Origin of the sequence: Rossellomorea sp. LJF3 (assembly GCF_037046045.1) — a bacterium.
Lineage (GTDB): Bacteria > Bacillota > Bacilli > Bacillales > Bacillaceae_B > Rossellomorea.
In genome coordinates, this window is the sequence record NZ_JBANLY010000011.1 from 57672 (window position 1) to 115342 (window position 57671).

At 47.6% G+C, this 57671-nt stretch carries 56 protein-coding genes (2 of these 56 cut by a window edge); 39 read left to right on the top strand and 17 right to left on the bottom strand.

Translation table 11 applies throughout. The features are described from left to right. From proS to V8G47_RS12085, 4 genes are all read left to right on the top strand, one after another. Window positions 1-143, top strand: partial view of a proline--tRNA ligase gene (gene proS, locus V8G47_RS12070; RefSeq protein WP_336200334.1) — the end only. The gene continues 1288 nt to the left of window position 1, outside the view; only the last 143 of its 1431 coding nucleotides appear in the window; its start codon lies beyond the left edge, outside the window; it ends in the stop codon at window positions 141-143. A gap of 44 nt (window positions 144-187) precedes the next feature. After that, window positions 188-736 (top strand): hypothetical protein, encoded by a 549-nt coding sequence (locus V8G47_RS12075; RefSeq protein WP_336200335.1) that lies wholly within the window; start codon window positions 188-190, stop codon window positions 734-736. A 97-nt stretch (window positions 737-833) separates the two neighbouring features. Further along, on the top strand, window positions 834-1007 hold the full coding sequence (locus V8G47_RS12080) for a hypothetical protein (RefSeq protein WP_156030071.1): 174 nt from the start codon (window positions 834-836) through the stop codon (window positions 1005-1007). Window positions 1008-1615: 608 nt separating this feature from the next. Next, entirely contained in the window at window positions 1616-2173 is a 558-nt protein-coding gene (locus tag V8G47_RS12085) for a GNAT family N-acetyltransferase (RefSeq protein WP_336200336.1), read from the top strand. 46 nt (window positions 2174-2219) lie between these two features. On the opposite strand, the gene V8G47_RS12090 is transcribed toward V8G47_RS12085, so the two are convergent. Continuing rightward, the gene (locus tag V8G47_RS12090; RefSeq protein WP_336200337.1) at window positions 2220-3899 is read right to left on the bottom strand and encodes a hypothetical protein; all 1680 of its coding nucleotides are present in this window, start codon (window positions 3897-3899) and stop codon (window positions 2220-2222) included. A gap of 140 nt (window positions 3900-4039) precedes the next feature. On the opposite strand from V8G47_RS12090, the gene V8G47_RS12095 reads away from it, so the two are divergent. Together V8G47_RS12095 and V8G47_RS12100 are read left to right on the top strand one after the other, a co-directional pair. Next, window positions 4040-5065 (top strand): LacI family DNA-binding transcriptional regulator, encoded by a 1026-nt coding sequence (locus V8G47_RS12095; RefSeq protein ID WP_336200338.1) that lies wholly within the window; start codon window positions 4040-4042, stop codon window positions 5063-5065. A 135-nt stretch (window positions 5066-5200) separates the two neighbouring features. Continuing rightward, window positions 5201-8164 (top strand): carbohydrate binding domain-containing protein, encoded by a 2964-nt coding sequence (locus V8G47_RS12100; RefSeq protein WP_336200339.1) that lies wholly within the window; start codon window positions 5201-5203, stop codon window positions 8162-8164. Between the two features lie 168 nt (window positions 8165-8332). On the opposite strand, the gene V8G47_RS12105 is transcribed toward V8G47_RS12100, so the two are convergent. The 6 genes from V8G47_RS12105 to V8G47_RS12130 form a co-directional block, all read right to left on the bottom strand. Beyond that, on the bottom strand, window positions 8333-9913 hold the full coding sequence (locus tag V8G47_RS12105; protein WP_336200340.1) for an FMN-binding glutamate synthase family protein: 1581 nt from the start codon (window positions 9911-9913) through the stop codon (window positions 8333-8335). Window positions 9914-9964: 51 nt separating this feature from the next. Further along, window positions 9965-11686, bottom strand: coding sequence for a pyruvate oxidase (locus V8G47_RS12110; RefSeq protein WP_336200341.1), 1722 nt, complete (start codon window positions 11684-11686; stop codon window positions 9965-9967). A gap of 129 nt (window positions 11687-11815) precedes the next feature. Then, window positions 11816-12613, bottom strand: a complete 798-nt coding sequence (locus V8G47_RS12115) for an endonuclease/exonuclease/phosphatase family protein (RefSeq protein WP_336200342.1) — start codon at window positions 12611-12613, stop codon at window positions 11816-11818. Window positions 12614-12616: 3 nt separating this feature from the next. Beyond that, a complete protein-coding gene (locus V8G47_RS12120) occupies window positions 12617-14251 on the bottom strand; it encodes a PTS transporter subunit IIBC (protein ID WP_336200343.1) in 1635 nt (544 codons plus the stop codon). A 419-nt stretch (window positions 14252-14670) separates the two neighbouring features. Next, window positions 14671-16587 carry a heavy metal translocating P-type ATPase gene (locus tag V8G47_RS12125; protein WP_336200344.1) on the bottom strand — a complete coding sequence of 639 codons (1917 nt, stop codon included), beginning with the start codon at window positions 16585-16587 and terminating at the stop codon, window positions 14671-14673. A 212-nt stretch (window positions 16588-16799) separates the two neighbouring features. Beyond that, window positions 16800-17984 (bottom strand): MFS transporter, encoded by a 1185-nt coding sequence (locus V8G47_RS12130; RefSeq protein ID WP_336200345.1) that lies wholly within the window; start codon window positions 17982-17984, stop codon window positions 16800-16802. A gap of 130 nt (window positions 17985-18114) precedes the next feature. On the opposite strand from V8G47_RS12130, the gene V8G47_RS12135 reads away from it, so the two are divergent. Further along, the gene (locus tag V8G47_RS12135; protein WP_224521392.1) at window positions 18115-18498 is read left to right on the top strand and encodes an OsmC family protein; all 384 of its coding nucleotides are present in this window, start codon (window positions 18115-18117) and stop codon (window positions 18496-18498) included. Window positions 18499-18564: 66 nt separating this feature from the next. On the opposite strand, the gene V8G47_RS12140 is transcribed toward V8G47_RS12135, so the two are convergent. After that, window positions 18565-18978 (bottom strand): pyridoxamine 5'-phosphate oxidase family protein, encoded by a 414-nt coding sequence (locus tag V8G47_RS12140; RefSeq protein WP_336200346.1) that lies wholly within the window; start codon window positions 18976-18978, stop codon window positions 18565-18567. A gap of 87 nt (window positions 18979-19065) precedes the next feature. Here V8G47_RS12140 and cax point away from each other — a divergent pair, with 87 nt between their 5' ends. The 4 genes from cax to V8G47_RS12160 all read left to right on the top strand — a co-directional run bounded on the left by cax (window position 19066) and on the right by V8G47_RS12160 (window position 24076). Further along, the gene (cax, locus tag V8G47_RS12145; RefSeq protein WP_336200347.1) at window positions 19066-20124 is read left to right on the top strand and encodes a calcium/proton exchanger; all 1059 of its coding nucleotides are present in this window, start codon (window positions 19066-19068) and stop codon (window positions 20122-20124) included. Between the two features lie 125 nt (window positions 20125-20249). Beyond that, window positions 20250-22718, top strand: coding sequence for a hypothetical protein (locus V8G47_RS12150; RefSeq protein WP_336200348.1), 2469 nt, complete (start codon window positions 20250-20252; stop codon window positions 22716-22718). A gap of 232 nt (window positions 22719-22950) precedes the next feature. After that, window positions 22951-23793 carry a YfkD famly protein gene (locus tag V8G47_RS12155; protein WP_336200349.1) on the top strand — a complete coding sequence of 281 codons (843 nt, stop codon included), beginning with the start codon at window positions 22951-22953 and terminating at the stop codon, window positions 23791-23793. Between the two features lie 106 nt (window positions 23794-23899). Further along, window positions 23900-24076, top strand: coding sequence for a hypothetical protein (locus V8G47_RS12160; RefSeq protein WP_336200350.1), 177 nt, complete (start codon window positions 23900-23902; stop codon window positions 24074-24076). A gap of 237 nt (window positions 24077-24313) precedes the next feature. Here V8G47_RS12160 and yfkAB read toward each other — a convergent pair whose 3' ends face one another. Next, on the bottom strand, window positions 24314-25441 hold the full coding sequence (gene yfkAB, locus V8G47_RS12165) for a radical SAM/CxCxxxxC motif protein YfkAB (RefSeq protein ID WP_336200351.1): 1128 nt from the start codon (window positions 25439-25441) through the stop codon (window positions 24314-24316). A 116-nt stretch (window positions 25442-25557) separates the two neighbouring features. On the opposite strand from yfkAB, the gene V8G47_RS12170 reads away from it, so the two are divergent. From V8G47_RS12170 to V8G47_RS12205, 8 genes are all read left to right on the top strand, one after another. After that, window positions 25558-25740, top strand: a complete 183-nt coding sequence (locus tag V8G47_RS12170; protein WP_034761313.1) for an SE1561 family protein — start codon at window positions 25558-25560, stop codon at window positions 25738-25740. 187 nt (window positions 25741-25927) lie between these two features. After that, the gene (locus V8G47_RS12175; RefSeq protein WP_336200352.1) at window positions 25928-26374 is read left to right on the top strand and encodes a GNAT family N-acetyltransferase; all 447 of its coding nucleotides are present in this window, start codon (window positions 25928-25930) and stop codon (window positions 26372-26374) included. 82 nt (window positions 26375-26456) lie between these two features. Then, window positions 26457-28013: a fumarate hydratase gene (locus V8G47_RS12180; RefSeq protein WP_336200353.1), complete on the top strand. Its 1557-nt coding sequence runs from the start codon at window positions 26457-26459 to the stop codon at window positions 28011-28013. 125 nt (window positions 28014-28138) lie between these two features. Then, entirely contained in the window at window positions 28139-28711 is a 573-nt protein-coding gene (locus V8G47_RS12185; protein ID WP_336200354.1) for a DUF4825 domain-containing protein, read from the top strand. A gap of 172 nt (window positions 28712-28883) precedes the next feature. After that, window positions 28884-29657: a delta-lactam-biosynthetic de-N-acetylase gene (gene pdaA, locus V8G47_RS12190; protein ID WP_442970836.1), complete on the top strand. Its 774-nt coding sequence runs from the start codon at window positions 28884-28886 to the stop codon at window positions 29655-29657. A gap of 110 nt (window positions 29658-29767) precedes the next feature. After that, a complete protein-coding gene (locus V8G47_RS12195) occupies window positions 29768-30637 on the top strand; it encodes a DNA-3-methyladenine glycosylase family protein (protein ID WP_336200355.1) in 870 nt (289 codons plus the stop codon). A gap of 15 nt (window positions 30638-30652) precedes the next feature. Next, complete coding sequence (gene rlmD / locus V8G47_RS12200; RefSeq protein ID WP_336200356.1) at window positions 30653-32053, top strand: 23S rRNA (uracil(1939)-C(5))-methyltransferase RlmD; 1401 nt, start codon at window positions 30653-30655, stop codon at window positions 32051-32053. Between the two features lie 144 nt (window positions 32054-32197). Further along, on the top strand, window positions 32198-33319 hold the full coding sequence (locus V8G47_RS12205) for an NADH-dependent flavin oxidoreductase (protein WP_336200357.1): 1122 nt from the start codon (window positions 32198-32200) through the stop codon (window positions 33317-33319). 43 nt (window positions 33320-33362) lie between these two features. On the opposite strand, the gene V8G47_RS12210 is transcribed toward V8G47_RS12205, so the two are convergent. Next, window positions 33363-34136 (bottom strand): TerC family protein, encoded by a 774-nt coding sequence (locus tag V8G47_RS12210; RefSeq protein WP_336200358.1) that lies wholly within the window; start codon window positions 34134-34136, stop codon window positions 33363-33365. Between the two features lie 371 nt (window positions 34137-34507). Here V8G47_RS12210 and abc-f point away from each other — a divergent pair, with 371 nt between their 5' ends. Both abc-f and V8G47_RS12220 read left to right on the top strand, forming a co-directional pair. After that, window positions 34508-36136, top strand: a complete 1629-nt coding sequence (abc-f, locus tag V8G47_RS12215) for a ribosomal protection-like ABC-F family protein (protein ID WP_336200359.1) — start codon at window positions 34508-34510, stop codon at window positions 36134-36136. A 177-nt stretch (window positions 36137-36313) separates the two neighbouring features. After that, complete coding sequence (locus tag V8G47_RS12220) at window positions 36314-36757, top strand: hypothetical protein (protein ID WP_336200360.1); 444 nt, start codon at window positions 36314-36316, stop codon at window positions 36755-36757. 134 nt (window positions 36758-36891) lie between these two features. On the opposite strand, the gene V8G47_RS12225 is transcribed toward V8G47_RS12220, so the two are convergent. Beyond that, a complete protein-coding gene (locus V8G47_RS12225; RefSeq protein WP_336200361.1) occupies window positions 36892-37083 on the bottom strand; it encodes a hypothetical protein in 192 nt (63 codons plus the stop codon). Between the two features lie 230 nt (window positions 37084-37313). Between V8G47_RS12225 and V8G47_RS12230 the strand changes: the two genes are divergently transcribed. The 3 genes from V8G47_RS12230 to V8G47_RS12240 all read left to right on the top strand — a co-directional run bounded on the left by V8G47_RS12230 (window position 37314) and on the right by V8G47_RS12240 (window position 39820). Beyond that, complete coding sequence (locus tag V8G47_RS12230) at window positions 37314-37742, top strand: DUF6526 family protein (protein ID WP_336200362.1); 429 nt, start codon at window positions 37314-37316, stop codon at window positions 37740-37742. 63 nt (window positions 37743-37805) lie between these two features. Further along, window positions 37806-38732 carry an ABC transporter ATP-binding protein gene (locus V8G47_RS12235; protein WP_336200363.1) on the top strand — a complete coding sequence of 309 codons (927 nt, stop codon included), beginning with the start codon at window positions 37806-37808 and terminating at the stop codon, window positions 38730-38732. Further along, window positions 38729-39820 (top strand): ABC transporter permease, encoded by a 1092-nt coding sequence (locus tag V8G47_RS12240; RefSeq protein WP_336200364.1) that lies wholly within the window; start codon window positions 38729-38731, stop codon window positions 39818-39820. The genes V8G47_RS12235 and V8G47_RS12240 overlap by 4 nt, the downstream gene beginning before the upstream one ends. 40 nt (window positions 39821-39860) lie before the next feature. On the opposite strand, the gene V8G47_RS12245 is transcribed toward V8G47_RS12240, so the two are convergent. Next, window positions 39861-40478 (bottom strand): sterol desaturase family protein, encoded by a 618-nt coding sequence (locus V8G47_RS12245; RefSeq protein ID WP_336200365.1) that lies wholly within the window; start codon window positions 40476-40478, stop codon window positions 39861-39863. Continuing rightward, complete coding sequence (locus V8G47_RS12250) at window positions 40478-41167, bottom strand: GntR family transcriptional regulator (RefSeq protein WP_336200366.1); 690 nt, start codon at window positions 41165-41167, stop codon at window positions 40478-40480. Before V8G47_RS12250 ends, V8G47_RS12245 begins: the two co-directional genes overlap by 1 nt. A gap of 190 nt (window positions 41168-41357) precedes the next feature. Between V8G47_RS12250 and V8G47_RS12255 the strand changes: the two genes are divergently transcribed. The 12 genes from V8G47_RS12255 to V8G47_RS12310 all read left to right on the top strand — a co-directional run bounded on the left by V8G47_RS12255 (window position 41358) and on the right by V8G47_RS12310 (window position 52310). Beyond that, window positions 41358-41810 (top strand): MarR family winged helix-turn-helix transcriptional regulator, encoded by a 453-nt coding sequence (locus V8G47_RS12255; protein WP_336200367.1) that lies wholly within the window; start codon window positions 41358-41360, stop codon window positions 41808-41810. Beyond that, complete coding sequence (locus V8G47_RS12260; protein ID WP_336200368.1) at window positions 41807-44215, top strand: MMPL family transporter; 2409 nt, start codon at window positions 41807-41809, stop codon at window positions 44213-44215. The genes V8G47_RS12255 and V8G47_RS12260 overlap by 4 nt, the downstream gene beginning before the upstream one ends. Before the next feature lie 391 nt (window positions 44216-44606). Further along, complete coding sequence (locus V8G47_RS12265; RefSeq protein WP_336200369.1) at window positions 44607-46106, top strand: malate:quinone oxidoreductase; 1500 nt, start codon at window positions 44607-44609, stop codon at window positions 46104-46106. A gap of 77 nt (window positions 46107-46183) precedes the next feature. After that, a complete protein-coding gene (locus V8G47_RS12270) occupies window positions 46184-46309 on the top strand; it encodes a hypothetical protein (protein WP_336200370.1) in 126 nt (41 codons plus the stop codon). Window positions 46310-46330: 21 nt separating this feature from the next. Next, window positions 46331-47158: a hypothetical protein gene (locus V8G47_RS12275; protein ID WP_336200371.1), complete on the top strand. Its 828-nt coding sequence runs from the start codon at window positions 46331-46333 to the stop codon at window positions 47156-47158. Window positions 47159-47209: 51 nt separating this feature from the next. Continuing rightward, the gene (locus V8G47_RS12280) at window positions 47210-48061 is read left to right on the top strand and encodes an aminoglycoside phosphotransferase family protein (protein ID WP_336200372.1); all 852 of its coding nucleotides are present in this window, start codon (window positions 47210-47212) and stop codon (window positions 48059-48061) included. Then, complete coding sequence (locus tag V8G47_RS12285; RefSeq protein WP_336200373.1) at window positions 48061-48591, top strand: GNAT family N-acetyltransferase; 531 nt, start codon at window positions 48061-48063, stop codon at window positions 48589-48591. The genes V8G47_RS12280 and V8G47_RS12285 overlap by 1 nt, the downstream gene beginning before the upstream one ends. Window positions 48592-48720: 129 nt before the next feature. Further along, a complete protein-coding gene (locus V8G47_RS12290) occupies window positions 48721-49668 on the top strand; it encodes a phosphotransferase family protein (protein WP_336200374.1) in 948 nt (315 codons plus the stop codon). Next, window positions 49659-50399 (top strand): DUF5694 domain-containing protein, encoded by a 741-nt coding sequence (locus tag V8G47_RS12295; protein ID WP_336200375.1) that lies wholly within the window; start codon window positions 49659-49661, stop codon window positions 50397-50399. The genes V8G47_RS12290 and V8G47_RS12295 overlap by 10 nt, the downstream gene beginning before the upstream one ends. Window positions 50400-50425: 26 nt before the next feature. After that, window positions 50426-51343: an MBL fold metallo-hydrolase gene (locus V8G47_RS12300; RefSeq protein WP_336200376.1), complete on the top strand. Its 918-nt coding sequence runs from the start codon at window positions 50426-50428 to the stop codon at window positions 51341-51343. Further along, window positions 51336-52100 carry an alpha/beta fold hydrolase gene (locus V8G47_RS12305; RefSeq protein ID WP_336200377.1) on the top strand — a complete coding sequence of 255 codons (765 nt, stop codon included), beginning with the start codon at window positions 51336-51338 and terminating at the stop codon, window positions 52098-52100. The genes V8G47_RS12300 and V8G47_RS12305 overlap by 8 nt, the downstream gene beginning before the upstream one ends. Window positions 52101-52127: 27 nt before the next feature. Continuing rightward, complete coding sequence (locus V8G47_RS12310; protein WP_336200378.1) at window positions 52128-52310, top strand: DUF4177 domain-containing protein; 183 nt, start codon at window positions 52128-52130, stop codon at window positions 52308-52310. Window positions 52311-52347: 37 nt separating this feature from the next. On the opposite strand, the gene nagZ is transcribed toward V8G47_RS12310, so the two are convergent. The 3 genes from nagZ to V8G47_RS12325 form a co-directional block, all read right to left on the bottom strand. Further along, complete coding sequence (gene nagZ, locus V8G47_RS12315; RefSeq protein WP_336200379.1) at window positions 52348-53547, bottom strand: beta-N-acetylhexosaminidase; 1200 nt, start codon at window positions 53545-53547, stop codon at window positions 52348-52350. A gap of 163 nt (window positions 53548-53710) precedes the next feature. Then, window positions 53711-54403, bottom strand: a complete 693-nt coding sequence (locus V8G47_RS12320; RefSeq protein ID WP_336200380.1) for an LrgB family protein — start codon at window positions 54401-54403, stop codon at window positions 53711-53713. Then, window positions 54388-54771: a CidA/LrgA family protein gene (locus V8G47_RS12325; protein ID WP_336200381.1), complete on the bottom strand. Its 384-nt coding sequence runs from the start codon at window positions 54769-54771 to the stop codon at window positions 54388-54390. The genes V8G47_RS12320 and V8G47_RS12325 overlap by 16 nt, the downstream gene beginning before the upstream one ends. Before the next feature lie 167 nt (window positions 54772-54938). Between V8G47_RS12325 and V8G47_RS12330 the strand changes: the two genes are divergently transcribed. The 3 genes from V8G47_RS12330 (at window position 54939) to V8G47_RS12340 (ending at window position 57389) form a co-directional block, all read left to right on the top strand. Continuing rightward, entirely contained in the window at window positions 54939-55370 is a 432-nt protein-coding gene (locus V8G47_RS12330; protein WP_336200382.1) for a MarR family winged helix-turn-helix transcriptional regulator, read from the top strand. A gap of 139 nt (window positions 55371-55509) precedes the next feature. Further along, on the top strand, window positions 55510-56115 hold the full coding sequence (locus V8G47_RS12335; RefSeq protein ID WP_336200383.1) for a TetR/AcrR family transcriptional regulator: 606 nt from the start codon (window positions 55510-55512) through the stop codon (window positions 56113-56115). Further along, window positions 56115-57389, top strand: coding sequence for an MFS transporter (locus tag V8G47_RS12340; protein ID WP_336200384.1), 1275 nt, complete (start codon window positions 56115-56117; stop codon window positions 57387-57389). Before V8G47_RS12335 ends, V8G47_RS12340 begins: the two co-directional genes overlap by 1 nt. A 33-nt stretch (window positions 57390-57422) precedes the next feature. Here V8G47_RS12340 and V8G47_RS12345 read toward each other — a convergent pair whose 3' ends face one another. Continuing rightward, window positions 57423-57671 carry the 3' portion of a DUF3891 family protein gene (locus tag V8G47_RS12345; protein WP_336200385.1) on the bottom strand. It continues 513 nt past the right edge of the window, so 249 of the gene's 762 nt are visible here — the last part of the coding sequence; the start codon falls outside the window, past its right edge; its stop codon occupies window positions 57423-57425.

The following is a 57671-nucleotide window of genomic DNA, read 5'->3' on the forward strand; positions in this document are numbered from 1 at the left end:
ATCGTGCCTGCGAAGATAAAATCAAGGAAGAAACGAGTGCTACATCACGATGCATGCCGTTTGAACAGGAGCAGGTGTCCGATACGTGCGTGTGCTGTGAAAAGGATGCGAAACAGTTGGTCTACTGGGCGAAGGCGTATTGAGGAGGGGGAGTATCATTCTCATTTTGTCCCTCGTCAGCAGTGTGATGCTAGTGGCACTAGCGTTTTTTCAGTGGCACCTCATCCACATCCTGACACCGTTTTTGATGCCTTTTCTTTGGCTGATGGCAGGAGGCTTTTTTCTAGTCACAATCATTTTTTCCATCATTGCCGTTTTTAAAAGAAGGGAATGGAAAGCATTAATCGTTCAATCTTTGACCGTGATTTTTCTTTTCTTTTTCCCGTTTACAAAGGTCGTTCTGAATATGGATTATGAGAAAAACCGTGCCGTTCGGGAGACAGTGGTAAAGAAAGTGCAGGAAGGTGCCATTACGCCCAACGTTCCATACAATGATTCGGTTATACACCTCCCGGAAGAATATGAAGCGTTATCAAGGGGTGGCGGAGATATTTTGGTAGAGAAGAAGAATGATGACATGCTGGTTCTCTTTTTCACCTATCGTGGCATACTGGACAGCTTCTCCGGATTTGTCTATTCTTCTTCAGGGAATAAACCTGTGTCAGGTGACTTTGGGGGAGATTTTATTGAGCTTGAGAAGCTCGATAAACACTGGTATTACGTCAGTTCCGGATAAGCAGGGGACTTTCGCACCTTTCCGGACTTTTTCTGACTAAAGTCTTCTTTTTTCTATGTTTACTTAATAAATATAGGTAAAGGAGGCGTCGATTAATATGGATGTGGGACTTATCGTCATCTTTTTCATGGTATTCGTGGTAATCAGCCTATGGATCGTGCATTCCAAGCTCAACCGGATCACCGAGCATGTACAGCAGCTTGATGAGGAGTATTTATCCGATGAGGAGATCGAGAAGGAATTAGAGGAAGAATGGAATAATGAGAAATAACGATTATGGCGCTTCTCCGTAGAGAGGCGCCTTTTGTTTTTATAAAAAGGCTCTTTTCGCATACTTTGTTGCTAAGGTAGCGAGTGGTGGTTGATTTCCGCTACAGGTGCTCGCTTTCCGCGGGGCGTGAGTTGAGCCTCCTCGGGCTTTGCCCTGTGGGGTCTCAACTTTCCCGCTATTCCCGTCGGAGTCGAGCACCTTCCGCTCCAATCAACTTTCTGGGTATTAAGGACTAATCTACTAGCATACACCTCAAGAAAACACCTTTTCATAGTGTGCGGTGGCCAATTGTAGCTAATAGTAAGATGCAAATTCATTCATTATTTTCTACTAAGCTCTGTCACGGTATCTCTTCAAGATGGTGATGGGAACGGTGTAGACTCCTGCGGAAAAACGGGCGTGCCGAGACCCCGGAAGCGAAGCTGAGGAGGCTTGGCCGTTCGTCCGCCGGAAAGCGAAGCCGTTCCCATCACCATCTATCGCACTCACACATAGACAGAGCCTTGGCAGTTCCTATGTAAGAAAACAACAATTTTGAGAAAAGAACTACCAATCTACTTAGGTGGTTGGTACTATTAACGTAATACATATAAAGGAGGGCGCAGAGGATGAAGCATAAGGACTTAACCATCGAAACATCAAGGTTGGTGATCAGGCCCTTCGTGAATCAGGATTATGAAAACTGGTTGAGGGAACATCTGAACAGGCTCCCGTCACAGCATAAATATGATGTCGGCTATCAGGATATGAGTGAGTGTACGGAGTTCTGGTTCAGGGAAATGCTTGAGAAACATGACGAAATGATCGAGGGGGATCAGGTGTATATCCTCGGGATCTTCCTGAAAGAAAATGGTGCCAGCATCGGAACGATCGATTTCTCGACGCTCATGCGGTACAACTTTAACTGGGGCAGGGCAGGCTACACGATACATAATCGCTATTGGAATCGGGGTTACGGGAAGGAAGCGATGAAGGCAGCCCTTCAGCTGGCATTCGTGAAATTGAATTTTCACCGCATCGAAGCTCATATCAATCTGGATAATACGCCTTCGATCCGCCTCGCGGAAGCCGTGGGCATGGAGTATGAGTGCACACGAAAAGGGTTCATTTATGAGTTTGGGGAGTGGACGGATAATCTGGTGTATTATGTGAATGCGGGAGAATAGAGAAAAGGCAGGAATCAGCTGATGATTCCTGCCTTTTTCTTTATGGTTATAATCCTTCGATCGTCATCTCTTTTACAGGGAGGAAGGCTTCTCCTGTATCCATATACGTGACGTTGACCTTATCGTTTTCCTTCAAGTAGATGGCAAGTAAGCTGTTTTCGGAAGAAACGATATAATTTTTCCCGTTATCCAAGAGGAAGGATACGATGGTGTAGTCACCGGCTTTTTCTTTATAGACCCGGACGACTTTACCGTTTGCTTGCTTCTCCTCGGCTTTCGAGCTTCCGTCGACGCTTCCGCCTCCGCGTTGCAGGGCGGTTTTATAGGCTTTCAATGCCTGATTCGGCGTGTTCGCATACGCTGAGATTTCCGGGTTGGCGGCCGAGACGATGAAGTAGTTCTGTAAGAAACCATTCGCATCGAGGACCGGAGTCAGCCAGCTTGCTTCACCGTAGAAGTTATAGAGCACAGGCATTTCACCGTCCCATTTCTTCTCGATGAATTTCTTCTGGATGATTTGCAGGGCACCCTGTGAATCCATGTACGATTCTTCCAGATTTCCTGTGTAGAACGTCGCTTCACCCGTTCTTGAGTTCGTCAGAGAGTAGCCGAGCATGGAATCGACGCCTTCTTTTGGCGATGTGAAATCTGTGAAGTAGTACATGTCACCATTTTCGTCAAAAATAGGGCTCACGTTCGCTTCCGTTCCTTCATCAGATGGCAGTTTCACGTCCGATTTACCGAAGCGGCTGTTCCAGAAACCTTTCACATAGTTACCGAAATAGCTGTTCTGAAGGCTGACCGTTTCAGGTGAAACCGCGCCGTCGATGAACGTCGGTACGTCTTTGATAGCGTAGGACTTCGTTTTACCTGTCTGGGGGTCGACCAGGACGATTCCTTTCACATCGAAACCGTTACGGGCTGAGATGAATTTTCCGTACGTCTGGATATAGAACGGTTTTCCATCATCATCGATTTCAAGCTGGACATTCCCGTTGAAGATTTCCTTCGGGTAATTCAAGCGGATATGACGCTCCACTTTTTTATTGAAGTACGAAGAAGGAGTGTACACCATTTCTTCTTTGATGAATTTAGGGTTGGCGTTTGAATCCGTGGCACTCAGCTTGAAGTACCCGGGTGTCGCATCCCCTTTGAACCATTTGAAGAAGCCGGAGAATTCAACAGGGGCGATGTAGACATACTCACCATCCACCTTCTGGATCTGCAGGTTGCCGAGTTCATAATAGCTTGTATTCGGAACCTGGCCGAATGCTTTCTTCATTTTGTTACGGGCGAATTGAGGAGGGACGCTTGCGGGCGTTTCCTTTTCATCAAAAGCCTGGATCTCTGTTTTGACATCCATTTTCGCCGATTCGAATTTTTCATCGGCATTGAAGACGAAGGCTGTCAGGAAGTAAGCACCGACGAAGATGCTCGCCAGGAATAGAATTCCTTTTACCATCCGTTCCTTCCCCGTGGCAAATGCTGCCCCGAATCCTGAGGCGATGATCAGGAGGATCCATATGCTCGTGAAGTTCTGATCGAGATTCGATAGATAATAGAAGACGAATACCACAACGGTCGTGATGAGTAATGTGGCTCCAAATAGTGCCGGGAAGGACGGATATCCCTCTTTTTTATTTTGTTTTTTCATGACGGCCATCGGTACGAGCAATAAGGCCATGACCAATCCGACAATCAATGAAAATAGTAAGATGTTTCCCATAGTGTTCCCCTTTCAAGGTTGTGATTCTGTTTATAGTGTATATACGGATGAGGGGGCGGGGAGGTTTCATTTGTTTTTTTGCCGCATAACCCACTCATCATCCGTTATAATAGGAAGAAGCAACCATTCAGGAGGAAAGTATGGATATTTTTGATATAGCGAGGCTAGCGGGGGTGTCGCGGAAGACGGTGCAGCGGGTATTGAATGATTCGCCGCAAGTGCGGACCGAGACCCGGGAGCGGATCTTGAAGATCATGGAGGAGCATCAGTATCAGCCGAATGTTTCAGCACGGAGACTGGTGAAGAAAAAGACCCATACGATCGGGCTGTTCATCATTCAGGACCCGGGGAAGGATCGGATCTATTCCGATGATCTTTTTTACAGCGTGGTGATCGGGGCGGTGATCAATGCCTGCTCTCTTCTGGGGTATAAGGTGCTCGTGACGATGGCGGAGGTGGATGATCCGTCTCCCGTGTTGAAGCTTTACAGGGAAAAAAGCATCGATGCAGGCATTATCATCAGCTGGAGCAACGTCCAGTCGATCGTCGATGAAATCCTTTCCGCCAACTTTTTGGTCGGTGTTTTCGATCAGAACAATCTGACCCATCGCACTCCTTCCGTCCCCATGCCTGTATTGGAAAATGAAACGAGTGCCATGGATGCGACCCGTCACCTCCTTCAGCTCGGGCATGAAGAGATCGGCATCATAACGGGTGACCAGGATAATCCTGCAGCGGTGGAGCGTCTCAATGGCTACCAAAGGGCGTTGAAAGCAGCCGGGGTCAGCGTGAAGCCGGAGTACATATATACGGGCAAATTCGTGGAAGAGTCGGGAAAAGATGCCGTCCATCATTGGATCCGGCAGGGGGGACTTCCTTCCGCTATCGTCTGTTCCAATGATCATATAGCCTTCGGCGCTCTCAAGGCATTGAAGGAAGCGGGACGGGATGTACCTGGGGACGTTTCACTCATCGGTTTTGATAATATTTTGCTGACAGAATACACATCGCCTGCACTTTCGACCATGAACGTTCCGAGAGTGGAGATGGCGGTAGCGTTAGTGGAGGAGCTGATACACAGGGTTGAAGGGGAGCCATATGAAACGATGAGTCCTTTTCAAGCTTCGTTGGTCATCAGGAGTTCCTGCACAAAGAAACAAGCCTGATTCCTTTTGGGACGGGCTTTTTTTAGTAAATGGGAAATCATTATGGTAGAAAAATGTTGTCAAACGAACGTGGTGGTTTTATAGTTAAATACAAATGTCCCACGTGAGACATAAATGAAAACAGGAGGAGTTCACATGTTAAAAAAAGCAGTCACTTCGTTTACCGCTGCATGTCTCATCATGACTCTGCCACCCGCGAACATAGGTAGTGCCGCACCACAAAAAGACAAACCTTTTCACCTCAAAGATTCAACCTTAAAAGATAGAACGATAGAAGGCGACCTCGTGATCACACCGGCTGCCGGAAAGGAGATTACCCTTGAAAACGTGACGGTACAAGGAAAGACCCTGATCAAGGGAGAAGCCCCCGAGACCCTTCAATTGACAGATTCCGAGTTGAAGAGTCTTTCAGTTGAAGGACCCGGTCATTTGTCGAAGATCAAGGTTTCCGGGGATTCGGTCGTTGAACAGACCCTCCTGGGAGGAAATGTGTTATTGGAAGAAAACGAGATTACTTCCGAAGGATTTCAAGACGTTACGGTCTCGGCATCAAATGTAAAAACGAAAAATGCCGAATTGAAAGGTGAATTCGATACGATTTCGACGACAGGGAAAAAGGGAGAAGCGCAAATGGAGCTTGACGGCATTGTCGATCGGTTAGAATTGAACGCGCTTTCAAATGTCTCCCTTACGCCTGATGGGGTGGTGAAGGAGCTCCTCGTATCGAAAGCAGGGAAAGGATCGACCATCGATGGAGAAGGTTCCATCGAAAAAGCTACGCTGGATAGCGTCATCGTATGGAATGGAAAAGAAACAAATGAAGCGTCTTCTGTTGTCACGCCATGGTCCCTCGTGTGGAATGATGAATTCAATGAGGATGAGATCGATCGTGACAAGTGGACGTTTGATATCGGCAACGGATATACCGATGCAAATGGTACCTTCATTTCAGGATGGGGGAATAATGAGAAGCAATACTACACGGACCGTCCTGAAAATGCGAGGACTGAAGACGGGAAGCTTATGATTACGGCTAAAAAAGAAAACTACCAAGGATACGGCTATACGTCTTCACGTTTGAAGACGAAGGGCCTGTTTTCCAAAACGTATGGGAAATTTGAAATGAAGGCCTCCCTGCCGGTCGGAAAGGGATATTGGCCGGCGTTCTGGATGCTTCCGGAAGATGACCGGTATGGCGGATGGGCTGCTTCCGGTGAGATTGATATTTTAGAAGCACAGGGCAGCAATCCGGGTGAAGCGATCGGGACGCTTCATTACGGGGAATCGTGGCCGAATAATAAATACACCGGTGATCACTATAGGTTTGAAGATGGATCGACGATTGCCGACGAGCATGTGTACTCCGTTGAATGGGAGCCGGGGGAAATCCGCTGGTATGTGGACGGGGAACTCCGCCAGACCCAGAACAATTGGTACAGCAAAGGGACCGGCAACGCTGCCAACTTCACGTACCCCGCGCCGTTTGATCAATCCTTCCATATGCTGTTGAATCTTGCGATAGGCGGGAATTTCGACGGTGAACCGACGGAAGAGACGATGTTCCCTCAATCCATGGATGTGGATTATGTGCGTGTGTATGATTTGACGGGAAGACCGTATCAAACTCCGGAACTGCCGGAATTTGAACAAGCTCCATTGCCTGACGATGCGAAGCAGCCACTGGAAGACGGAAACCTCATGTACAATACCGGATTTGATCAGGAATGGGAAGACGTTGACGGGATTCCGGGAGTGGAAAATACGGATTATTGGTACTTCTTGACCGTCCCTAATTTCGGAGGGAAAGCGAATCTCTCCCTTGATCAGCTCGAAGGAAGAAATTTTGCCAAAGTGGATGTGGAAGAACCGGGAAGCCAGCCTTATTCAGTCCAGCTCATCCAGGACGTATCACTCGGAAAGGGCCGTTACTACAGGGTTTCCTTCGATGCAAAATCGACGGGATCACGGAAGGTCAATGTGAAAGTCGGCGGGGGTGAAGCCCGGGGATACAGTGCCTATTCAAACAGTGAATCTTTTTCACTGAAAGATGGGGTGGAATCCTATGAAATGGTGTTCCAGATGACCGAGGAAAATGATTTGGCAGCACGTGTGGAATTTAATCTCGGATTGTCCAAGCTCCCTGTGTGGCTCGGAAATATCCGGGTGGAAGAGATCCCGCCTGTCGAAGTGGATCCGGATGCTTCCAAACCTGAACTGCCGACGGGGAACCTTATTTATAATGGGACGTTCGACCAGGGATTCCCTGACCGCCTTCTTTATTGGCATCTGGTAGGTTCCGGGAATGCCTTGGGAGTGGACCCTGAAGAGCGGGTATTCTCAGCCAAGCCTTCTAGCGAAACGGACGAGGCCGGGCTGGTGCAAAAAGGCATCCAGCTTAAGGCGTTGAATCAATATGAATTGACGTTTGACGGAGTGGCAGAAAGTGCACGTGATATTCAGATAGAGATGAGAAGCAAGGATGGAGAAGAGGTGTACGCAACGGAAACCATCCCTCTCGCCGCTGATTGGGAGAAGCATATCATGACGTTCACGATGCCGGATCCGGATGTGACGGATATGGAGTCACAGCTGGTGATTGATCTTGGTGGCGGTACGGATGAAGTGAAGATTGATAACCTATCGTTAAAGAAGAAAGCGGGACCTCCGGGTGCAAATGTCATCCAGAACGGATCGTTTGATTCTGATTTAGAATCTTGGGCAAATTACATCCATTATGATGCGGCTGCCGGTATTTCTTCCGAAGATGGAGAGGCAAAGATCTCGATCGGAAACGAAGGGAACGAACCTTGGAGTGTTCAGCTTTTCCAAGAAGGACTGAAGCTCAAGCCGGGAGTGGAATACATCCTTTCCTTCGAGGCGAGTTCGACGGTGGACCGGACGATGGAAGTGACGATCGAAAATGCTGCGTATACGCGCTATTTATCAGAAGTCGCTCAGCTGGTTGGAGAGATGACGCATTATGAGTATACATTTACGCCACCTGTAGGCGAGGATACGAGTCTTAAGTTCCTGATTGGGAAGAGCGGTTCGCCGATTGGTGCTCATGATGTGGTGATTGATAATGTGGAATTGAAGTAGAAGTTTGTGGCACGGCGTCTTGGTTTTGGGGCGCTGTGTTTTTTTTGTGGATAAAGTTGACTGAGCGCTCGGTCTGAAGGGGGACGGTATTTGGAAAGTGAAGAACGGTCAATTTCCAATCCCGTCATCTTCAAAAAAAGAAGCAGCCGGCTCGGCTGCTTCTTTCCATTATGACATCGCCTTTTCCGGTTTGATCGGATGCAATCGTCCGTCTTCATCCCGGAATACGATGTGCTCACGTCCGAATTTTGTCGGTGTATCGATCCCTGCGGCAGCGGCCAGGTTGTACAGGCCTTCGCGGAGGGAGATGATGTAATTGCAGACGCGAAATGATTTTTCTTCGACGATCAGTGCCCGCTGCAGTTTCTTGTCGGTGGTGGCAACACCGACGGGACAGTTGTTCGTGTGGCATACTTGAGCCTGGATGCAGCCCACGGAGAACATCAGTCCCCGGGCGATGTTGACAAAGTCGGCACCGAGGGCGAGTGCAAAGGCAATTTTGTCGGGTGTTAACAATTTTCCCGAAGCAAAGATCTTCACTTTGTCACGGACGCCGTATTTCACCAGAGTGTCGTGAAGGAAGGGAAGGGCGGATTTGATCGGGACCCCGGCAGAAGCCGCCAGTTCCTGATACGATGCACCTGTTCCTCCTTCTCCGCCGTCCACGGTGATGAAGTCGGGATGTTTTCCGGAAGTGGCCATGTAGGAAGCGAGGCTTTCGATATCATTTGTGTTCCCGACGACCAGTTTGATCCCGACGGGTTTGCCGCCGACTTCCCTGAGTTGTTCAATGAAATCCAGCATCTGTTCATTGTTGCTGAATTCCTTGAAGCGGTTCGGGCTGTCGATTGATTTCCATGGCTCCACGTTACGGATGTTGGCGATCTCCTGTGTCACTTTTTTTCCGTCAACATGACCGCCGCGGGTCTTCGCGCCCTGGGCGAGTTTCAATTCAAACGCCTTTACTTCTTTAAGATCACTCTTTTTCTTGAATTCTTCCCATGAAAATTCGCCGTCCTTCGTTCTGACGCCGAATAAGCCAGGACCAATCTGGCAGATGATGTCGACTCCGCCTTTCAGGTGATGCTTGGATAATCCTCCTTCACCCGTGTTCATCCATGTCCCTGAGGCAAGTTTCAATCCGGTTGAAAGAGCCGTGATGGCCTGTTCACCGAGGGAGCCGTAGCTCATGGCGGACTGACCGACGAGTCCTTTCACTTTAAAGGGATGCCTGCACGTATGTTCACCGATGACAGGGGCATCTTCGTCTTTCAGGAGAAAGGGGTCGGCTTCAGATTCTTCGCGGTGTTCCCTGCGGCTGAGCAGATTGTCTTTATCGATTTTGTAGATTTTGGTGTTGACTTTTTGAGAGTTGTCGATGCGGAGTTCGTCCCGTTGGACAGGGAAAAGGGTGTTGCGTATGTAGTAGCCTTCCTTTTCGAAGTCCCGCTCGGATCCAAAGCCGAGCATCCGGGATTTGTATTTACCCGCCATGACGGTATTTGTGTATTCAAGTCTCGAGAAGGGTTTTCCTTCGTTATCATTATGAAAGAGGTATTGTCTCAGTTCAGGACCGATTTTCTCAAGGATGTATCTCATTTTTCCGAGAACCGGGAAATTCCTTAACACCGCATGCTCTTCTTGTTTTTCATCGGTCATCCATAAATAAAAAATGAGGGCAGCCGGGATAAGTAATGCAAGAACGATGATGGTAAGGAGAATCCACTGAATGATGGATATGCTGTTCATATTCATTCCTCCAATAGGGAAAGCGAGCCCTTTTACAGGCTCACTCTTTTGTTAAAATAGTCGTTTCATGGCTTTGCGTAACGGTGGCATTTCGGCTTCATGCTTCTTGAAGAATTTCTTCATGACATGCTTTGAATAACCGGCAGCCTGTTCGAAGTTGATCTTACCGGGCAGGGGTGGCTGATCTTCGATGACACAATCGATGATGACCGGCTTATTGGATTTCGCTGCCATTTCAAAGGCAGGCTGAAGATCCTCATGTTTGATGACACGATAGCCTTCCCCTCCGCATGCTTTGGCGAACTGGGCGAAATCAATGTCCTGAAGATCCGTTTCATATTCCAGGTGGCCGATGGATTCCTGTTCATACTTGATCATGCCGATTTTACTGTTGTTCATGATGACGACGATGATCGGCAGCTTGTATTTGACCGCCGTAACGAAATCATGCATCACCATGGTGAACCCGCCGTCTCCGCATACGGCGATGGCCTGGCGCTCAGGCTCTGCCAGGCCGCTTGCGATCGCCCCGGGAAGTCCGCATCCCATGGTCGCCATCCAGCTGGAAATAATCATTTTCTGATTGGTCATCTTGAAGTGTCTGGCGGTCCAGACGGTCACATTGCCGACATCGACGGACAGGATCGCATCGTCGTCTGCAATCTTCTGGAGGGCCGCAATGACTTGAGGAGCCTTCATGGGCATCGTCGCTTCAACTTCGTCTTTTTCAACATGCTTCCACCAGTTTTTCATATTGTTCTGGCATTCCTCCAAAAAGGATCGGTCCTCTTTGACGGGAAGCTGTTGATTCCATTGCTTCAACACAAGGTTCGAATCTCCGACGATCCCGACGGTAACGGGATATCTCTTTCCGATTTGTGCCGGATCCGCATCGATCTGAACGGCTGGCGTATCATCGGGAAGGAAATCACGATAAGGGAACGACGTACCGATCATGATGAGAAGATCTGCTTCCTCCATGGCTTCAAATGCAGGCTTCGTCCCGATTTGACCGAGCTGTCCGAGATTATGGGGATGCTTGTCGGGGAATATTCCTTTAGCCGGAAGCGTAAAGATGACCGGAGCCGCGATTTTTTCGGCGAAAGCCTCAAGTTCACGGGCGGCATGCCTGGACCCCGTTCCTGCAAGAATGACCGGACGCTGTGCTTTATGTACATAATCCATTCCGGTTTTCACATCTTGTTCAAGGGGAGCGGCGATGGTCGCAGCCGGGATACTGGACGTGTCTTTTATGGTGTCCTTGATTTTTTGTCCGGGGATATCGTCCGGGATAATCAGAACGGACACTCCTTTTTTTGCATAAGCGGTCCTGATTGCCTGATTCATGAGATCGGGAAGTGATTCAGGTGATGATACCCGTTCACAGTATACGGAAACGTCAGCAAACACGCGGTCCAGATGAACTTCCTGGAAGGAGTCCATGCCAAGCTCTTCGGTCGCGACCTGTCCGGCCAAAACCAATACGGGTGCTCCGTCGGCCTTTGCGTCATACAATCCATTTAACAGGTGAATGGCCCCGGGTCCTCCAATGGATAAACATACCCCTATGTTCCCCGTGAGTTTCGCATACGACGAGGCGGCGAGTGCCCCGACTTCCTCATGTCTGACCTGGATGAACTCAATTTCCTCTTTTTCACTTCGCAGTACGTCGACGAAGTGATTGATGGAATCTCCGGGAAGACCGAATATATGCTTGATCTTCCATTGTTCCATGATGTCGGCAGCTGCCTGCCCTGCGAGTTTATGTCCCATAGTTGAACCTCCTTTTTGTGTATAGTGATTTTTTACCACGGATGTGGATTTGTTAAACGTGGGGGTAAGGGAGTGGAGGGGGTGGTTGCTGAAATTGACCGAACGCAAAAAAAAGCAACCGATCCACGATCAGTTGCTTTCTCCTAACTCCACTTCCACTCCGAAATGATCCGATACGACAGGTTTATTACCATCATTGAAGATGACCCGGGATGAAGCGACATCTATTTTTTTACTGGAGAGGATAAGATCGAGCCGTAAATCGACTGTATTCTCATCCCAACCGGCAATGTTTCCACGGACGGTGATTCCGCTGTCACGTTCAAGGGCTTCTCCGTACGTATCCAGTAATCCTTTGGAAAGGAGATAATCGTACCCTTCATCACGAACCAGGGCATTGTTATTGAAATCGCCCATCAGGAAGAAGGGGGATTCCGGGGTGACCTGTTCCATTAAGGAGTCTATCTGGTACTTGAATGGTTCTTCTTCGTCCTCCCACCAGCCGAGGTGGCAGGAGTAGAAGGTAAGGGGCTTACCATTAAAAGAAATGGTGGCCCCTACGATTTTACGGGTTTTCCAGTAGGATTGATCATGGCTTTTCGAGATGAAGAAGCGATGTTCCTCAACTATGGGGTGCTTCGTCAAAATGGCGACGCCTTCTTCGTAGACATCATAGCCGATATGAGCGAAGTCCCAGAGGAGTGTGTAATCTGTAACGCCTCGCATCTCAAGTTCACCAAGGAGGACAAGGGCGAAATTGTCTTTTTTGACCAAGCCATGGACGATTTCACTTTGGATCAGCTGACTGACTTCCTGAAGGGCGATGACATCGTAGGATTTCTCCGCGATGTCATCGGCTAGAATCGAGATTTTCCCTAGCTGGTCATCTTCCTGCCATGAGTGACAATTCAGCGTGAGTAATTTCATGGATTACGCTCCCAGCAGGTCTTGAATGTCCGACTTGATGACGTCTGCTTTCGGACCGTAAATGGCCTGAATGCCTTTATCTTTCAGGATGAGGCCGAGTGCCCCGTTTTTCTTCCATTCCTGTTCCGTGCCGACAAGGCTTGTGTCTTTTACCGTTACACGAAGACGTGTCATGCAGGCATCAACGTCCACGATGTTAGCTTTTCCGCCAAGCATGGCAACGACTTTTGGCGCGATGGAATCGGCACTTACCGTACCTCCGCCTGTTGAAACTTCATCTTCAATATAGTTTCCATTACGACCCGGTGTCGGGAAGTTGAACTTTTTGATCAGGAAGTTGGCAACGGCAAAGTTCAGACCAAAGAATACCAGGCAGGCAATGACAAAGTTTACAAGATCTACCCACAGACCTGCTTTGATGATCATCGGTACACGGGTGAGAAGCTCGATGGATCCGAACGAGTGAACGCGGATATGAACGATATCCACAATCGCGAAAGCAAGTCCCGTCATGATTGCGTAAACCACATAGAGAAGCGGGGCAGCGAACATGAACATGAATTCGATCGGCTCGGTTACACCTGTCAGGAATACAGCTAATCCTGCTGAGAAGAACATGGATTTGTATTTCTTTTTCTTATCTTTATCCACATTTCGGTACATGGCATATGCGATACCGATCAGGGCAGCTGTGGATAAAATCATTTGACCGACTTTGAAACGAGCCGGTGTCACATCGTTTAACAATTGTTTGTAGCTTGCCGTGTCTCCTGCAGCCAGGAAATTGTTCAAATCGGCGATCCAGGCAAGCCATAATGGATCTTGTCCCGCAACCGTCGATCCTGCGCTTGAACCTGTGAGGATCGTGTATGTTCCGCCAAGTTCTGTGTAGTTGATCGGAACCGTCAGCATATGATGCAGACCGAATGGCAATAACAGACGCTCCAATGCACCGAATACAAATGGCGCGATGATAGGTGCCGTGTTACGTGATGTGGCGATCCACTGACCGAAGTCATTCAGAAGGCCTTGAATGAATGGCCATACAATCGACATGATGATGGCGATGATGACCGATCCGCCGATCACGACGAATGGTACGAACCGTTTTCCGTTAAAGAAGGAAAGGGCATCAGGCAGTTTGCTGTAATTGTAATACTTGTTGAAAAGATTCGCTCCAAGGAAACCGGAAATGATTCCGACGAACACACCCATGTTAAGGGCAGGTGCACCAAGGACCGAGGTGAAATAATCTGAAACGACCAGTGTTTGTCCGAACAGGGAAGAGACCGTTGCTTCTGGATCACCAAGCATATCCCCACTCACTCCGAAGATCGCTCCTGTGATCCGGTTGATCAGGATGAAAGCGATCAGGGCAGCGAAGGCACCGCCTGCACGTTCTTTCGCCCATGAGCCCCCGATGGCTACGGCGAAGAGGATGTGAAGATTCGTGATGACTCCCCATCCGATATCTTCCATTACTCTTGCAATCGTTTGCACGAATGTGATGTCTCCACCCATCATTGCAATCAACTTACCGAGGGAAATCATGATCCCTGCAGCTGGCATGACGGCCACGACCACAAGCAATGCTTTCCCGAACTTCTGCCAAAAATCAAATGACAATACATTTTTCATAAACCCGTTTCCTCCTTTGATATCAATCTATTGAACTATATTTGTTACATTGGATGACATGTGTGCGTTTACATTTCACCTTAAAATGAAATGCTTGTCGCTGTGTCTTCATGGTATGGTGCTATGTACATGAAAAAGGGTGTGAAATAGATGCAACCGTTTGCATTAGCTAAACACATTTTATGATATCCCTTTCAAGAAAGCAATAACAAAATATTATTTTAGTAAAATATCAGTGGTGAGAGGGACGGACCTTGGTAGGAGGAGGGGTGGCGGTGGGGATGGGGAAGCGAGCGGTAGTTGTTTAGTAGTGGGTGGGAGGTTGTGGATAGTATCCGGTGGTTTCGGAGGTTATTCACATGTGGATAAAAGAGATTCTTCCCATGCAAAAAGAGCACCCGGCCGGATGCTCTTCATTATTATTTCAGTAAACGTAATCCATTTAAAATAACCAATATCGTACTTCCTTCATGTCCGATGACTCCATAAGGGAGGTCGAGAATCTGCAGAAAGTTGGAGGCGATCAACAGCATGATGACCGCGATGGAGAAAATGACGTTCTGCTGGACGATGCGCTTCATTTTTTTCGATAGTTTGATGGCTTCGGCGATCCGTGTCAGGTCGTTTTTCATCAAGACGACATCGGCTGTCTCGAGGGCGACGTCGGTTCCTTCTCCCATGGCGATTCCGACGTTGGCCGTTGCGAGTGCCGGTGCGTCATTGATTCCGTCTCCGACCATACCGACCGTGCCGAATTGATTCTTCAATTTTTTCAGTTCGTCTACTTTCGTTTCCGGCAGACATTCGGCAATGAAAGAAGCGACGCCCGCTTCTTCTGCGATGGCTCGGGCCGTTTTTTCATTGTCGCCAGTCAGCATGATCGTCTGGACGCCTTCTTTTTCCAGAAGCTTCAGTGCTTCGATGGTTTCATTCCGGACGACGTCCTTCAGGGCGATCAGTGCGACGATTTCATCTTCTTTTGCCACAAAAACGGTCGTCTTTCCTTCAGAGGCGATTCTTCCGTATGCTCCGTTCATAAACTTTTCTGCCAACAGTTTATCCACAAAGTCGGCTTTCCCGATTTTCCATTCGGAGCCGTCCACAAGGGCTTTGACTCCCCATCCGGATACATCCTCCAGGGAATCAGGCTGGAATAGTTGTACGTTGAATTCGCGGGTTGCGTGACCGACGATGGCCTGTGCGAGTGGATGATTCGACTGATTCTCTATGGAAGCAACTGCGCTTATCACGTCACGTTCATTCATCGTATCTGCAATCAGGATATCCGTCACGACGGGTTTCCCTTTCGTCAAGGTTCCCGTTTTATCAAAGGCAATCGCTTTGATGTTACTTAAGTTCTCCAGGTGGGCGCCGCCTTTGAAAAGGATCCCGTGACGGGCACCGTTTGAGATGGCCGAAAGACTGGCCGGCATGATGGCTGCGACCAGGGCACACGGGGAAGCGACCACCAGGAGGACCATGGCACGGTAGAAAGTTTCCGTCCAGCTCCATCCGAGGATGAAGTGAGGGAGGAACATCATCAGGAACACGACGGCGAGGACGACTTTTACATAGGTCCCTTCGAAGCGTTCGATGAACTGCTGTGAAGGTGATTTTTCGCTTTGCGCCGATTGCACCAGGTCAATGATTTTTTGGAAAAGGGTTTCGCTGCTCGGTTTGGTCATTTCCACCGTGATGGCACCGTTGATGTTGACCGTTCCCGCGAACACTTCATCTTTTAGTCCTTTTGTGACAGGGACGGCTTCACCGGAAATCGCTGCTTCATCGATGGACGTTGTTCCTTTTACGACAACACCGTCCGTCGGCACCCGTTCACCCGGTTTGATCAGGATGTGATCACCGATTTCAAGACTTGAAACATTGACTTTCTTTTCGCCAGAGCCTGTGATAAGCCATGCTTCTTCCGGTTGGAGCTGCATGAGGGCGGAGATTTCCTTCTGGCTTTTGTTCATCGTATACGTTTCAAGTGCTCCGCTGACGGCGAAGATGAAGATCAGGATCGCACCTTCCGTCCAGTAACCGATGATGGCGGATCCGACAGAGGCAAAAATCATGAGCATCTCAACATTCAGTTCTTTGTTTTCGATGGTTTCTTCGATTCCTTCTTTTGCTTTCGCAAAACCCCCAATGGCAAAGGCAAGGAGGTAGAAGAGGATGCTCATGCTAGATTCATCATGAGATGTCAGCCATCCGAGTAATATGAACACACCGCTGATAAGGGCAGCGATCAATTCGGCATGAGGCTTAATTTTTTCAAGGAAGTGCATGGTGTTTTTCGGTGACCCCATGGATAGTGCTTTGGATTGTGAGCTCATAGGTATTCCTCCTTTTAGTAAATGAAAATGGGGGTTTCTCATTGAGAATAATAATCAACGTCATTACCCCTATAAAACGACGAAAGCTGCCACCAGTGAAAGGTGACAGCAAAACGGCACGTGCTCTTAGCTGAAAGTATATGAAGTTTGTAATTTGTAATGATTATAATCTAATCCTACCACATGTATATGAGGATGGGAAGGGTTTTGTGCTAGTTATTCTGGGTTATTTCTCCACGCCTATTTTGCAGGGAAAAGACAAGGAGGCTTACGAAAATCATCAGCATCATGCAGGCGATCAGGTAGAAGAAGCTTGAGCCTTTGAACCAGTCGATGGTGATGCCGCCGATGAATGGACCGATCATGCTGCCGAAGCTGAAGAAGATCCCGCACATGATGTTTCCGGCAGGAAGTAATTCCTTTGGCAGAAGGTCCGTCATGTAGCTGATGCCGAGGGAAAACGTCGATCCGACGGCCATGCCGGCTAACGTGAAGCAAATGAACAGTCCGATTGTGGACTCAGAAACGATTCCGGCAGCCGAGAAACAAAGGAAGCCGATCATCATGACGATGAGGAGGACATTCTGTCTACCGTATTTATCGCTCAGGATGCCAAGGGGCACCTGTGAGATGATGCTTCCCACTGCAAACGCAGGGAGGAGGATGGCCACGGCTTCAATGGAGAGACCGTTTCGCAGGGCGAATACAGGGAAGTTCCCATTTAATGAAGCTTCCAGGAATCCATAACCGAGAGGCGGCAGCAAGGCGACCCAGGCATATTGAAGGACCTTTCCGAATCGATGGAATGATCCTAGGAACGAGGCGCTGCCGATGTTCTGCTGTTCGGGAAATTCATTTTGCAAGCGAAACACGAACATCCATACCGTCAGGCTCAATAAGGCAGAAATGATGAACGGTAAGGCCTGATGGATCGTGATGAGCTGCGTCATCATCGGGCCGACGGCGAATCCGATCCCAAAGGATACCCCGTAAATGGAGATGTTCCGTCCCCGGCGTTCTTTCGGGGAAAACGACGTGATCCATGTCTGGGTGGCAAAGTGGAGCATGTGATCCCCGACCCCGATGAGAAGGCGAAGGGCGAACCAGAACCAGAAGGACTTCCAGACCGGGAATAGTAAGAGCGAGACGGCGACGATGATTCCGCCGATGATGATCATCGGTTTATAGCCGATTTTCTGCAGTGGTCTTTCCATTAATGGTGAGGCGAGCAGGATTCCGATGTAGAGGGCCGTTGCATTCAACCCGTTCAGGGAAGAGGACAGTCCATCCTGTTCGAAAATGATGGCGATGAGGGGAAGGAGCATTCCCTGTGAGAAACCGGAAATGGCGACGATCCCGACAAGTACCCTGAAACGGAAGGCTAATGTTTGATTCATTTTGTCAAAACTCCCAATCGTAGTAAATATCTTCTTTGATGGTACCCTCAATTTCAATGTTTGGCAATAAGGGGGGAATAGAGTAAAATCAAAACATCTACTAGCATATTAAGGAAGGAATGATGAAGAAATGGAATATAAAATGCAAGAAGGCGGATTTTACAGTGATTTAGGGTTTGGGAAGCTGGAGGTATCGGGTAACGAAGAGTATGGTTTCCGACCATTTCAATTACTGGTGTCATCAGTTGCCGTATGCAGTGGTGGCGTACTGCGTAAAGTACTGGAAAAAATGCGCATCCAGTTTGATGACATCCACATCAAAGCCGACGTCACCCGCAACGAAGACGAAGCCAACCGCGTCGAAGCCATTTCCCTCCACTTTACGATCCGAGGGACGGACCTTGATGAAGCCAAGATCGAGAAAGCCATGAAGCTCACACGCAAGAACTGCTCTATGGTGCAATCGGTGCAGGACAGCATCAAGATTGAAGAAACGTTCGAGTTGGTGGGGTAATGTTATGCAAGGGACGGACCTCTATTTCCAGGTCCTGGCAATAAAGGTCCGTCCCTCAAGAAGTCCCTACAGCTCCTCGGGTTCGCTGCCGGGTTTTGAGTAGTAGAGGATGGTTTTGGGAGTGAGTTTGAGGAGCAGGTATTCGGGATCATCGGGGCTTGCGATCCAGTGTTTGAGCTCCTCTTTCCAGAATTTTGATTTCAGTTCCGGTGAGTCTTCGACGGACGCCTCAGCTTCGATTTCTACATAATGTTCATGATCGGAATCGCGGTCATAGCCGAGGAGGATGTGCACATGAGGGTTCTGTGCAATGTCTTCCGCCTTATGGGCATGTTCGTTGGTTGCCGTGTACAGAGTAAGATCGTCGTGATCAAACATCATAAACCGAGAGTACGGTTTGTTGTCACGGATGGTGGCAAGGGTGCCGATCTTATGATGGGAAAACAATTCTGTTATTTTATCTTTTAAGGTTTGTGCCATGGATATTCCTCCTAATAGGGTTCTATCTATAATGTGTCTAAACAGGCCTGTTTTAACCAAATTTATTATAAAGGATGGGTCCTAAACGTGAATAAAGTATTTACGCTGCTTGTTTTTGCAGGGGTGCCGGTTTCGGTGATCGGTTCCTTGCTTCATTGGCCAAGTGTCATTATGTTCGTCATTTATTGCGTCACGATCATTGCCCTCGCGGCGTTTATGGGAAGGGCGACGGAAAGCCTGGCGGTTGTGTCGGGTCCCCGCATCGGCGGACTTCTGAATGCCACATTCGGGAACGCCGTGGAACTGATCATATCCATTTTTGCGCTGAAGGCCGGTTTGATCGGGGTCGTATTGGCCTCCCTGACCGGGTCCGTCCTTGGGAATCTTCTCCTGGTGGCAGGCTTGTCCTTCTTTGTCGGAGGCGTGAAGTTCAAGCGTCAAAAGTTCAATGTGTTCGATGCACGCCATAACTCAGGGCTCCTCATGTTCGCAATCATCGTGGCCTTCGTGATTCCTGAAGTATTCTCCATGGATATGAATGAAGGGAGGACGATGACCCTTTCCATCGGAATATCGATCATTTTGATCCTCCTTTATCTCTTCGCCCTGTTCTTCAAACTCGTGACGCACCGCGGTGTGTATCAGAGTGAAAACAGCGAAGCGGCCCACGGTCATGATGAGGAACCGGAATGGACGAAGGGGAAAGCGTTACTCATCCTCGCTCTCTCGACTGTTGCCGTCGCTTATGTATCGGAACGCCTTGTCCATACATTTGAAGAAGTAGGGGAAGCATTCGGTTGGAGCGAGCTCTTCATCGGGGTCATCATCGTAGCGATCGTAGGAAATGCGGCGGAGCATGCTTCAGCGGTGATCATGGCGTATAAAAACAAGATGGATATCGCTGTTGAAATCGCCGTAGGGTCCACCCTGCAGGTCGCCATGTTCGTCGCCCCGGTACTCGTGCTGGTTTCATTGTTGTTTGAAAAAAGCATGTCACTCGTGTTTACGTTACCGGAACTTGTGGCAATGGTGTCTGCGGTCCTGCTCACAGTGATCATTTCCAATGATGGGGAAACGAATTGGTTTGAAGGATTGACCCTTCTGGCCGCTTACTTCATCATGGGGATCGGATTTTATTTACTATAGTTGTCATAGTAAGACCCGGTAGGATTTCTGCCGGGTCTTTTTGTGGGAAAATCAATTCCGTGAGAACCGCCTACTCATTCTTGAATAAGATAACAGGAGAGTTTTTGTGCAAAGGAATGAGTAGCATGAGAAAAAAGAAAAAACCGACGAACGGTAAAGTCATTGATTGTAAAATCGATTTACCTCCGAGAGGATGTCCAGGGATTTTTCCTTTCGAAGGATGCACGAATCCAACCATTCAACTGGATGATATCGGCATCATCAGCTGCGAAGGCATCATCAGCGGAAGGGTCCTGTGCGACTATCAGCCCCTTCAGGGTGTGACGGTTACGCTTAACTCTTCATTTGCGGGTCTCGTCTTTGAGGATCCCACACCGGTCACGGACAGCACGGGCCGTTTTTCGACGAGAGTGACCGTGCCCCCCGGAACACCGATTACACCGAATGTCCAGATTACAGCAACGGCTGTCGTGATCGGAAAGACCATCAGTGATACGATTTTTGTCAGGGTGGATTGCATCCTATGTAAAAATCCAGTGCTGACACTCGAGCCGATTCCTTGTCCGGTCGGCTGCAAGGGAACACAGATCAGAGGCAGACTTGTTTGTGACGGCCAGGCAATCAGGAATGCAGCCATATCGTTTATCATCGAATCCGCCTCCAACCGTATTGTCATCACCCCAAATCCCGCGATTACACAGAGTGACGGGAGATACACGGCGACACTGGTTCCTTTTCCCGATGTGGATGAAACGATCCGCATCACGGCCGTGACGAAAATCGGAGGATTAAAGGTCGTTTCGAAGACAAGGGAAGTGGCTGTGCGATGTGTGAAATGTAAGAATCCGGCCATCAAGCTGAACAAGTTGAAGAAGATCGACTGCCGCTCAACCATTTCAGGGAAAGTCACATGTGATGGTGTCCCGCAGGCGAATGTGCCGGTCACATTATCAGGTTCCTCCATCCTGATATTCCAGACACCGAACCCCGTCACGGATGAGAACGGAAGATTTTCATCCCCTGTCACCGTGAAGAAAGGGACACCGTTTCAAACCGCTTCCTATACAGCGACAGCCGTGATCGATGGCAAGACCATCAGTGCCACGGATACCGTCATAGCTGGATGCAAAAAGTGCCGCAAGCCTAAGTTGACCCTTGAAGTACCGTGTGAAACCGTCACGTGCGAAGGCACGAAATTGACGGGAAGGCTGACTTGCGACGGAGCGCCTGTTAAGCATGCCAGAATTTCGTTTACGGTTAAGGCCTCGGAGCCCGATGCAGTGAAAATCGATCCCAACCCGGCGTTTACTGATGAAGAAGGCAGATATGTCACCGAGCTCTGTCCGCGACTGGGAGTCCATGAAACGATCATCATCAAAGCGTCGGCCACAGTGGAAGGTGAGCAGGTCGTCGCGTCCCGGGAGGTCACCATCGATTGTCGATGCAAGCATCCAAAGATTCATATCAAAGAGAACAAAAAGCTGAATTGTAAGGGGATCATTTCAGGCTGTCTTTCATGTGAAGGATTTCCACTGACGAATAAAGAGGTCTCGTTTTCAAGTCCAGTGTTAACCTTTAAGCCAGCGGTTGTCACTACTGATGAAAACGGGGAATTTTCAACCCTTGCCTTCGTTCCTCCTAATACCCCATTCCGGGAGGTCCCATTTACGGCGACGGCTGTGGTAGGTGGAAAAGCGGTTTCGGAAATGGTGTTCGTCTATGCCGGGTGCCTCATATGCGAGAAGCCTAAGCTGACCTTATATGTACCTGAATGTGTAGAATGTGAAGGAGCAGCGATCACCGGGAAATTCACCTGTAATGGAAGGCCCGTCGCCAATGTGGGGATCAAGCTGAACGTCACCCCGGAAGTTGCGACCATCACGCCCGATAAGACCAAAACGAACGCAAAAGGGGAGTATGAAGCAGTGCTTACCCCAGATTCCCATGTATCAGAAAAAGTGGTGGTCCAGGCAACTGCCTTGATCGAGGGGAAGGAAATCATCGTTGAGAAGAAAACAATCAAGATTCATTGCACGTGTCCGCATCCTGAGGACGATGTGGATGAAATGGAACCGATTGACTGCTGTGAAGGCAGCGGGGGCGGAGAGTGTGTCAGCGGTCCTCGGGACGACGGGGAAGTCGAATCGATGCGTCCGCTTCCTGAAAACAAAGCCCATGAAGATGCAACTGGTGATTTCACAGTGACTTCAAATGCAGAAGATGGAAGCTTTCCTGCAGAACCGGAAAACTTCTCAGTCGAATCCAAGGAACATGTGAAGCCCAGTGTATCTCTGAACGTTCCGGTGATTGTAAGCTGCAAGGGAGGGTGCCTCACGGGGAAAGTGCAATGTGATGATATGAAACAGATCGAAGTATACTTCGAAGTATTGGAAGAACATTTGAAAAATATCATCAAACCGAATCCTGCGATCCCCGATGAAGACGGGAATTATTCAGCAGACATCACCCCAAAACACGGTATGACCGAGTGCATCACGATCAGGGCATTCATCTTTTGGAAGGGAAAGAGAATCGTTTCCCATCCGGGTTGCACCATTCTTGCATGTTCTTCGAAAAAAATGGATGACGATTAAAAAAGCCATGGAATCTTAGGAGATTCCATGGCTTTTTTTAGGGAATGCAGAAATGATCGGAAACGCCGATTTGCTTTGTAGGAGAAGCTCGGACGTTCCCGCTTCAATAATGCTAGTATAAAATAAAATGTGAATTTTGTAAATATTCTTTCTAATTAAGTTTTTTGGATAAGCTGCCCCTTCTAGGAAAAACTAACGGCACACCCTTATATGCTTGAAAGGAGTCAAATACATGAACCTAATGCGCACTGCTCTTATGGTCATACTCGCATTTTTCGTTGCAACTACAGGGATTCACGCCCAAACCAGTCCTAAAAAGGAAACGAAGCCAAAAACGGAGAAAGCTCCGGAATCAACCGGGGATTCGAGCGTAAAGATCCCGAACTCAGTATTGAATATCGCCAAGGAAAATACGTATCCAAATTCTACACAGGATCAGCCTTATCTGCAACCGAGCGAATGGAGTCAGGAGCTGATCGAAACCTCCAATGTGAGGATTGAAAACCCGAACCTGATCCGCATGCTGAACGAGTCCACGGTCAATAAAGCACCGACGATCGGACTTCGAGCCACCATCTATCTTGGGGAATGGCCCCTGAATTATGCATCAACGGAAACCTCCCCGAACTGGGAGTATCAAAAGGTCAACACGAATTACTTTGATAACCGCGGAGGGAAATCCAATTATCAAATTCACTACGTCCAGGAAGCACAGAAGGTCGTAAAAGGTGGACTCACGGCAAAGGTTCCCCATGCAGATGATGTGGAGAAAATGATGCTCATCAAAGCCATGGATAAATCCAAATTGCCACTCGCCTTCCAAACCATCGTGGGGGCAGGCACAAAAAAAGATCAAGTGTACAACATCTCCCCTAAACGACTTGGCTATCTATATGCATATGCACCAGCCATCAATGAAAAAGGAAAAGTGACATATGGGGAAGTGTACCTCGTCATGAAAGGAACAAAGCGCTCCATTGTCGTCAAAAACGTGACGTCCCAGGGAGTCGGAGCCTGGATTCCGGTTCAGGATCACGTCCACTTTGGATTCATGGCAAGCGAATCTCCAAGATAAAGGTTTAAGAAAGAGTGAAATCGGGTAAATCCTAATTTCACTCTTTTATTATTTCTGGTAATATGTTATAATAATTAGAATATTCTGAATTAAAAGGAGGGATTACATGGAGTATCTATTACTATTCGGCGGCCTGCTGGTGGCATTCATCACACTTCGCGTATGGTTCGGCGCCAGAAGAGCCAGAATCTATGCAGAACTTAAGAAACAAAAATACAACGTCATGGACCCGGCACTCGAAAAAATCACCACCCCAAACAGAGACCGCAAACCCATAGGATAAAAAACACTTCGGATGTAGATCCGTGGTGTTTTTTTGTGGTTGGAGGGACGGACCTTGGTTTTAGATGGAGAAATGGCGTTGTATAAGGGTTTTGGTGGTGGAATGGAGGGACGGACCTTCAATGGCGGTCACTATTTGGAATGTTAAAGTGTGAAAATGGAACTCCACGCTCCTGGCATTGAATTCGTCAAAAAAAAAAGCCCAAATCCATCACAGATTCGAGCTTTCATCTTCATTTTATCGAGAAATCTTCGCTTCACGCTTCGAAAAGTCTACATCCTTGTAGTACATCGACTTCACGAGTACATTCGGTCCGAGGCAGCGGGCCATGGGACAGTGGCAGTTCAGTTCTTTTGCGAGAGGCTGACCTTTCCACTTTTCGAAAATATCAGGCAGGGTATCTTTAGTGATATTTCCGAGTGGCGGAGTATCACCGAAGTCGGTGACGATGACATCGCCGGTGAAAATATTCACGTTCAGACGGGAACGGCCGTCGGGGTCATTCCTCACGCTCACTTTTTTCGCAGAGTACAGTTCCTTCAGGAAATCCAAGTCTTCCTGTGAAGAACTGCATGGATAAAATGGCAGAGTGCCGAATAGCATCCATACATTCTCATCGCGGAACCTAAGGATATCCCGGATCGCTTCACGTGTTTCTTCCAATGATAGAGTCTCAAGGCTTGATGCAAAGTCCGATGGATACATAGGATGAATTTCGTGACGGCCGCATTTCATTTCATCGACAACCTGGCGATGAATCTTTTCCAGGTACGGCAGGGTGTTTTTATTTAACATGGTTTCTGCCGAGACAAGGACCCCGCGTTCTGAAAGGGCACGGCTGTTTTCGATCATGCGGTCAAACAGCTTCCGGCGCTGCTCCCTCGTTGGCTTCCGTTCCATATTGGCAAATCCTACATCGATGAATTGATCGATCGTTCCCCAGTTATGGGAGATGTGCAGGACATCGAGGTACGGGGCGATCATCAAGTAGCGGTCAAGGTCCAGGGTCAGGTTCGAGTTGATCTGGGTATGTACGCCCCTGGAATGTGCATACTTGAGTAATGGAAGTACATAATTTTCTACGGATTTCTTCGACATCATCGGTTCCCCACCGGTGATACTAAGGGAACGGAGCGTTTTGATATCGTCGAGTTTCCCGAGGATCAGTTCAATGGGCAGGGCACTCGGGTCCTTCGGTGACAATGTATATCCGACGGCGCAGTGCTCGCATCTCATATTGCAGAGGGTTGTGGTGGTGAATTCAATATTGGAGAGCGTAATATCACCATGCTCATCCACATCTAAATAAGCCTCCCAAGGATCATGGTCAATGGACATTTTCTTGGAGAGAGTATCAGTTTTCATTTTGTAAAAGCTCCTTTATGATTCGGTCATCTATCCATTATTGAGAAAGGGTGAGCCCTTGTCAATCGCAAAGTTATTGGTTACCATAGTAAACGTATTGAAAGGAGAGAGAACTCTTGGGTAAAGCTATCAATGATAAAGACTCACAAGTAAGCTATCTGAAACAACGCCTAAACCTGTTTGTCGACGTGCTGGATTCAATCGACCCTGAACAAGCGGACATTGACGATATCGATCGCCTGATCGCCATGATCGATGATATAGAAGTGAAATGCGAACAATTTAAGAAAAGTGAGTAGGAGTCCTGGATGGGGCTCTTATTTTTTTGAGGGACGGACCTTGGGGGGCCGGTTGCGAAATTAGTCGTGTTTTGTAGAACGGTCGATATCCCAACCCCATCCCATGCCCTCCGAATCCACAAGCAGGAATTCCCCACCGAAACGTCAAACTTTAATACAAAACCATCTATTAAAGGAGCGTCACCCCATGATCATCACACCCATCGAAGTGCACCAAAGCGAACAGGCGAAAGAGGTGATCCTCTCCGGATTCCTTGAGCGGTTCGGGTTCATCGATCACACCCTGAACCCTGATATTCATGATATTTCCACAGAGTACGACGGTACGCAGCATCATTTTTTTGTAGGGAAAGAGAATGAGAACATCATCTGCACCGGAGCGATCCGGAAAGAGTCAGAAGACACCTATCAGATTGTACGGATGTCTGTGTTGTCCCCATACAGAAAACGTGGACTCGGCCGCATCATGCTTCAATATCTCGAAGGAAAAGCACACTCCCTCGGTGCACACCGACTCGTTCTCGAAACAAATAAACAGTGGGCGGATGCCATCAAATTTTACCAAAACAACGGGTTCATCTATATGGAAGAAGACGAGGTTTCGTGTTATTTCGAGAAGGAAATTCCATTGTGAAATCCCTTTCAATCTCATTCTTATAGGAGTATAATAATGAATGAAAATTGAGACTGTTTGAGATCTTTAGAGGGGGAGAACGATGAATAAAGAGACATTACAGCAAAGTATGTACGATTTGATTGTGGAAACGTCCACGAATCTGCCGAAGGATGTCAGACGTGCGATCCGCTCGGCGAAAGCCCGTGAGAACGCCGGCACGCGTGCAGCGATGAGCCTGGACACGATTTCAAATAACGTAAAGATGGCGGATGACAATGTATCCCCGATTTGTCAGGATACAGGTCTTCCTACTTTTAAAATAAAAACACCGGTCGGCGTGAATCAGCTCCAGATCAAGGAAGCGATCTATGCGGCCATGGTACAGGCTACAAAGGACGGGAAGCTCCGTCCGAACTCTGTAGATTCTTTGACGGGCGCCAACTCTGGAGACAATCTGGGTCTTGGGACGCCTGTCATCAAGTTCGAACAGTGGGAAAAGGATTATATCGATGCGCGCCTGATTTTAAAGGGCGGCGGTTGTGAAAATAAGAATATCCAGTACAGCCTTCCTTGTGAGCTTGAAGGACTTGGCCGTGCCGGGCGTGACCTTGACGGAATCCGTAAATGCGTGATGCATTCTGTGTATCAGGCACAGGGGCAGGGCTGCAGTGCCGGTTTCATCGGTGTCGGAATCGGTGGAGATCGTTCTTCCGGATATGATCTGGCAAAAGAACAATTATTCCGTTCCGTCGATGACGTGAATCCAAATGCAGATCTTCGTAAGCTGGAAGAGTATGTGATGGACCATGCCAACGAGCTTGGAATCGGTACGATGGGATTCGGCGGGGAAACGACGCTCCTTGGTTGTAAAGTGGGCGTCATGAACCGGATTCCGGCAAGCTTCTTCGTATCCGTTGCGTATAACTGCTGGGCGTTCCGTCGTCTGGGTGTGAAGCTTGATCCGGCAACAGGTGGAGTCGATGAGTGGTTCTATCAGGAAGGCGATAAGATCGACCTGACAGAAGGGTCAGTTGCCGAGCTTGAAACGGCAGCGGCTTCAACAGGTGAACAACCGAATGTGGTGGTCCTGGAAGCACCGATCACGGAAGAAAAAGTCCGTGAACTCAAAGTGGGAGACGTCGTTCACATCAACGGCCGCATGTACACGGGCCGTGACGCGATCCACAAGCATCTGAGCGAAAACGATGCACCGGTTGATCTCGACGGACAAATCATCTATCACTGTGGTCCCGTCATGCTGAAGGATGATGAAGGCAACTGGCACGTGAAAGCGGCCGGCCCGACAACATCCATCCGCGAGGAGCCTTATCAAGGCGATATCATGAAGCGCTTCGGTATCCGTGCCGTCATCGGAAAAGGCGGAATGGGTCCGAAAACCCTTGCCGCTTTGAAGGATCATGGCGGAGTGTACTTGAATGCCATCGGTGGAGCGGCTCAGTACTACGCAGATTGCATCAAAGGTGTAGACGGTGTCGACCTGATGCAGTTCGGTATTCCGGAAGCGATGTGGCACTTGAATGTAGAAGGCTTCACGGCCGTTGTGACGATGGATTCACACGGAAACAGCCTTCATGCGGAAGTCGACAAATCTTCTTTGGAGAAGCTGGCTCAGTTCAAGGAAAAGGTTTTTAAATAAGAAATTGGTACCATCCCGTCCATGCTGCGGGGTGGTTTTTTTATTGGTTATTTATGTTAAAATCAGGATGAAACTTTAACGCGCGTTCATTCGTATATCATACAAACAGGAGTTGGAGGGCGAGTATGATTTTTAATAAATTATTTGGTATGTTGATTCTTACTTTGATGATTCTTTTAACAGGCTGTGCGGCCAATCCTGAAAAAGAAGCGGATATCACGTCCATTGAGGATGTGAGTGTGGATACGTTAAAAGAAAATAGCGGAACCTATGTGGGAGATAACTCGAAGGTACAGGCGATCCTCCAAGAGCTGCCGGGCGCTGAAACAATCAAAGAAATCGATCTTTCCGGTGAAATGGTGAAGGTGACATACGGCTATGAGAAACAAGGGAAGATGTCAGAAAACGATGTGAATGAGTACTGGTTTGACGGCAGCAACGTCAACCGCAAGAACTTTTACTACAACGCTATCTACCTGACGCTCCTTGTACCGAATGCGAAAGAGTATCATTTCACCGTCGACGAATCGATGGTATCCGTCTCCAGGGATAAAATGGTCGCAGGTCTTTCAAAGGAATTCAGCGACTTTCCAAAAGGCGACGCCATCTGGGACAGAAAAACCGTCTCCACCTTCATCGAAGAACACGAAGGCAAACTGACCGAAATGGCAACGAAGTATCAGACGTTTTTTGAGTAGAGGGACGGACCTTAGGTTTTGAATAAGTAAAAGCAACCCAACCAAGCTGTGTTTCGGTCCGGACTCAAATCAAACCCACGCCTAAACACCCATTTCTGGATACTATTAGTACACATGAATCCTTCCACTTCTCAAAAACTAAGGGAAATGCAAGGGAAAGAAGGGTTCAATTTTGCGAAAATCACTAAAAGTGTTGATCATAGCGGCAATCTTAGTATTGCTCATACCGGCAGAGGCTTATGCAGTATCCAATAATCCGATCGGCTGGGGTTTCAAAAAGAGTCAAAATGAGGTGCAGCCGGAAGCAGGCGCTGCCTATGATCAGCTGCTCGATAAGTACGATGCCTTTTATAAAGGCTCACCGGATAAAAAGGTGCTCTACGTCACATTCGATAACGGATACGAAAACGGCTATACAGAAAAGATTCTCAATGTACTGAAGCAGGAAAAAGTCCCTGCCACCTTCTTCGTGACCGGTCACTATTTGCTCAGTGCCGAGGATCTCGTCAAGCGGATGGTGAAAGAGGGACATATCATCGGGAACCATTCGTGGCATCATCCGGACTTCACGGCAAGCTCCGATCAGAAAATCAGGGAAGAGCTCCAAAAAGTGAAGGTGAAGACGAAAGAGTTGACGGGGCAAAAGGAAATGAAATACCTCCGTCCGCCAAGGGGCGTCTTCTCTGAACGTACGCTCCAAATCGCGAAAGAAGAAGGCTACACCCACGTCTTTTGGTCCCTTGCCTTCATCGATTGGAAGACCGATCAGCAAAAAGGGTGGAAGTACTCTTATGACAACATCATGGCCCAGGCGCATCCCGGTGCCATCATCCTCCTGCATTCCGTCTCCAAAGACAACGCAGACGCACTCGAAAAAGCCATCCAGGACCTCAAAAAGCGGGGCTACACATTCAAAAGCCTCGATGAGCATCCGATGATGAAATAATCAGAGGGACGGACCTTCATTCCTAGGACTTGGTCCTAGGAATGAAGGTCCGTCCCTCTTCTGTTTGTGCTATAATACACATACAAGTTTTGTGCGGAAGGGTGAGAACAATGGCAGATAGGAATGTTAAGGTTGATGGTCCGTATGATTTTGACCGTGTGCTGGACAGGCTGGCGCTTGATCCGTTGAATGCAGTGGATCAGGAGAATCGAAGCGTGAAGGTCCCGTATTATCTCGGCGGTGAAAATGGTGAGGTGATCGAGATTCAGGCAACGGGAACAACGGATGAGCCGGAATTCATGATCACGTTTGAAAATGAAGAAAATCTGGAAGCAAAACAAAACCGCATCTCAGACATTTTTCAATGGCAAACCGGTCTCCATGACATGCACTCGCATTTCCTGGAAACCGACCTGAAGCCGATCTTTGAGGAGCATGTCGGAACACCGCTCGTCCTGGAGTTCGATCCCTTCGCTACCATCGTTAAAAGCATCATCCATCAGCAGCTGAATCTGAAGTTCGCCTTTACCCTGACCCATCGATTCGTCACCACATACGGCTGGGAAAAGGATGGAGTCTGGTTCTACCCGTCACCGGAGAAAGTAGCGGGACTCACAGTGGAAGAACTCAGGGAACTCCAGTTCAGTCAGCGAAAAGCGGAGTATGTGATCGGAATTGGACAGAAGGTGTCAACCGGCGAACTCGACCTGAATCAACTGGCGGAACAAACAGACGAAGAGGTCATCAAGGAGCTCACAAAAATCCGCGGCATCGGACCCTGGACAGCACAGAGCTTCCTCCTATTTGGGCTCGGAAGGCCGAATCTTTTCCCGAAAGCGGACATCGGCATCCAAAACGCCATCAAACAATTATTCCAGATGGAACAGAAGCCGACCATGGACGAGCTGGATGAATTCAGCGCAGCCTGGCACCCTTATTTAAGCTATGCATCCCTGTATTTATGGAGAAGTATCGAATAGAACGGACGTGAACCAATGAAAAAACAATATGCAAAAAAGCCACAACATAATGAAGTGAAAATCGAGCTGAAACAGCAGTTTCCTCTGACCATAAAGAAAATCGGCATCAACGGGGAGGGAGTCGGTTTCTTCAAGCGCAAGATTGTCTTCGTACCTGGGGCTCTGGCAGGGGAAGAAGTGGTTGTGGAAGTGACCAAGGTCCACCCGAAATTCACCGAAGCCCGTATCCAAAAGATCCGGAAAAAGTCACCACAGCGTGTGAAAGCGCCATGCCCGGTCTATGAGCTATGCGGAGGCTGTCAGCTTCAGCATCTCTCCTACGAAGGACAGTTAGACGCCAAGCGTGATATCCTCCTTCAATCCCTTGAGCGCCATACAAAGCTCAAGCTTGAAGACATGGATATCCGTCCGACGATCGGCATGGACAACCCGTGGCACTACCGGAACAAAAGCCAGTTCCAGGTCGGGACGCAAAACGGCAAGGCCATTGCAGGCTTGTACAGCATGAATTCCAACAAACTGATCGACATCGATGAGTGCATCGTGCAGCACCCGCTCACGAACAAAGTGACAAACGAAATCAAGCGGATCATCAACGACTTCAACATCCCTGTTTTTGATGATAAAAAGAAAAAGCCGATCCTGAAAACGATCGTGACACGTGTAGGGTTTGAAACAGGGGAAGTTCAGGTCGTCCTTGTGACGTCCGAGAAAAAAATCCCCCGCAAGGAATTGCTGATTTCGGAAATCCAGAAACGCCTTCCGGAAGTCGTTTCCATTGCCCAAAACATCAATCCGCAGAAAACGGCTCTTGTCTTCGGGGACGAAACGATCCATCTGTCTGGAAAAGAAAGCATTGAAGAACGTCTGGAAGAGTTCACCTATGAACTGTCCGCACGGGCATTTTTCCAGCTGAATCCGATCCAGACAAGCAAGCTGTATAACGAAGCAAAGAAAGCGGCAGCCCTTACTGGTGAAGAAAAAGTCGTCGATGCCTACTGTGGAGTCGGAACGATCGGGTTATGGCTTGCAGACGGAGCGAAAGAAATCCGTGGAATGGACGTCATCAAGGAAGGAATCGAGGACGCGAAGAAGAACGCGGAGAAATTCAGAGTCGAGCATGCCGAATACTTCGTCGGCGGTGCCGAAACCCTCATGCCAAAATGGAAGAACGAAGGCTGGCGTCCCGATGTCGTCGTGGTCGATCCGCCTAGGACCGGCTGTGACAACAAGCTTCTGGATACGCTAAAAGAAGTGAAGCCGAAGACATTCGTATATGTATCGTGCAACCCGTCGACGCTTGCGAAGGATATCGATTACTTGAAGAAACAGTACCGGGTGGAATATTTGCAGCCGGTGGATATGTTCCCGCAGACAGCGCATGTGGAGGTTGTCGCGAAGCTGGTTCTGAAATAGATTTTATAATGCAAATCAGGGCATCCCTCAAAAATCGAGGGATGCCCATTTTTGATCATGCAGGCACATCCTCAAGCAGATGTCTGTTCAAATAGTTATACATCTATTAAGATGTCCCTTGAACAACAACAAGGAGGCAAAATCATGAACAGCAAATATAAAGAGTTAGTATCTCCCTATACATTTAAAAACGGGGTCGAATTAAAGAACCGGATCATCATGGCACCGATGACAAATTTTTCATCGGATGAGAAAGGCAATGTCACGGATGCGGAAGTTGCCTATTATGAGAGACGTTCTCAAGATGTCAGCATGGTGATTACGGCCTGCACATACGTAACGCCAGATGGAAAGGGGTTCCCCGGTGAGTTTGGCGGGGATTCCGATGAGATGATTCCAAGCCTAGAACGATTGGCGAAAGGAATCAAGGATCGCGGCGCTAAAGCGGTCCTCCAGATTTTCCACGGAGGTGTACAATGCCCGCCTGATCTGGTTCCAGATGGGGATGTTGTGAGTGCCAGTGACATAATGGGTGAAAATGGAGAAAAGAAAGCGAGAGGCTTATCTGAAACAGAAATCGAGACTATCATCGAAGCTTTCGGTGAGACGACCCGCCGCGCAATTGAAGCAGGCTATGATGGCGTCGAGATTCACGGAGCGAACGGCTACCTCATCCATCAGTTCTTTTCACCGATGACCAATCAGAGACAGGACCGTTTTGGCGGCAGCCTTGAAAATCGCATGACGTTCCCACTAGCCATTGTAGACAAAGTGAAGAGTGTGGTTGCGGAGCATGCAGATCCATCATTCCTCGTTGGATACCGTTTCTCACCTGAGGAGCCGGAAGACAATGGATTCACGATGGGGGATACCCTTACCCTCGTGGATACCCTTGCTGACAAGGATCTTGATTACCTTCATGTATCCCTGTTCGATTTCTTCTCGAAGCCGAGAAAAGGCGTGGAGGATCTCGAGAAAACAAGAATGGATTATCTGTTGGAAACGATCGGTGACCGTACGCCATTGATCGGGGTAGGTTCCATCTACTCTGCAGATGATGCCCATAAAGCGTTCGCATCAGGCGTCCCGTTACTGGCTCTCGGCCGCGAACTCATCATCGATCCTGATTGGCTGAAAAAGATCAAAGAAGGAAAAGAAGATGAAATCGTGACGGAGATCGACAAAGGAAAGCAGGAAGAATTGGTCGTTCCTGATCCGTTATGGAATGCGATCGTGAATACTCCTGGCTGGTTCCCTGGAGTATAATATGAAAAAAACGTCCTGTGATTCGTTCACAGGACGTTTTCTTTTAAACTGAACTTTGCTTAGAGCCTTTATTCCCGGGAGCGAACCATCCTAATAAGGCAATCCCCACTAGAACTCCGTAGAAGATCAAGGTCCATAATGTGCTATGTGGAAAATCATGATCCAGCACACCGATATCCTCATGGGCAAGGGTGATGACCGCAAGCTTCACACCGACCCAGGCGACAATGGCATAAGCTGTCGTTTCCAGTGCCGGGCGTTTTTCCAGAAGCTGAACGAACCAGGTGGCTGCATATTTGATGAGGATCAATCCTGCAATCCCGCCAAGGACGACCACGATGAATTGTCCACCGTCCATGCCGCCGAAGTCTGCAAGGGGAGAGTCAGGCAGGCCAAGGGCAAGAGCCACAGCGGCAAGGATGGAATCAATGGCAAATGCAAGGTCTGCCAGGGCGATCTTCCCGACCGTCGGCCAGAATCCTTTACCGGCCGCTTCTTCTTCCGTTTCTTTCTGGTTCTTCTCATTATCCTTCCCAAACTTCGCTTTAATGACATGTTTAAGTCCCAAATAAAGCAGGTAGGCTGCCCCGACTGCCTGGATCTGCCAGACGTTTGCGATAAAGGAAATCGCAAAGAGCGCCACAAACCGGAAGGCGAATGCCAGGAAAATTCCATATTTAATGGCTTTCTTCTTCTCCTCTTCGGATAAATGTTTTGCAATTACGGCCAGGACAAGGGCGTTATCTGCTGATAATAAACCTTCGAGGCCGATGAGGACTAACAAAGTCCAACCGTATTCCAACCAAATTGATTCCAAGTGCAACTCTCCTATCTATAAGATACAAACCGGATATTTTCACTAAAAATTAGTTCTAAGCTTATCTTACCACTTATTTTCCATCTAATACGAATCTAAAATGGTTTTGCACCATCGGAGGTTTTCATGGTATAGTAAATTTACTAAATATGACAGGAGTGATGGGTGGACGATGAAGAACTAATCTTATTTTCGAGACGTTTGAAATTCCATATTTCAAATTAACCTAAATAGGATTAGTCTGCCCATTTTTATACATGTTATTAGCTATTGATACTTCATAGCTTTCTTTGTGCGCGCAGTGCTAATCCTTCCAGAACCATTGGGAGGATTTTTTTGTTCTCCCTTTTTTGAAGAGAGGGGAAGATGGTATGAGAGAAATGATGAAATTATCGAATATAAGCTATGAAGTGATGGACGGGAAGATTTTTGAAGGGGTGAATGCCGGTGTGCAGGAAGGAGAGGTCATCGGGATCATCGGACATAACGGTGCCGGAAAGTCAACGCTCCTGCAACTTATCGCAGGTGAACGGACGCCAACAGATGGGCAGATTCAATGGCTTCATGATGTAACAATCACCATGGTGGAGCAGGAAACGGAAACCCATTCTTCAGAAGGGCTGGCGCCTTCTGAAAGTAAGCTGCGGGAGAAATGGCAGGTGCCGAAGCATGAATTCGGGCGGTTGAGCGGGGGAGAGAAGCTGAAGGCGAGACTCGCGAAAGGCTTCTCTCAAAAGGCCGACCTCCTGCTATTGGATGAGCCGACGAATCATCTTGATCAAGAAAGTCTGAAATTCCTGACCACACAGATCAGGGACTACAAAGGGACGATTCTTCTCGTTTCCCATGACCGTTATTTCCTGGATGAGGCTGTGACGAAGATCTGGTCCATCGAAGGAAAAAAGCTCATTGAGCATAACGGGAATTATTCCAGTTATATGGAGGTCCGAAAGCAGCGGAGGCTGACGCAGCAGCGGGAGTATGAAAAGCAGCAGAAAATGGTGGAGCGGATCGAGAGCCAGATGAAGGAGCTCACCTCCTGGTCGGAAAAAGCCCACGCCCAGTCCACAAAACAGGAAGGGTACAAAGAACATTACCGCGTCAAAGCAAAACGCATGGACACACAGGTCAAATCCAAGCAAAAGCGTCTGGAGAAGGAACTCCAGAAAGCAAAAGTGACAGAGGTCGAAGAAGAGCATAACGTCCGCTTCAGCATCCAATCCACCCACAAAACAGGAAAACGCTTCCTTGAAGTGAAGAATCTGAAAAAATCCTTTGAGGGACGGACCTTGTTCAAGAACGTCCATTTTACCATCCAGCATGGTGAAAAGGTGGCGGTCACAGGACCGAACGGAAGCGGGAAAACGACACTGCTGAAGGTCATTATGGGAAAAGAAGTGGCAGAAGGGGATGTATGGATGTCGCCGTCTGCCAATATAGGATACCTGACCCAGGAAGTATTCGATCTGCCCCTCGACGAGACACCGGGAGAGCTCTTTCATAAAGAAACATTCGCGGAAAGAGGGAAAGTTCAGACGTTGATGAAGCACCTCGGATTCCAGACGTCTCATTGGCAGGAACCGATCCGGAATATGAGCATGGGGGAACGGGTGAAGATCAAGCTGATGAAATATATCTTGGAGGAAAGGGATGTCTTAATACTGGATGAACCGACGAACCACCTGGATCTCGCTTCACGTGAACAGCTGGAGGAGACCCTTTCCCAGTACAACGGAACTCTGATCATCGTCACCCATGACCGATATTTTCTGGAGAAAACGACGGACATCAAGCTTGTGATTGAAAACGGGACGATTAAGAAGGAGCTGGATGAGCCGGCATCTGTGCGGGATGATAAAGAAGAACAGCGGATGAAACTCGAGACGGAGAGGCAGGAAGTGCTGGGGCGTCTCAGTTTTATGATGCTGGGGGATGAGGGGTATGCTGAACTCGATAGGAAGTTTATTGAATTGACCAGGCAGATTAATGAGTTGAAATGAAGGTAGGCATCCGGCAGAGGCCGGGTGCTTTTTTTTATTACTACGTTCATCTGAAACCCGATGTGAAATTGAACTTTACGACAAGAAAAAGGAAGGAACTCCCAAAAAAGAACTTACATAATTTTTCCAATTTCGTTATACTCATTATAAATGAATGTGATGGGGGATGGGGAAATCGTGCGAATAATGGCTTTTATGTTCCTGGCAGGTTCTTTACTCTTTGCAGGGTGTTCGAATTCAGAACAAGCTGATGCCTACACCGTGAAGGAAGCGACTGACAATGGCGACACGCTGGTCGATGAGGAAGGGGAAGTAACCAATCTGGACAAACTATTGCGTTTTGTAGATGGGGTACAGGAGAAGAAAAAGTCTGAAGTGACGGTATCGAACTTTTTCAACAACCAGGTAAGTGTGAATGAAATAACGTACGATGGAAGTAAAGTGAACTATGTATTAAAAACTGGGACCGGGGAAGAAAAGAGAAGTGCGGTTTGCGAGGGAATTGAAGAAAGGACCGGATTCATCTCATTGCAGGGGTGTGACGGCGAAGAGGATTCCATTGGGATCGTGCAGGTCTCGGAATATAAAATAAATAAGGCGAGGGCTTCGATGAAAGACTGAACGGCAGCATCAAGACCCCTTAGATGAAAAAGGTTACTCGCTCTGAGAGTAACCTTTTAGCTTGTTATAGATTCTAAGTTTATCTTTCCCTTTAAATCGGGGAATCCCATACCATTAAAAGATGCGTGTCGTTTTCAGTTACCCCCTGTATACCATTTGTAAGAATTGGACTGCCCGCGGCAAGAGCTGGTAAAGCCTTCTGTTTTATGAGTATTGTAGCTTTCTCCTTTAAGATACCCTTGTGAAAAGTATCTCTCCTTAATGCTGCCCACGATGACAACTCCGATCATGAACGAAAGGGGAATTAAAACGAATAACCAAACCATCAGCAGAACCTCCTTTTTTAATAGGAAAAGCAGGTGAATTTCCAACTCTTGTCATATCTATTACTATCGTACCATATATGATATGGAAAAATATAGATAATCATTCTGGGTAAGGCATTCCTTTTGTCCTCCGCATACCTCAAGATATTGCCGAATATGATTTTTAACAGGACGGTCCTATCCACCGTTCATCTGGTATATAATGAACCTATAACCATCAGGAGGTACATATGAAACAGCAAAACTATGAAAATCACAGCAAGGTCGATCCTGTATTCCATGTAGGAATCGCACTGTCAGCCCTTGTTACCCTTATTTTGACGATCACGTTTTTCGTGAAGAATGTCGGGGATGAAACGCTGCTTAGCTTTATCGTCCTTCTAGTCGTGATCACGTTGATTCTAGTCGGGGCAAGACTCCGGACATATGCCCTTCAAGTTCAGGACCGGGTGATCCGTACGGAAGAGAATTTCCGTTACTACCGTCTCACAGGGAAGGAACTTGATGGTCGACTATCCCTGAAACAGATCATCGCCCTCAGGTTTGCTCCGGATGAAGAATTCCCGGTGTTGGTCGAACGGACACTGGCGGAAAACTTAACATCCAATGACATTAAAAAAGCTGTGCAGAACTGGCGTGCAGATCATCATCGCGTATAAACAACAAGGATTGGACCGCTCATTCATGGGCGGTTACGTTTTTTTTTTAGAAGGAGGCTCGTTATGCCGAACGAAATCATGGTGGATGTAAAAGATTTAGTGAAAAGATATGGTTCCTTTACGGCGGTGAAGGGAGTCCGTTTTCAGGTGGAGAAGGGGGAAATCTTCGGATTGCTCGGGCCGAACGGGGCCGGGAAGACGACGACGATTGAGATGCTCGTGGGACTCCGGAAGCCAGATGCGGGGACGGCAAGCTTAGCCGGATTTGACGTGAAGAAAGATGTGAATAAAGTGAAGGAAGTGATCGGGGTCCAGCTTCAGTCGACCTCATTGTTTGAACTGCTCAAGGTGGAGGAAATCCTCCATTTGTATGCGAGCTTTTATCCGAAGAATGTGGACATCGATCAACTGATTGAGGACATGCTGCTGACGGAGAAACGGAAGGACCGGATCAAAGGACTTTCCGGCGGACAGAAGCAGCGTCTGGCGATTGCCCTGGCACTGATTCATGATCCGGATATCGTATTTCTCGACGAACCGACGACGGGACTGGATCCCCAGGCAAGAAGGACGCTGTGGGATATTGTGCTGCGACTCAAGGAGCGGGGGAAGACGGTGATCCTGTCGACTCACTATATGGATGAAGCTCATGTGCTCTGCGACCGGATCGGCATCATGGACCAGGGGGAGCTCATCGCCCTCGATACACCTGGGAATCTCGTAAAAACGTTGCAGTCGACAAGCACGATCGAATTCCATCTGGACAATCCTCCTGAACAGGAGTGGTTCATGAAGATGGATGGAGTGGAAGAAGTCGCCATCAAGGATACCTTCGTCCAGCTTTACACCGATGAGCTGCAAAGGGCTTTGACTTCATTGATTACCTTATCGACAGAGCATGATTTGAAAATCGAGGACCTCCAGACGCGTCAGGCGACGTTAGAGGATGTCTTCATTCATATGACAGGAAGGAGGCTGCGGGAATCATGAGAGCATATTGGCAGCTGACACTGGCACAATTGCGGATTTTTGCCCGAAACAAACAAGTATTATTCTTCACCCTACTCTTCCCGGTTATCCTGATGGTGGCCCTCGGTTCATTCGCAGGGGGAGGGGACTCGGTTTCGCTGACGGTGGGGATGATCGACAATGATCAAACCGATGCCTCAAAGGATCTCAAGGACTTATTTTTTAAAAATGATGGAATTGAAACAGCGAAATTTGATAACGTCAAAACGGGGAAAAAAGCCGTGAAAAACGGTGATATCCAGCTTCTGATCACAATCCCGAAAGGATATGGGGAGAAAGTGAAGGACAGGGACAAGGAGTTCTCGATTCCTGTCTACTATAACGAAAAGAACCTGACAACCGCGGAACTTGGACTGACGGTAGTGAACGGGATCATCGATCAATACAGCAAGGACCTCGTCGACTATAAGCCTGTCGTGACGGTCGAGAAAGTCGGGATCGAAGCATTGAACATTCGCTATGTTGACTTCCTTGTTCCCGGGATTGTCGCCATGATGATCATGAGCAACAATATGAACGGGGTGGCGGGTCAAATTTCCGCTTGGCGGGAACGCGGCATCCTCCGCCGTATGCAGGGGACGAGGCTGAAGGCCTCTACCTTCATTGCCGCACAGATCACGGCACGCCTGATGCTGAACGGGACACAGGCGCTTCTTGTCGTACTGATTGCCGATCTCATTTTTGATATCAACGTAGCAGGCTCTTGGCTTGCGATGATTTTCTTCATCATCCTTGGGACCCTGGCGTTCATGTCCCTCGGCTTCATCATTGCGGGTATGGCGAAGAACCCGGAAAGCGCGGGGCCAATCGCAGGCTTTGTGACGTTTCCGATGCTGTTTCTAGGCGGTGTGTTCTTTCCGATCAACAATATGCCGGACATCATCCAGCCCATCGTAAAGGTGCTGCCGATCGCCCATCTCAGTTCCGCGCTGCGGGAGACGATGAATCTCGGGACACCGTTCCTGGAGCTTGGGACGGAGACGCTGATCCTTGGAGCGTGGCTCGTCGGCGGATTTGCTCTGGCTAGTTATGTGTTTAAGTGGGAATAAAAGAAAAAGTCCGATCGGTTCAAACCCGATCGGACTTTTTTCATGCCCTCTTTTCCAAATCCTTTGCCGTCTCACTCATCTCCACGTCGCTACCTTCTTTATAGGTCCCGAACAAGACATCGACAAATGGGGTGGACACCCCGTACCAATAGTTCTCATTCTTATAATGATGGAGGATATGGGTCTTTTTTAGCCAGCGGCCGAATCGGGTCTTCGGCTTCATAGGGCGGTGAGCGACATAATGCTTCCATTCGTATACAAAGAACATGAAGAGAATCCCGGTGGTGAAAGCAAGGGTGAATGACATCGAACCGGTCAGGAAATAAAACAACAAACACAAGACAAAGAGGTTGGGGGCGCTGTACCAGATCGGTAGAAAGAGGAGCTTTAAGTCATTCGGCTTCTTATGATGATCATAGTGCAGGCGTTTGATTAAATTCAGTAAAAAAGGGTTCTTCGGTGACTTGATGTGAAAGAGGAAGCGGTGGGTGAGGTATTCGCTGAACATGTAGGTGACGACCCCGACGGCAAAAAATAATAAGCTGAATAAGGAAAGCTCCATCGTGAACAAAAATCCGAGTACCAAGAGAAATATGCCCACCATGACTAAAATATCAAAGTGTAAAAAGAAATCCCCATACAATCGATTTTTTTTCATCATTCATTGCCTCCATTCATTTTTTGTTTCCATAGACGTATGCTCGTTTCCATCATGTCCCGGACGGTTTGTTCCGCTTGGTGAAAATCCCCGTCCAACATCCATTTTAAAAGTGTGTCGTAATAATCCCGTGAAGCAGTACGATGGATGGATTCGCTGAAATATTTCTCCGCCATCCTGATGTACACATCCTTAAAGCTGTTCAGGATCAAAAGGTAAATCGGATTCGGGGAAAGCATGGCAACCCCATGCTGGATATGCCAGTCGAATTCCGCATACGTTACAGCTGCATCATCCATGTCTTCAAACGGAGTGAAGAGAGAAATGACCTTCAGCTTGTTGTTCTCTAGGGCGTCCCTGAAATATGCAGGGGTAATCGAGACTCGCAGCTCCAGCATATACACGATGAACTCATCCGGGATATCTTCTTCGTGCTGAAGGATCGTCACAATCGTCATCAAGTTCCCCTGCTTCCAGTAATCATTCACGACTGCTGGCATCCCCTTACGGCTCCGGGTCCAGCCATCCCGTTCCAATTTCTGAAGTGCCTCGCGAATGGTGGGGCGCCCCACTTTGTAATGAGAAGCCAGATCTCTTTCTGATTGAAGGGGTTCCTGAATCTTCAGTTTCCCGCCCAGTATGGATCGGGTAATGTCACGGGCGATAAGATCGGAAGAACGTTCTTTCATTGAGTGTACCTCCTGATTGGTAATACCGATTTAAAAGTGTGGTAATACCATTATATGATTCTAGTAGATATATTTGTCAATAAATTCTGAAATTTGACAGCGGTAATTTTTCAGGCACCTTATTCCTTGACTCCAACTAGTTGACCCCCTAAACTATAAAAGAGAATAATTAGTTTAGGGGGTCAACTAGTTGGATAAGCGGTTAATTGAAGCAGTCGAGCTATTCGAGGATGTGATGGTATTCGGAACAGACCGGGTGCTGAAGAATGTAAAGGCTGATGTGTGGCAGGAATATTCTCCTGAACAGATTCAGGTGCTGAAGCTAGTCAATAAGAACGGGCCGCTTGCAGGCGGTGTAATCGCCGAGCTCCAGGGGGTTCATAAAAGTGCGATTTCGAACCGTTTGAAGAGGCTTGAAGAGAAGGGCCTCATCGAAATCGTGAAGGCGGAAGGAGATCAGCGAAGCAAGCTTGTATGCCTCACAGATGATGGGAAGAGGGTCGTAACCGAGTCCGATCAAGCGGTATATGCCTATATTGAAGATTTATTCGCCGATCATGTGAAGGACGAGGAGCTGGATCAATTTCTGACGATGTTCAGGAAAATCAGATCGATTTTGAAATTGGAGGGTGAAAAAGGATGAAATCCATCATCAAATTCAAGTGGCCGGTTACGATCGGTCTTCTTATTGTCACGGTATTATTGTTTGTGATTTCGCCCAACCTCACAAAGCAGGCAGAAGATGCCGGGACGTTCCAGCTCCCTGAAGATGCCGCGTCAAAGAAAGCGATGGAAATGCTGAATGACGCCGGGGCAGGGGAAGAAACGATATCCCTTGTGTATTCACTGGACGAAAAATTGACGGATTCCGCAAAGAAAGGCATTGCGTCAAATGTAGATGAACTGAAAGAGCTTGGAGACCCGGTCAGTTCGGTCCTCGATCCGCTTGAAAGCGAGGAACTGGAAGCCCAGCTCGTCTCAAAAGACAAAAAGACCGTCCTTGTTCCGATCACCGTTGACGGAACACAGGAGGAAGTGGTGGAGCTTGCTGATTCCATTAAATCAGACATCCTGAAAGGCGAGTCATCCGTTTACCTGACGGGGGAAGCCATCATCAATAATGATGTCAACCTTAGCGCACAGGAAGGATTGAAACGAACGGAGATCATTACGGTCGTGCTGATCTTTGCCCTGTTATTAGCCGTTTTCCGTTCGATTGTTACCCCATTGATTCCGTTAGTGGCTGTTGGGATCACCTATTTGCTCAGTCAATCGATCGTTGCATTTTTCATTGATTGGTTTGGATTTCCCGTATCGAACTACACGCAGATTTTCCTTGTGGCCATCCTGTTTGGGATCGGGACGGATTATTGCATCCTGTTATTGAGCCGGTTCAAGGAAGAACTCGGAGCGGGTCAGCCCATCAATGAGGCGATCATCGTAACGTATAAGACCGCGGGACGTACGCTTTACATAAGCGGTCTCGCCGTGTTCATCGGATTCTTCGCCATCGGGTTTGCCGATTTCCCGATCTTTAAATCAGCCGTTGCCGTTGCAGTCGGGATCGCGGTTCTGTTACTGGTATTGAGCACGGTCATGCCGTTCTTTATGGCCACCTTGAAGGAAAAACTGTTCTGGCCATCGAAGAAATCCGTTTCCCACAATGACAGTAAGTTATGGGCGTGGATGGGCAAGCTTTCCGTCAATCGTCCACTGTTGTCCATGGCAGTGGTGGCGGTCATCACGGTTCCACTTTTATTCACATACGACGATGCCCTGTCCTTCAACACGGTGGATGAAATCGGGGACAGCTATGATTCGGTCAAAGGTCTACAGGCAATTGAAGATGGATTCGGTCAAGGGGACTCCCTGCCGGTCCAGGTTCTGCTTTCAAGCGATGAGAAGCTTGTGACCGAGGATACCGTCCCATATGTAGAAAAGCTGAGCCGTGAGCTTCTGAAAGTCGACGGGGTGAAGAGTGTACGTTCCATCACACGTCCTGCCGGGGATGCGATTGAAGAATTCAATGCGGACTATCAGCTTGGAAAGATTGCTGAAGGTGTGAACGGAGCGGCTGATGGTCTCGATCAGGCTGTGAAAGGACTCAGCCAGCAGGCAGCGATGGCCGGGCAGGGTCAGGCACCTCAACAGGGAGCGCCAAATCCACTGGATGGATTGAACCAGATCACAGGTGGATTGAACCAGGCCGGAGATCAGCTTCAGGGGATGAGTGACAGCAAGACCATCCGCGATACTGGGTTATACTTACCACCGGGTACATTGGAAAATAAAGAATTTGCCCAAGTGATTGACCGCTATTCATTTGGGGAAGAAAAAGGGATGAAGCTTGAAGTCATCCTGTCCGATAATCCATATTCACCCGAAGCCATCGACACCGTGGAACGGATCAATGAAACGACGGAACGGGTGATCAAGGATACGCCGCTTGAAGATGCCAAAGTCGCCATCGGAGGGGTCTCAAGCATCAACCGTGACCTTAGCGATATTTCAACGAGTGACTTCACCCAGACGGTGACGATCATGCTCATCAGTTTGTTTGTGGTCCTGGCAATCCTGTTCCGTTCCTTCATCATGCCGCTCTACATGATCGGATCCCTGCTTCTGACGTACTTCACGTCCGTGGCCGTGGCCGAATGGATCTTCGTGGAGGGAATGGGGTATGACGGCATCAGCTGGGCCGTTCCGTTCTTCGGATTCGTCATGCTCGTGGCACTTGGGGTCGACTATTCGATCTTCCTCATGGATCGTTTCCGTGAACAGTCGGCAGGAGGAATGACGGTGACCGACGCCATCAAAGCATCGATGGCGAAGATGGGAACCGTCATCATCACGGCAGCCATCATCCTCGCAGGAACCTTCGGGGCCATGGTGCCGTCCGGGGTACTCAGTCTCGTGCAGATTGCGACAATCGTCATAACCGGACTGCTTCTGTATGGACTGATCGTCCTGCCACTATTGATTCCTGCCATGACCGTTTCATTCGGCAATGGGGTGTGGTGGCCGTTCCAACCTAAGAAGGAAAAGTAGATTGAAAGCAGCCCGTTCTACTATAGAGCGGGCTGACTTTTGAGTTGCAGACTACTTCAGACAAAACCAGCGGAAATAATCTGAATGTTGGTACGATTATTGGTAAAAATTATTTTTCTGAAAAACTAATCAGAATCTCTACTGAAGTGGTCGGGTTTCTCTTTGACATATAAGGGTTCAGAGGGGTGAGGGTACTTTCAAACCTGTATCACCAAGCGTTCATGACACTATTTTCACTTTTGTTTTTTCGTAAAATAGTTTATAATAATCAGATAATACTAGATATTTTACCCTATGAATCATTATAATAGAAGATGGTATGGTTTTTTTTAGACACATGAAGGTGCTGGATTGAAAGCGCCTGCAAATATAGTGGATGAGGAAGGTTATAATGAGCAGCTTACAGAAGAAAACAGATGTTATCTTAATTGGTGCTGGTGTCATGAGTGCGACTTTAGGGGTGATCCTGAAAGAGTTGGCGCCGGAATGGGAAATCACAGTGTTTGAAAAGCTCGCGAAGCCTGGGGAAGAAAGCTCGAACGAATGGAATAATGCCGGAACCGGACATTCTGCACTATGCGAGCTCAACTATACATCCGAAAAGCCTGATGGATCTATAGACATTACGAAAGCAATCAAAGTCAATGAACAGTTCCAACTTTCAAGACAATTCTGGTCTTATCTCGTCAACCGCAATCTGATTGGTCAACCACAGGACTTCATCATGCCGATCCCGCATATGAGCATGGTTCAAGGTGAAGAAAATGTGGCGTTTCTGAAAAAACGTTTGGAAGCGCTGTCAGCAAGTCCGTTGTTTGAAGGCATGGAATTCTCCGATAATCCGGAGAAATTGAAGGAATGGATTCCGCTGATCATGGATGGCCGTGAATCGGATGAACCGATCGCAGCGACGAAGATCGATTCAGGGACGGACGTCAATTTCGGGGCATTGACCCGCAAAATGTTCGACCATTTGAATGATAAAGGCGTCGAGATCAACTACAACCACAGTGTGGAAGATATCAAGCGCAAATCCGACGGGTCATGGGAAGTGAAGGTCCATGATATCGACGGCATCAAAATGGAATATCACACGGCGAAGTTCGTCTTCATCGGCGGCGGTGGCGGAAGTCTTCCGTTACTTCAGAAAACAGGTATCCCTGAGTCGAAGCAGATCGGTGGATTCCCTGTATCAGGTCTCTTCATGGTGTGCAATAACCCTGAAGTGATCGAAAAACATCATGGGAAAGTGTACGGAAAAGCCAAGGTAGGAGCTCCTCCGATGTCGGTTCCGCATCTAGACACCCGTTACATCGATAACAAGAAGTCCCTTCTGTTCGGACCATTTGCCGGGTTCTCCCCGAAGTTCCTGAAGACGGGCTCGAATATGGACTTGATCACATCGGTCAAGCCGAATAACCTTTTCACCATGCTTGCTGCAGGCGTCAAGGAAATGGGATTGACCAAATACTTGATCCAGCAGGTGCTCCTGTCCAATGAAAAACGCATGGAAGAATTACGCGAATTCATCCCGAACGCCAAGAGCGAAGACTGGGATATCGTCGTAGCCGGCCAGCGTGTGCAGGTCATCAAGGACACCGAAGCAGGCAAAGGAACCCTTCAGTTCGGTACAGAAGTGGTCAGCTCCTCTGATGGTTCAATCGCAGCCCTGCTTGGTGCGTCTCCGGGTGCCTCCACAGCCGTTCACGTCATGCTGGAAGTATTGGACAAATGCTTCCCGCAGCACATGAAAGAGTGGGAACCGAAGATCAAGGAAATGATCCCTTCCTATGGAGTGGCATTGGGTGAAAATCCTGAGCTCTTCAGGGAGATTCATACGTCAACTGCGAAGGCGTTGGGTTTGAGGGATAAAGAGGTAGCGTATAGTTAAGTGGATCAATGGAAATGCCCTGTGGAGGTTCGCAGGGTATTTTTTTATCGAAATAATGTTTTAAGGAGAAATGCATCATGATCGTAATTGGAGTTCTAGCACTCATCACCCTTTTCTCCATCGAACTACAGGTGAGGAGAATGAATAAATCAAATGAACGGGTTGTAGAGTTGTTGGAGGAAATGAAGGAAAAGAACATGTAGAAAAGGAAAAGGGGTGCAATCTTGAAATCGAATCTAATCATCGTCGAAGGAATACCAGGGTCAGGCAAGTCGACCACGGCCAACTTTATTAAAGAGCACTTGGAGGAAGAAGGGGTCAAGGTCAAGCTCTTTCAAGAAGGAGACATCAGCCACCCTGCCGATTATGAATCGACCGCCTGTTTAGATGAGGGAAAGTTCAATGCCATTCTTGAAAAATATCCTGAACATCGGGAGAGTATCAAAGAGTATGCCGAGAAGAAAGGCGATCACTATTTTATTTCGCACCGTCATTTTCTTGATACGGACCCTTCTCTTGTTGAATACCTGTCTTCTTATGATGTCTACGGATTGGATTTGGATACGTTCGAAGACGTCTCCTATAACTATTGGAAGGAATTCGTGGAACAAACGGCATTTGGCGATGACGTGTACATATTTGAATGCTGTTTCCTGCAAAATCCGTTTACCAAATTCATCGCCATGCATAATGCGGAACCAGAGAGGCTTGAGAACCATCTAAAGAAAATCAGCTCGTTGATTGCACCATTGAATCCTCTGCTGATTTATTTTTATCAGGAAAACCTGGATCAATCCTTCCGTCATGTATATGAAGAGCGCAGTCAGGAGTGGCGTGAGTTCTTCACGGATTATCATGTGAATCAAGGGTATGGGAAAGAAAATGGGTTGAAGGGATATCAAGGGCTTGTGGAGTTTCTGGAGATGCGCAGGGATTTGGAGTTGCGGATTCTTGAGGGGTTGTCGGTTAGGCATATGCTTATTGAGAATGGAGACCGTGACTGGAAAAGGTATTATGAGAGAATCAGAGAAGCGATATCTATCTTGATTTGATGATAAAGATGGAGGGATCGATCGGTGAATAGGGAACAAATGCTGCATTTTGTGAACAAAACGATGCCAACTAATCAAATTCATAGTGTAGAAACCAATTCAAGCGGTTGGGACAATGACATCCTTATTATAAACAAAGAGTCCGTATTCAGATTTCCAAAGACAAGAGAAATAGCTGCAAAAGTACTAGAGGAAGCCAATTTACTGAAACAATTGGCAGCAAAGAAACCTTTGCTTGAGATCCCCATATATGAGCTCATTCACATGAATGGAAAGTTGGTAGGTGTGAAATATCCTTACATAGAGGGTGTGCCACTTGAAGAATCTATACCCCCAACGCAACAGAGTTTAGTCTTACTCGGTGATTTTCTGACTAAGCTGCATAACTTAAGAAAATCAGATTTGCCGAATCTAAAGGTCAATCACACGAAAGAATATTGGAATGAATTATATATGAAGGTCCAGACCATGGTTTTTCCTCATCTAGGAACCGCGCAGAGAACAGCAGTTCAAGGTTTCTTTGAGGAGTTCCTCAATGATTACGGAGGAGATTCGGTAAACTGTGCCGTTATCCATGGTGATCTAACGACTGCAAATATGTTATTTGAACCTGAAACGGGATTGTTGAGTGGAATCATTGATTTTACGGACGCTCAATGGGGAGAGGCTTCATTTGATTTTGCGGGATTGTATTGGGCTTACGGACCGGACGTTACGAAAGAAGTCTTGTCTTACTATCACGCTGAAAATAAAGAATCTATTTTCAAAAGAGTAGAAGACTTTTATGGATTGCAGCCGATTTTTCACGAACTGATTTATGCAGTAAAAGAAAATCATCATGTAGATTGGAATAAGGCTCTGGACAGGTTCTTGTATTTGCTTTCATTAAGGGGGAAGAAGTAATGTTATTTCAAAATGAATCTCTCCGAGTCCGGGAGATGGAGAGTAAGGATGCTCAACTGTTGGCAAAATGGCTGTCAGATCCAAGGGTGCTAGAGTTTTATGAAGGCAGGGATCAATCCTTTGATTTGAATAAAGTTAAGAAGGTTTTCTTTGATGATGAAGAAGATGAAATAAAGTGCATAGTGGAATTCGGAGAGGCAGAAGTAGGATATATTCAATTTTATGAAGTAGATGATGAGACGAAAAAAGAATATGGATATGGGGATGAAACGATATTTGGGACCGATCAGTTTGTAGGGGAACCGGAGTATTGGAATACAGGGATTGGAACAAAGCTTGTAACAGGTATGGTTGACTTTTTAACCAGAGAAAAGAAAGCAGACTTAATTGTCATGGATCCTCAATCAAGGAATAAGCGGGCGATCAAGTGTTACGAGAAGTGTGGGTTTAAAAAAATGAAAATTCTCCCTGCACGTGAGCTTCATGAAGGGGTATATCAGGATTGTTGGTTGATGGAATATCGTGCATAGGAAACAACAGAAAAATGAGTGAAACCAACAGAACAGGAGACGGCTCAAACAGATGCCGTCTTCATTTGTGTTTTTGCCATTAATTTGAAATAATTACAATATAAGGACCTCACAAAAGGGGGGATACGAGTGAATGATTTGGAAAGCAGGCTAAGTAAAATGAACCTGGAAATTCTGAGTATGGAGGAAATCGGCGGCGCCCATGCGGGAAACATTTATAAAGTCGAAGCTCTAAGTGAAAATGTGAATACGAGAGAGCACTACATATACAAGGAATTTGCTGAGGGACGGGATCAGGAAGTAGAGATTCATAAAAATATAGAAGAAATAATGACATCTTTTAGTAGAGTCGTGAATGTATGGGAGACTTCCCCAAAAGCGATGCTGATGTGGGATTTGGGGTATCCAGTTAAATCCGGGTTTGAAGCATTGCCTATAGCTGAAAAGAAAATTTTGATCAGTGATATTTTAAAAGTATTGGCTTCTCTTCATGGTATGGATACCGCTCAGGACAAGCTTCCTGTCCACCAGTTAAACACTAAATGGAAGGATTGGTGCTTAGATCAGCTGGGCAAGTTAAGCTCAAGAAAATCGTGGAGCAGTCCAGAATGGGAGATAACAATCCAGGAAGTGTATGAGCGACTGGATATCCCTCATTATCAAACGAAATGTCCATCCGTCATAACCCACGGGGACCCCCATTTGGAAAATGTCTTTTATAAGGATAATGAGATCTGGCTGATCGATTGGGAATGGGCAGCCATAGGGTCTCCATTAAGGGACGTGACGATCTTTATGCAGGATATATATGACGATGATCTGATTTCCTATGTCCCTGAATACTACCTGCAATGTATGAGGGACCGGGGGATCCCTCTAGATAATGACGATTTTAGGAGTGATCTGAGCTATCTCTACATAGACCATTTGACGATGATGCTTGCCTGGGAAGTGGAGAAGTATTTTCAGGGACATCTGACCGAAAAGAGGATTCGCGGAATCATAGAGTGGAAGATTGGGGAGATTGAACGGGTAAGAAAAGAGTTAGAGAAGAAGGGGTTGAATGAATGGATATGAATAAAAAGCCAAAAGTAATGGTGCTCGGAACATTCCATATGCGCTACACACCCGATCTGCAGAGGGTGGAGCTCGAGGATGTTTTGATGAATGATAGACAAGAGGAAATCAAGCAAGTCGTCAACAGTTTGAAAGAGTTCAAGCCTACTAAAATAGCATTGGAAGTCGAGAAGGAGAAGGATGAATCTCTTAATGAGGAGTATCAAAAGTATTTGAACGATCATTTGTCGTTAGAGGTAGATGAGATTCATCAGTTTGGATTCAGGACCGCAGCCGAATTGGGACATGAGCGACTATATGCCATCGACTGGATGGAGAGTGTCGGCAACATGGGATTGGGACAGGTCATGGAGTGGGCAAAGGAAGAGCAGCCGGAAATGTATGAGTACATTAATGAAACATACCGTCCGAAGCTTCACTTAAACATCGATCCCCCCGATATTTATGAAATGGTCAAGAAAAGCAATTCAGAATCGAGGATCAAGCTCGACCACGAAATGTATATGGCAGTCGCCCGTATCGGCAAGGAGACGAATTATGTTGGGATCGATTGGGTGAGATGGTGGTATCAACGGAATTTAATCATATACTCGAACCTCGCTGAGATTACCTCTTCACCTGATGACCGGACTCTGTTGATCATAGGGGCGGGGCATGTTCACTTAGTGACTCAGTTTTTGGAGGAGAGCGGATTGGTGGGAGTGGTTTCTCCTAATGGTTATATGCGCTAGTTGAAAATAAAAAAGAGGTGAAACGGATGAATGATCAAGGCAATAAACACTTCATGCTAGAAAAGGTCAGGGATGGAATCTATGCCGCTATTTCAAAACCAGGTGGCGGGGCAGTTGCCAATGCAGGGTTCGTAAATTTAGGCGATGGAGTAATCGTGTTTGATACGTTTAACACGCAGCAGGCGTCAAAAGCGTTGAGAGATGTAGCCGAAAGAATCACGAATCAGAATGTCACGTGGGTTGTGAATAGCCATTATCACGGAGATCATATCCGCGGCAATCAAACGTTTAAGGACATTTCTATTCTTTCAAGCGAGACCACCTTAGAAAAAATGAAGGAAATCCACCCTTCCAGAATAGAGAAACAGAAAGCAGACATCGACGGACTCACTCAATATATAGAATCTCTTGAAAAGCAGCTTGATGAATCCGGGGAAGCAACCCTTCAAGATCAAGTGAGCTTTTTACATGAAATGAAACGGTCGTTACCTGAACTGGAGTTGACTCTGCCCAATGAAACATTTTTGGAAGAGAAGACTATACAGGGAACAACGAGAAGCGCAAAACTATTTACGTTGGGAGGGGGGCATTCCTTTTGTGATAGCATGCTTTACCTTCCGGAAGAGAAAGTAATATTTATGGGGGACTTGGTATTTGTTCAATGTCATCCGACGTTCTTTGATGAAACCGATCCAAGAAAATGGATGGATATTTTACGAGAATTAAAGCAGCTGGATATTGAAACAGTCATTCCTGGACATGGCGATATTGGGACGAAAGAGGACATTGATACAATGATTCTTTATTTGAAACACCTCTTATCCGTTCAACATAAAGAAAGTGCCGAGATTCCTCCTCTTTATAAAGATTGGTCGTCTCCAGAGGTATACTTTCAAAATATAAAAAGTATGAAAAGCAAAAAGGGGACTTCCGTACATGAATAGAGAAATGTTGATACCGATTAAAAACTTCAAACTATACGCCAAACTAACAGGTAAGAAAAACAATAAACCGACGGTGGTGATGGATGCCGGCTACGGGGATTATTCAAAAGCCTGGGATCCAGTGATTGGGGAGCTGTCAGAAATAACAGAAGTGCTGGTATACGACCGTGCCGGGCTTGGGAAGAGCGGGAAGAGTCCGAACAGGCGGACGAGCCGCGAGATGGTAAAAGAGATGAAGGAACTTCTAAGCATCCTGGACATCAAACCTCCATATCTTTTTGTCGGGCACTCTTTCGGTGGAGTGAATGTGAGTGTATATGCCCATGAATATCCTGAAGAAGTCGCGGGCTTGGTGCTGGTTGACTCAACTCCGGTTGATTATAGGGAACGCTTCCTTCCTACGATGACGAGTGAATTCCAGGAAGCATATCGCAAGCAATTTGTACGAGAAGGAAACTACGAAGAATTTATGGAAAGCCTGGGGCAGTTAAAAGAATATGAAGAGACTTTAAGTATGCCGGTCATAGTACTTTCCGCTGGTAAAAAAGATCATTATTCAGAAGCATCCCAGGAATTGTGGAATATCATGCAGAGGGAAATGGCGCTGATTTCTTCTAAGGGTGAATTTGTGCTTGCCGAGAATAGCGCTCATTATATTCAAAGGGATGAACCGCTGGTGGTTATAAAGGCGGTTGAAAAGCTGATAGAACTTCATTCCGACGAAAAAGTTGGAACCATTCCTACTATGAATACGTAAAGTAAGAAACCCCACGGAGGTGCAACCATGTACGAATACGCATACGTCCAAACCAGTCTGGGCGGATTTTTCACCGAGCCGAAACACAGGGAGATCATCGAGGAGTATGCCGCTGATGGGTGGCGACTGGTCCAGGTGCTTCCACTCAGGTATAACGGAAACGGAAAACCGACGGATTATGAAATCATTTTTGAAAGACCAGTGTCTTAAAAAAGCGGATTTCTCACTTAGAGAGATCCGCTTTTTATTAGGGTGAAATTTTCGAATTGATGGATTTGATCGCTTGATTTAGTTCCCTCAGATCGACCTCTCCTGATTGGGTATCTTTCAGATGGTACTTTTGTTTTAGGTTGATGATTCTTTTTACGCTTTCATCGATGCGCTCCTCTGAGATTTCTCCATTTTTAACGGCTGTTTTCAGTGCTTCCATAGCTGCTACGGCTTTAGGAGCATCGTGGGCGATGAGGATCAGGTCGCTGCCGGCTTTGACGGATAGCACCGCAGCTTCTCCCATTCCGTAATTGTCCGCCACGGCTTTCATGGTCATATCATCGGTGATGACGACACCCTTGTAGTTCAGTTTCTTTCGTAAAAGGTCCGTCACGATGGCCTCCGATAGTGATGAAGGATAGGTGTCATCGAGTTCGGGAAGCAGGATATGTGCGACCATGATGAGATCGGCTCCGTCATCGATGGCACGCTTGAATGGAATCAACTCCAGGGACTCGAGTTCTTGCAGGCTTTTGTTGACTACGGGAAGCTCCAGATGTGAATCGACGGATGTGTCTCCGTGGCCAGGGAAGTGTTTGATCGATGACAGGATATTTTGGGATTGAATCCCTTTCATCGTCTGGATCCCCAGTTCGCTGACGATATCAGGGTCCGGGCTGAAGGAGCGGTCGCCGATGATCGGATTATCCGGATTGCTGTTCACGTCAAGGACAGGTGCGAAGTCCAGATTGAAGCCGAACTCTTTCAGTCCTTTACCGAGAATGGTGCCGATCTCATAGGAAACGTCGGGCTCGTTCGCGTTCCCGATTTTTTGATTGGTAGGGAAGTGCACGAGTCCTCCGGGGAGTCGCGTTACATTCCCACCTTCCTCATCGACGCTCAACAGGAGAGGAAGGGGATTATCGGCGTTTGCTTCTTTTAGTTGATTCAGAAATTGGACGGTTTGCTCCGGTTCCTTCAAATGGTCCGAGAAAAAGATGAATCCGCCGACCTTGTGCTTCTGAATCAGATTCTTCGTCGGCTCATCCATTTGAGTTCCATTAACGCCGGCTACGAGCATCTGACCGATTTTTTCATCAAGGGTCATGTCTGAGATCAGGGAGCCGGCGTCACCCTCTCGATTTTTGCCCCCGATCGGATTGATGGCGAAATAGGATAGAATGAATACAAGAATCATGACGATTAAAAGGGAATAACCAATCTTATTTTTCGACATATCGTTTGTTCCTTTCAATGTTGGATACTTGGTATCATTCTGTTCGTATCTGGTGTGCCGTAAACGGGAAAATAGAAAAAGACCCGGTGAGATCGGGTCTTTTGAACGATTGGAAGGACATATTCGTGTTTTTTGGAAGATCACTTTTGCGGCCTAACCACCATCACACTTGAAACACCCACACCACAATCGGGCCAAACACCGAACCTAACAGGGCACTCAACGTCATGGACACGGAACTCATGGAGACGGTCAACTCCCCATATTCCATCGCTTTCGACGTACCGAGGGCGTGGGATGCGCTGCCTAAGGCGATCCCGCGTCCAAGTGAGCTGTGGATGCGGCCCATTTTCAGGATCATCGGTCCGAGGATGACGCCTGAGAATCCGGCGATCATGACGAAGACGACGGTCATGGCGGGGACGCCACCAAGACCGGATGCAATCTGGATAGCAACGGGTGTCGTGATCGATTTCGGCACGATGGAAAGGATCAATTCATGGTCGACGCCGAGAACCCGTGCAAACAGGAGTCCGCTCACCATTCCGGTCAAGAGTCCAGCGAAGACGCCTCCGATGATCGGGAAGCGATACTTCATCAGGATCTTCCGCTGTTTATATAGGGGATAGGCCAAAGCGACGACGGCGGGACCAAGCAGGGAGTGAATCCATTTCCCTCCGATCATGTATTCATCATATGGAATATGCATAGACATCAGCAGTCCGACGATCACAATCGTGGTCGTGAGGACCGGAATCAATACGGGATACGAGAACCGTTGATACACCTTCACCATGGCAAAATAAAGGACGGCGGTGAGGGTGATGATCAGGATTGCGATCAGTGCTTGCTGCATGCTTGTTCCCTTCTTTCAGATCGTTTTTCTAAGTGCTGACTGGCAAAACCGGATACGGCCATGGTCACAACCGTGCTTACAACGACAATGAGAAAGAGCATGGCACCGGTTTCCGATAAAAGAGCGGGGTAGTTCATGACCCCGGTCATGGCCGGGATGAATAACAAAGGCAGGATGGCGAGTAAAAAACTTGCTCCGTCCTCCACGATGATCACGGGGACCACTTTCAACGACAGGCATGCAAGAAGCAGGATCAGGCCGATGATGCTTCCGGGTATTGGAAGGTGGAGGAGATGCTCTACGGCTCCGCCTATAAATGAAAAGGCATAAAGAATGCCGATTTGGATGATGATTCGAATGATTTTCATAACTCAGGACCTCCCGACAGGAAGCCCTTTTTCCCACCTTTCAATGAAAACGCTTTACTTTTCCTGGGATTACTTGTACGATACAACTATATACTTGTATTATACAAGTACCTGCAGTGTTGTCAATGAATCTGTCAGGTTGATTGACGTAAGAAGGAGGGATTCCTATGTCCAAAGAGAACGCAGTTGAACGGATTGAATATGAATTGACCACCCTAATTCGAAAGGCGGTCTTCCGGGATCAGTCTGAGCGGAAAATCGGGATATTGGAGAGGGCAGCATACCTTATGATGAGGCAACTTGATGACCAAGGTCCGTCACGGTTGAAAGAGCTTGCCGGAGCGTTCCAGCTTGATATTTCGACATTGTCAAGACAAGCAGCTGCCCTTGAATCAAAGGGGCTCATCCAGCGGTTTTCAGACCCGAAGGACGGACGCGTTAGCCTATTTGACCTCACTGAGTCGGGGAAGGAAAAGCTTGCACTAGATAGCCACATGAGACTCGAATGGTATGAGGGACTCCTTGAAGGCTGGTCCGAAGAAGAGAAGAGAATGTTCGGGAAACTGTTGGTCCGGATGAACGGTGCGTTTGACGAATAAAATAGGTCCGCTTTCTGTTGTTTTCACACATAGGAAGGCGGATTTTTTTGTCGAAAAATAATCATTGACCTTGGAAATATCTAACAGTAAAATAAAAATTGATCAATCAATCATTTTTGAGCAAAGGAGGGAGAACAACATGTCACGAGAGGAAAAGATGATGAAAAAGAGAGCGGCGATCCTGGGAGCAGCCGTGAAAACATACAGCGAAAACGGATTTGCCGAAACGACCATTTCGGCCATTGCGAAAGAGGCGGGGGTCAGCTTCGGGTCCGTGTTCACATACTTTGCGACAAAGGAAGTGCTCTTTGAAGCGGCGATCCTTGAGCCTCTGGAGGAGATTAAGCCCTATTTCAGTGAAATAGAGGAACGGTACAGTGGGAATCCGATCGAGATGGTCAGGAACATGATCGACTGTCAGCTGGATGTGTTTGCAAGGAATAAGGATTTCCTTCGCCTTTCCCAGCAGGTATTGGCGAGACCGGACAGGTATCCCGTGCTGTTTGCAGAGTTGAGTGCCTTTGTCGATGTGTTTGCAGAACGCATATATCCGGTCATTGAAAGGGGCCAGAAGGAGGGATGCTTCTATGAAGGATCGCCGGTGCTGATGGCTCAATCGTATATTTCCTTATTGAATGGGCTGAGACTGACCTTCATCGATGACCATACGAATCTGATCTGGAGCAATATGAAAATACAGGCCCTGCGGTTATTCGGTCCTGTGACGGAAGGGTGGGAATCTTGATGAGGATACGGGATATTCATCCTAACCTGAAATTACGGCTTGCCATGCAGTTCCTCGGGGGACTTGTGTCCATGGCCGTCATTCCGTTCATGGCCATCTATTTCGCCCAGAAAATCGGGGCAACCCAAACGGGAGTCATCCTTGTGTTGATTGTCATCAGCGGAATCATCGGCGGCTTTATTGGCGGACATATTTCCGATAAGATCGGTCGCAGGAAGATCATGATTTTTGCCGAACTCGGCATCATGGGATCGTACTTCTTCATTGCTCTGTGCAATTCACCTTGGGTCGATTTGCCATATGTTACAGCGGCATTCTTCGTTCTCAACATGTTTGCCGGCGGGATGTTCCAGCCTGCCGCACAGGCGATGATCATCGATGTGACGGATTCGGATTCACGGAAGCTTGTTTTCACTGTCAGCTACTGGCTCGGAAATCTCGCGACGGCCATCGGAGGCATCATCGGTGCGTTTCTATTTAAAGCCTATCTGTTTGAATTATTCCTTGGTATTACAGGAATCACACTCCTGTCCGTCCTGATCACCATTTTCTTCATCTCAGAAACCTACACACCTGAACCCGCAACCAATCAAACCACTTCTTCATCCAACAGGATGGTTCAAAGCTATTCAACCGTTTTAAAAGATAAACTATTCATGATGTATATCTTCGGGGCCGTTTTTATTCTCACCCTGGAACAATCCCTGACCAATTACGTGGGAATTCGCCTTGAGAGGGATATCCCCGAGCAGCAAACTTCTCTCTTAGGCTTTGACTTCACGCTTGACGGTACGAGGATGCTCGGATTTCTGCGGACGGAAAATACGTTGATTGTCGTACTCTTATCCGCGGTCGTCCTAATTCTGTTCAAAAAGTGGAGTGACCGCTGGACGCTTGTGATGGGAATGTTCATTTTTACCCTTTGTTTCAGCGCCTTTGCTTTTACGAATAATATAGTATTCCTTTTTATCCTGGGCTTTGTCGGGACGTTCGGGGAGCTCATGTATGTGCCGATCAAGCAGGCGATGATCGGGGACCTGGCTCCGACCAATGCCCGCAGTACGTATATGGCCTTTTACAGCCTTACCTTTTATGGCGCCATGATCATTGCATCCCTGCTTATCATTGTAGGGGAATGGGTGAGTCCGCTGATGATGGGAGGCATTCTGTTGCTCCTCGGGATGACCGGGACTTTCATGTATCATCTGATCATGAAAACATTGGAAGCAAAAGCAGTGCCGGAAGTCGAAGTGAAGGCATCGGTTTCTTCTTGATAACGAGTGAAGACCCTGATCCCAGGGTCTTCTTTACTTTCTGATGAAAATCGTATGTTTCTCCAACTGGCTCTCTCCATAAGCCTCTGCGATGCCAATCTGCCGGATCGCCGCCTTGTCCACTTTCTTATAAGGCAGCGTCACTTGAAAATCCGTTTCAAAAGGATAATCATCCAACGTCACCTCATGCTCATTCACCCACCTGGCTTTAAGATTTTGATTCCGGGAATGGAAACTTTCCGTATTCTTAAATCCGTCCTTGAACCACGGATGCTCGTTTTC

Excerpts from the sequence above, each read along its gene's own strand:
- V8G47_RS12075 (WP_336200335.1), top strand. The coding sequence starts at position 188 with ATGCTAGTGGCACTAGCGTTTTTTCAGTGGCACCTCATCCACATCCTG.
- V8G47_RS12080 (WP_156030071.1), top strand. The coding sequence starts at position 834 with ATGGATGTGGGACTTATCGTCATCTTTTTCATGGTATTCGTGGTAATC.
- V8G47_RS12085 (WP_336200336.1), top strand. The coding sequence starts at position 1,616 with ATGAAGCATAAGGACTTAACCATCGAAACATCAAGGTTGGTGATCAGG.
- V8G47_RS12090 (WP_336200337.1), bottom strand. The coding sequence starts at position 3,899 with ATGGGAAACATCTTACTATTTTCATTGATTGTCGGATTGGTCATGGCC.
- V8G47_RS12095 (WP_336200338.1), top strand. The coding sequence starts at position 4,040 with ATGGATATTTTTGATATAGCGAGGCTAGCGGGGGTGTCGCGGAAGACG.
- V8G47_RS12100 (WP_336200339.1), top strand. The coding sequence starts at position 5,201 with ATGTTAAAAAAAGCAGTCACTTCGTTTACCGCTGCATGTCTCATCATG.
- V8G47_RS12105 (WP_336200340.1), bottom strand. The coding sequence starts at position 9,913 with ATGAACAGCATATCCATCATTCAGTGGATTCTCCTTACCATCATCGTT.
- V8G47_RS12110 (WP_336200341.1), bottom strand. The coding sequence starts at position 11,686 with ATGGGACATAAACTCGCAGGGCAGGCAGCTGCCGACATCATGGAACAA.
- V8G47_RS12115 (WP_336200342.1), bottom strand. The coding sequence starts at position 12,613 with ATGAAATTACTCACGCTGAATTGTCACTCATGGCAGGAAGATGACCAG.
- V8G47_RS12120 (WP_336200343.1), bottom strand. The coding sequence starts at position 14,251 with ATGAAAAATGTATTGTCATTTGATTTTTGGCAGAAGTTCGGGAAAGCA.
- V8G47_RS12125 (WP_336200344.1), bottom strand. The coding sequence starts at position 16,587 with ATGAGCTCACAATCCAAAGCACTATCCATGGGGTCACCGAAAAACACC.
- V8G47_RS12130 (WP_336200345.1), bottom strand. The coding sequence starts at position 17,984 with ATGAATCAAACATTAGCCTTCCGTTTCAGGGTACTTGTCGGGATCGTC.
- V8G47_RS12135 (WP_224521392.1), top strand. The coding sequence starts at position 18,115 with ATGGAATATAAAATGCAAGAAGGCGGATTTTACAGTGATTTAGGGTTT.
- V8G47_RS12140 (WP_336200346.1), bottom strand. The coding sequence starts at position 18,978 with ATGGCACAAACCTTAAAAGATAAAATAACAGAATTGTTTTCCCATCAT.
- V8G47_RS12150 (WP_336200348.1), top strand. The coding sequence starts at position 20,250 with ATGAGAAAAAAGAAAAAACCGACGAACGGTAAAGTCATTGATTGTAAA.
- V8G47_RS12155 (WP_336200349.1), top strand. The coding sequence starts at position 22,951 with ATGAACCTAATGCGCACTGCTCTTATGGTCATACTCGCATTTTTCGTT.
- V8G47_RS12160 (WP_336200350.1), top strand. The coding sequence starts at position 23,900 with ATGGAGTATCTATTACTATTCGGCGGCCTGCTGGTGGCATTCATCACA.
- yfkAB (WP_336200351.1), bottom strand. The coding sequence starts at position 25,441 with ATGAAAACTGATACTCTCTCCAAGAAAATGTCCATTGACCATGATCCT.
- V8G47_RS12175 (WP_336200352.1), top strand. The coding sequence starts at position 25,928 with ATGATCATCACACCCATCGAAGTGCACCAAAGCGAACAGGCGAAAGAG.
- V8G47_RS12180 (WP_336200353.1), top strand. The coding sequence starts at position 26,457 with ATGAATAAAGAGACATTACAGCAAAGTATGTACGATTTGATTGTGGAA.
- V8G47_RS12185 (WP_336200354.1), top strand. The coding sequence starts at position 28,139 with ATGATTTTTAATAAATTATTTGGTATGTTGATTCTTACTTTGATGATT.
- V8G47_RS12195 (WP_336200355.1), top strand. The coding sequence starts at position 29,768 with ATGGCAGATAGGAATGTTAAGGTTGATGGTCCGTATGATTTTGACCGT.
- rlmD (WP_336200356.1), top strand. The coding sequence starts at position 30,653 with ATGAAAAAACAATATGCAAAAAAGCCACAACATAATGAAGTGAAAATC.
- V8G47_RS12205 (WP_336200357.1), top strand. The coding sequence starts at position 32,198 with ATGAACAGCAAATATAAAGAGTTAGTATCTCCCTATACATTTAAAAAC.
- abc-f (WP_336200359.1), top strand. The coding sequence starts at position 34,508 with ATGAGAGAAATGATGAAATTATCGAATATAAGCTATGAAGTGATGGAC.
- V8G47_RS12225 (WP_336200361.1), bottom strand. The coding sequence starts at position 37,083 with ATGGTTTGGTTATTCGTTTTAATTCCCCTTTCGTTCATGATCGGAGTT.
- V8G47_RS12230 (WP_336200362.1), top strand. The coding sequence starts at position 37,314 with ATGAAACAGCAAAACTATGAAAATCACAGCAAGGTCGATCCTGTATTC.
- V8G47_RS12235 (WP_336200363.1), top strand. The coding sequence starts at position 37,806 with ATGCCGAACGAAATCATGGTGGATGTAAAAGATTTAGTGAAAAGATAT.
- V8G47_RS12240 (WP_336200364.1), top strand. The coding sequence starts at position 38,729 with ATGAGAGCATATTGGCAGCTGACACTGGCACAATTGCGGATTTTTGCC.
- V8G47_RS12245 (WP_336200365.1), bottom strand. The coding sequence starts at position 40,478 with ATGAAAAAAAATCGATTGTATGGGGATTTCTTTTTACACTTTGATATT.
- V8G47_RS12250 (WP_336200366.1), bottom strand. The coding sequence starts at position 41,167 with ATGAAAGAACGTTCTTCCGATCTTATCGCCCGTGACATTACCCGATCC.
- V8G47_RS12260 (WP_336200368.1), top strand. The coding sequence starts at position 41,807 with ATGAAATCCATCATCAAATTCAAGTGGCCGGTTACGATCGGTCTTCTT.
- V8G47_RS12265 (WP_336200369.1), top strand. The coding sequence starts at position 44,607 with ATGAGCAGCTTACAGAAGAAAACAGATGTTATCTTAATTGGTGCTGGT.
- V8G47_RS12270 (WP_336200370.1), top strand. The coding sequence starts at position 46,184 with ATGATCGTAATTGGAGTTCTAGCACTCATCACCCTTTTCTCCATCGAA.
- V8G47_RS12285 (WP_336200373.1), top strand. The coding sequence starts at position 48,061 with ATGTTATTTCAAAATGAATCTCTCCGAGTCCGGGAGATGGAGAGTAAG.
- V8G47_RS12295 (WP_336200375.1), top strand. The coding sequence starts at position 49,659 with ATGGATATGAATAAAAAGCCAAAAGTAATGGTGCTCGGAACATTCCAT.
- V8G47_RS12300 (WP_336200376.1), top strand. The coding sequence starts at position 50,426 with ATGAATGATCAAGGCAATAAACACTTCATGCTAGAAAAGGTCAGGGAT.
- V8G47_RS12305 (WP_336200377.1), top strand. The coding sequence starts at position 51,336 with ATGAATAGAGAAATGTTGATACCGATTAAAAACTTCAAACTATACGCC.
- V8G47_RS12310 (WP_336200378.1), top strand. The coding sequence starts at position 52,128 with ATGTACGAATACGCATACGTCCAAACCAGTCTGGGCGGATTTTTCACC.
- nagZ (WP_336200379.1), bottom strand. The coding sequence starts at position 53,547 with ATGTCGAAAAATAAGATTGGTTATTCCCTTTTAATCGTCATGATTCTT.
- V8G47_RS12320 (WP_336200380.1), bottom strand. The coding sequence starts at position 54,403 with ATGCAGCAAGCACTGATCGCAATCCTGATCATCACCCTCACCGCCGTC.
- V8G47_RS12325 (WP_336200381.1), bottom strand. The coding sequence starts at position 54,771 with ATGAAAATCATTCGAATCATCATCCAAATCGGCATTCTTTATGCCTTT.
- V8G47_RS12330 (WP_336200382.1), top strand. The coding sequence starts at position 54,939 with ATGTCCAAAGAGAACGCAGTTGAACGGATTGAATATGAATTGACCACC.
- V8G47_RS12335 (WP_336200383.1), top strand. The coding sequence starts at position 55,510 with ATGTCACGAGAGGAAAAGATGATGAAAAAGAGAGCGGCGATCCTGGGA.
- V8G47_RS12340 (WP_336200384.1), top strand. The coding sequence starts at position 56,115 with ATGAGGATACGGGATATTCATCCTAACCTGAAATTACGGCTTGCCATG.